Here is a 56,167-nt window from a genome sequence, read left to right as displayed (position 1 = left end):
ATGAATTGGACTGCGGGCGCGCGCACCTTGCCGCCGTCCGCCATTCGGTTTCTTGGCCCCTGGGCTCTTTGGGATAGGGCAGCAGCATGCTGATCTGGTTTGTCATCATCTACTGGGTAATCTCGGTCGGCATCGGCCTGTGGGCCGCGCTGCGCGTGCGCAACACGACCGACTTCGCCGTGGCGGGCCGCAGCCTGCCGTTCTACGTGGTCACCGCGACCGTGTTCGCGACCTGGTTCGGCTCGGAGACCGTGCTCGGCATTCCCGCGGTATTCCTGAAGGAAGGGCTGTCCGGCGTGGTGTCCGACCCGTTCGGCTCGTCGCTGTGCCTGATCCTGGTCGGCCTGTTCTTCGCCCGTCCGCTGTACCGGATGAACCTGCTGACGATCGGCGACTACTATCACAACCGCTACGGGCGGCTGGCCGAGATCCTCACCACGCTGTGCATCGTGGTGTCCTACCTGGGCTGGGTCGCCGCGCAGATCAAGGCGCTCGGGCTGGTCTTCTATACCGTCTCGGACGGCGCGCTGTCGCAGGACGCCGGCATGATGATCGGCGCCGCCAGCGTGCTGATCTACACGCTGTTCGGCGGCATGTGGTCGGTGGCGATCACCGACTTCATCCAGATGATCATCATCGTGATCGGCATGCTGTACATCGGCTACGAGGTCAGCGGCCAGGCCGGCGGCGTGTCGGCGGTGGTGTCGCACGCGGCCGCGGCGGGCAAGTTCGAATTCCTGCCCGAGCTGGACCTGATCCAGATCATCGGCTTTGCCGCCGCGCTGTTTACGATGATGCTCGGCTCGATCCCGCAGCAGGACGTGTTCCAGCGGGTCACCTCGTCGCGCACCGAAAACATCGCCGCGCGCGCCTCGGTGCTGGGCGGCGTGCTGTACTTCTGCTTCGCCTTCATCCCGATGTTCCTGGCCTATTCGGCCACGCTGATCGATCCGGCGATGGTGCAGCGCTTTATCGATACCGACTCGCAGCTGATCCTGCCGACGCTGATCCTCGATCACGCGCCGCTGTTCGCCCAGGTGATGTTCTTCGGCGCGCTGCTGTCGGCGATCAAGAGCTGCGCGTCGGCCACGCTGCTGGCGCCGTCGGTGACGTTCGCCGAGAACATCCTGCGGCCGTATTTCCGCCATCTGGACGACCGGCGCTTCCTGCGCGTGATGCAGGCCGTGGTGCTGGTCTTCACCGTGGCGGTCACGCTGTTCGCGCTGAACTCGCATCTGTCGATCTTCCATATGGTCGAGAATGCGTACAAGGTCACGCTGGTGTCGTCGTTCGTGCCGCTGGCGTTCGGCCTGTTCTGGAAGCGCGCCACCCGCCAGGGCGGACTGGCAGCGATCCTGCTGGGACTGAGCTCGTGGCTGGTCGCCGAGATCGCCTTCGCCGATGCCGCGGTGCCGCCGCAGATGGTCGGCCTGCTGTTCTCGCTGGGCGGCATGGTGTTCGGCTCGCTGCTGCCCCAGTGGATCGGCGACCGCCCGCCGGTCAAGGAAGTGCACATCGCCTGATTTGCCGGCGGAAAGGGCTGCCGCGCGGCCGATTTGCGCCCCGGCCGCCAATCGGCCGGTCTGCGCCCCAGGCCGGCCGCTTTTCCGGCGGCAATGGCGTCCAAACGGTTTATAATTCAAGGCTTTGCATGGCCGGACGGTGGCGGGCGACAGCCTGGTACGCCGCGCCGGCCGCGCGCGTTGATTTCCTTTGATTTTTTGTCGACCCCTTTGTCGATCCCCTGGTTGAGCCAATGGGGATCTCCCGGAGAACCACGATGCCGATCTATGCCTACCGTTGCGACGCCTGCGGCCATGGGCGCGATGTGCTGCAGAAAATGAGCGATGCCCCGCTCACCGACTGCCCATCCTGCAATACGGCGGGGGCCTTCAAGAAGCAGCTGACCGCGGCCGGGTTCCAGCTCAAGGGTTCGGGCTGGTATGTGACCGATTTCCGCGGGGGCAACAGCGGCGGCAGTGCCAGCACGGGCGCCAGCTCGGGCGCGAGCAGCACCGCCGACGCCGGCGCGGCCAAGCCGGCCGAGACGTCCGCGTCCGCCAGCGGGGCGAGCGCGGCCGGCGGCTGCGGCAGCGCCTGCGCCTGCCACTGAACCAGGACGGAACGTGGCAACCAACAAGAAGACTTCCGCACTGAAGACCTGGTTCCTGACCGGCCTGCTGGTGCTGGTGCCGCTGGGCATCACGCTGTGGGTGCTCAGCCTGATCATCGGCACGATGGACCAGAGCCTCGCGCTGCTGCCCGAGGCCTGGCAGTTCGACCGCCAGCTGTTCGGCATGCGCGTGCCCGGCCTGGGCGCGATCCTCACGCTGCTGTTCATCCTGCTGGTCGGCGTGCTGGCGCACAACTTCATCGGCCAGCGCCTGGTGCGCTGGTGGGAAGCGCTGCTGCACCATATCCCGGTGGTGGGGCCGATCTATTCCAGCGTCAAGCAGGTCTCCGACACGCTGCTGTCGTCGTCGGGCAACGCCTTCCGCAAGGCGCTGCTGGTGCAGTACCCGCGCGAGGGTTCGTGGACCATCGCCTTCCTGACCGGCCGGCCCGGCGGCGACGTGCAGAACCACCTGCAGGGCGAATACGTCAGCGTCTACGTGCCCACCACGCCGAATCCGACCTCGGGCTTCTTCCTGATGATGCCCAAGGCCGACACCATCGAGCTCGACATGACCGTCGATGCCGCCCTGAAATACATCGTGTCGATGGGTGTGGTCGCGCCGGCCGAGTTGCCGCGCAAGGCCGCGCCGAACCGCGCCGCCGGCGCCGCTGCCGGCACCGCGGCCAACGTGTCCGCCGCCGACCCATCGCACTCCAATTGACCGCGGGCCGCCCGAGCGCGGCCGCGCCTTACCGGGAATTTCTCCTATGTCCTCCATGCGAACTCACTACTGCGGTCTCGTGACCGAACAACTGACCGGCCAGGAAGTGGCCCTGACCGGCTGGGTGCAACGGCGCCGCGACCACGGCGGCGTGATCTTCATCGACCTGCGCGATCGCGAAGGGCTGGTGCAGGTCGTCTGCGATCCGGACCGCCCGGAGATGTTCAAGGTCGCCGAGGACATCCGCAACGAGTTCTGCATCCGCGTGACCGGCAAGGTGCGCGCGCGCCCGGCCGGCACCGAGAACGCCAACCTGACCTCGGGCAAGATCGAGGTGCTGTGCCACGAGCTGACCGTGCTGAACCCGTCGGTCACGCCCCCGTTCCAGCTCGACGACGACAACCTGTCGGAGACCACGCGCCTGACGCACCGCGTGCTGGACCTGCGCCGCCCGCAGATGCAGTACAACCTGCGCCTGCGCTACAAGGTCGCGATGGAAGTGCGCAAGTACCTGGACGAGCAGGGCTTCATCGACATCGAGACGCCGATGCTCGGCAAGAGCACGCCGGAAGGCGCGCGCGACTACCTGGTGCCGTCGCGCGTCAACCCGGGCCACTTCTTCGCGCTGCCGCAGTCGCCGCAGCTGTTCAAGCAGATGCTGATGGTGTCGGGGTTCGATCGCTACTACCAGATCACCAAGTGCTTCCGCGACGAGGACCTGCGCGCCGACCGCCAGCCCGAATTCACGCAGATCGACTGCGAGACCTCGTTCCTGACCGAGCAGGACATCCGCGACCTGTTCGAGAACATGATCCGCACGGTGTTCAAGAACACGATCGGCGTGGCGCTGGACGACCGCTTCCCGGTGATGGAATTCCGCGAGGCGATGGCCCGCTTCGGCTCGGACAAGCCGGACCTGCGCGTCAAGCTCGAATTCACCGAGCTGACCGAGGTCATGAAGGACGTCGACTTCAAGGTGTTCTCGGGTCCGGCCAACAGCGACAACGGCCGCGTGGTCGCGCTGCGCGTGCCCGGCGGCGGCCAGATCTCGCGCGGCGAGATCGATGCCTATACGCAGTTCGTCGCGATCTACGGCGCCAAGGGCCTGGCCTGGATCAAGGTCAACGAAGTGGCCAAGGGCCGCGATGGCCTGCAGTCGCCGATCGTCAAGAACCTGCATGACGCCGCCATCGCCGAGATCCTGAAGCGCTCGGGCGCGCAGGACGGCGACATCCTGTTCTTCGGCGCGGACAAGGCCAAGGTGGTCAACGACGCGATCGGCGCGCTGCGCCTGAAGATCGGCCACTCGGAATTCGGCAAGGCCAACGGCCTGTTCGAGGACGCGTGGAAGCCGCTGTGGGTCGTCGACTTCCCGATGTTCGAGTACGACGAGGAAGACGCCCGCTGGGTCGCGATGCACCACCCGTTCACCAGCCCCAAGGACGAGCATCTGGAATACCTGGCCACCGATCCGGGCAAGTGCATCGCCAAGGCCTACGACATGGTGCTCAACGGCTGGGAAATCGGCGGCGGCTCGGTGCGGATCTATCGCGAGGACGTGCAGAGCAAGGTGTTCCGCGCGCTGAAGATCAACGAGGAAGAGGCGCGCGCCAAGTTCGGCTATCTGCTGGACGCGCTGCAGTACGGCGCGCCTCCGCATGGCGGCATCGCCTTCGGCCTGGACCGCATCGTCACGATGATGGCCGGCGCCGATTCGATCCGCGACGTGATCGCGTTCCCGAAGACCCAGCGCGCGCAGGATCTGCTGACGCAGGCGCCGAGCTCGGTCGACGAGAAGCAGCTGCGCGAGCTGCATATCCGGCTGCGCACGCCCGAGCCGAAGGCTTCGGCGTGATGCCGCTGGCGAGCTAGCGAGAGACGACGGCCGTGCGCGAGCGCGGCCGTTTTTTGTTTGTGTAGGCTGGGGAGGGCGATCGAGGTTTCCAATTGTTTCCCGTGGGAACGATCGGCCACCTCGCTGGGTCATCCATCGGGCTGCCACCGGCAGCAGCGCCTGACAACGGAGAACAAAGGTGACACTGGATATCGAACTGATCCGCCAATTCCTGCTGCAGCATGCGGAGACGATCCTGACCTGGCTGGTCGCCGGGCTGGTGATGATGCTGCTGGCGCGCTTCGAGCTGCGCCGCGCGGTGCGCAGGTCCGCGCAGGCGATGTCGGAATCGGTGGCGACCACGGTGGCCGCCTGCGTTCCCGATATCGCGCATGCGGCGCAGGTCGGCAGCGCGGCGGCCGAGGGCGGCGCGGTGCAGATGCAGCGCGCCGAGGCGCTGCGGCGCGTGGCGCTGGACACCGTGGCGGCGGTGATGGCGCGCGGGCGCTGGCTCGAGGAGGTCGGCAACCTGCGCCTGCCGGAAGACGCGTTGCTGCCGGGCCGCCGCGGCAGCGGGGCCGATCCGCTGCTGGTGGTGGCGCCGCAGCCCGTGGTGCAGGCCTACCTGGCCGCGCAGCGCACCTTCGAGACGATGGCCGCGCAATTGCAGGCCCGCCGCCGCGACGCGCTGGCGCTGCAGGACGCGGCCCAGGCGCTGGTGGCCGAGGCCGCGCAGATCGAGCAGGAGACCGCCAGCATCGTGCTGCGCTTCGAACAGGTGAACGCCCAGGCCGCGCAGGCCCCGCAGGGCGAAGGCGGCGACTACCAGCGCTTCCTGATCCAGAAGTACCACGCGCTGGGCCAGCGCGAGAAGGAGGTCGCACAGGCCCGCACCGAGATGCAGGCGCGCGCCACCCAGGCCGCCGAGGCGCTGGCGACCGAGGCGCACGCGGCCGCGGCGCGCTACACCGAATCGCTGGCGCCGCTGATGCAGCAGTTGCGCGCCGCCTGGGGCCACGGCGACTCGCCCGACGTGTTCGACAGCTGGGTGCGCGAAGCTTCCGTCCGGGAAGAGCGCGCCTGAGCGCCAGGTTTTGTCGCTCTTGCTTGCCGGGAGAGTCAGTCCGATCCCAACGATTTTCTCCCTCTCCCGCTTGCGGGAGAGGGGCGGGGGAGAGGGCAGGGGGCGGTCGTTATGCCTTCGCGGTATGAAAACCACCCCTCTCCCCAACCCTCTCCCCCTGAGGGGAGAGGGAGGACACCGAGAGCAACCCTCCGTGCCCTCTTCATCACATCACCCCCACGCCTCCAGGGCTTGTCGGACTAACCCCGGTGGCGCCATCAGGCAACTGCGTTAAGCTTGTCAGCCTGTTCCCGTCCGATCCCATGCCCTACAAGATTCCCGAATCCGTGCTGGTCGTGATTCATACGACCGATCTGCAGGTCCTGCTGCTGGAGCGGGCCGACCGTCCCGGCTTCTGGCAATCGGTCACCGGCAGCCTCGATACCCCCGACGAACCCCTGGCATTGACCGCCGCCCGCGAGGTGGCCGAGGAGACCGGCATCGTCGCGAGCGAGCACCGGCTGCAGGACTGGGGCCACCACATCGAATACGAGATCTACCCCGAATGGCGCCATCGCTACGCGCCCGGGGTCACGCGCAACGTCGAGCACTGGTTCGGCCTGTGCGTCGACCGGCCGCTGCCGGTCACGCTGGCGCCGCGCGAGCATCTGCAGTCGGTCTGGCTGCCGTGGGAGCAGGCGGCCGCGCGCTGCTTCTCGTCGAGCAATGCCGAGGCGGTCCGCCAGCTGGCCTGGCGCGCCGCGGCCGGGGCGACCGCCTGTGCGACCGCCTGTGCGACGGACGCCGCCGGCCCCGCCGCCGTCGTGGGCGCCGGCCAGGCCGGAGGGACGCGATGAAGTTGCGCGTGGTCACCTACAACATTCACAAGGGACTGACCGGCTTCGCGCGCCGCCCGCGCATCCAGCACGTCCGCGACGGCCTGCAGACGGTCGACGCCGACATCGTGTTCCTGCAGGAAGTGCAGGACCGCAACGATCGCCTGGTGGCCGCCGCGCTGTTTGATTCCGACTACACGCAGCTGAACTACCTGGCGACCGACGCCTATCCGCATTCGGTCTACGGCCGCAACGCGGTCTACGACCACGGCCATCACGGCAACGCGATCCTGTCGCGCCATCCGATCCTGATGTCGGAGAACCTCGATATCTCGGACCATCGCTTCGAGCAGCGCGGGCTGCTGCATGCGGTGGCCGATGTCCACGGCATCGAGGCGCATCTGATCTGCGTGCATTTCGGCCTGTTCGCGCGCAGCCGGGCGCGCCAGGCCGAGGCGCTGGTCGAACGGGTGCGCAACGTGGTGCCGGCGGACGCGCCGCTGGTGATCGCCGGCGACTTCAACGACTGGAACCACCGGCTCGACGCGCTGATCTGCAATACGCTGGGCGCGCTGGAGGCCTCGCATGCGCGCGGTTCTCGGCTGCATACCTTTCCGAGCCATATGCCGTGGTGGCAGCTCGACCGGATCTATGTGCGCGGTTTCGAGATCGAGCGTGCCCGCGTGCTGACCGGACGCGACTGGGCGCAGCGCTCGGACCATGTGCCGCTGGTCGCCGAGCTTGCGCGGCCGCAGGTGCCCGAGGTCAATCCGCGGCACAGCGACGAGACGGCGGGCGCGGCCGGCTAGTCGCCCGGTTCGCTGGCCCGGCGGCGAAGCCGCGCTACAGCTTTCGCTTCAGCGACAGTCCGGCCTGCTCCCGCACGAAGGCCTCGATGGCGTCGATCCGGTTCAGGTCGAGCACCGGCAGCCGGGTCAGCGCGGCCACCTGCTCGGGGTCGTCCGTGGCGACGCCGACGATGCCGGGCACGTCGGGCCACAGCGGCGGCCGGCCATGGCCGGGACGATAGACCTCTAGCTTGGGCACGTCGCTGTGCTTGTATCCCTCGACCAGAACCAGGTCGGTATCGGCGGGCAGCACCGCCAGCGCGTCGGCCAGTTCGGGCGAGGGCGCGCCTTCGTCGTAGCGGCGCATCAGCGTCAGATGGCGCTCGCCGACGAGCACCACATTGGCGCAGCCGGCCTCGCGCATGCGCCACGAATCCTTGCCCGGGGTGTCCGGGTCGAATCCGTGATGGGTGTGTTTGATGCCGGCCACGCGCAGGCCGGCAGCGACGAAGCGGGGGATCAACTGGTCCAGCAAGGTGGTCTTGCCGCTGCCGGAAGTGCCGGCGATACCGAAAACCTTCACGATCGAATCAGCTCAGTGCGCGGGGGCGAGGGTGGGACGATGTCGTGGACGAGGCTGTCAACGCAGACGCCATCGCAGCCGCCAACGAAGTGGGGAACAAAATCGGGAACAAAGTCGGGAATAAAGCGCGACGATAGCAGAGTCGGGCCGTGCCCGTCCGTCCCGTTCCGCCTGCCCCGCGCCCGGACCCGATGCCTGGTCCGACATCCCGCGCCGCTGCGCGCCGGGTGGCGTTTCCGCCGCCAGGTGACCGATAATGCCGTCATGTCCTTGCCCGAGAGCCCAAGCGAATCCGTCCGCTCTTCCATGACCGCCGTCGCCCATGCGGTGGAAGGCACGACGGAGGCGGCCGCCGCCACGACCCTCGACGCGCGCCACGGCTCCCGCCTGCTGCGCGGCGGGCCCGGCCGGCCGGTCGGCGGCAATCGCGTCGAGCTGCTGCGCGGCGGTGCCGACTACTTTCCCGCGCTGATCGCGGCGATCGACCAGGCGGTGCTGTCGGTCTCGCTGGAGACCTATATCTATGCCGACGACGAGGTCGGCCAGGCGGTCGCCGACGCGCTGCTGCGCGCGGCCGAGCGCGGCGTGCGCGTGCACCTGCTGGTCGACGGCTTCGGCGCCGGCGACATGCCGGCGCCGCTGGTCGAGCGCCTGGAGCAGGGCGGCGTCAGGCTGCGCGTCTATCGGCCGCTGCGCGGCTTCCGGCTGGCGCGCCGGCATCTGCGCCGGCTGCACCGCAAGCTGGCGGTGATCGACCGGCGCATCGCCTTTGTCGGCGGCATCAACATCATCGACGACCACAATCACGGCCCCTTCGACGAGGCGCAGCTCGGTCCGCGCTACGACTTCGCGGTGCGGGTCACCGGTCCGCTGGCGAGCCAGATCGCGCTGAGCGCCGAGCGGCTGTGGTGGCGGCTCGCGCTGCGCGGCGAGATGCAGGGCGGCGGGCTGGCCGGCGGCCTGTCGGGCCTGGCCGGCGAGTTTCCGCTGCCGCAGGGCCCGCTGCCCGCGCCGGCCGACGGCGGCGGCGTGCGCGCCGCGCTGCTGCTGCGCGACAACCTGCGCAACCGCCGCACCATCGAGCGCGCCTATCTGCAGGCGCTGGGCGCGGCGCGGCACGACGTGATCATCGCCAACGCCTATTTCCTGCCCGGGGCCAAGATGCGGCGCGCGCTGCTGGCCTGCCGCCGCCGCGGCGTGCGGGTACGGTTGCTGCTGCAAGGCATGGTCGAATACAGGCTGCAGCACTACGCGACCCACGCGCTGTACGCGACGCTGCTCGAGGCCGGCGTCGAGATCCACGAATACGCCGAGAGCTTCCTGCACGCCAAGGTCGCGGTGGTCGACGACAGTTGGGCGACGGTCGGTTCCAGCAATATGGATCCGTTCAGCCTGCTGCTGGCGCGCGAGGCCAATGTCGCGGTCTACGACGAGGCCTTTGCCGCCGGACTGCGCCGCGAGCTGGAACGGGCGATCGCGCTGCGCAGCGCCCGGGTCGTGCCCGAGGATCATGCCCGCCGCGGACGCCTGCGGCGCTGCCTGGACTGGATGGCGTACATGCTGTTGCGCTTCGGCGTCATGGTGGCCGGGGCCGCTGGCCGCTACTGAGCGTGGCATGCCGGTGCTGCCTTGCGGCAAAATGCGGCGCGCACCGGCACGTCGGCCTCGCCACGATGCGGACCGCCGGATGTTGCACCGCAGTTCGGCCGGCGCGCGGTTTAGAAACGAAGGTCTAATTAAAAACTTGATAGCGGCAGGCGCGGCCAGAATAATCTGAACGACCGTTCTTTTTTGGCTTAGACTGCGTGCATTCGCCGCCCCGGCTCCGCTCTACCCGGCGGGCCGGCGGCGATCGACATCACCGGCCAGGGCCAAGCGCGGCATCGCGAACCGATGCCGCAAAAAGTACGGAGAAAAATCATGCGACACCAGTCAGCCCGTCTCGAATCCGCCGCCAACGCTTCTCCCACCCCGATGCGCAAGGGGGAGATGACGCGCGTGGCGATTCTCGACGCCGCACTGGAATTGTCGTCCCGCGACGGACTCGAAGGTTTGACGATCGGTCTGCTCGCGGAACGCATGCAAATGAGCAAGAGCGGCGTGTTCGCGCATTTCGGTTCGCGCGAAGACCTGCAGGTGGAGGTGGTGCGCGAGTATCACCGCCGGTTCGAGCAGGAGGTCTTCTATCCCTCGCTGAACGAGCCGCGCGGTCTGCCGCGGCTGTGGTCGATGGTGCGGCGCTGGATGGAAAAGCGGATCCAGGAAGTCACCACCGGCTGCATCTACATCAGCGGGGCGGTCGAATACGATGACCGCGCGGAAAGCCCGGTGCGCGACGAGCTGATCAAGAGCGTCACGATCTGGCGGGCCGCGCTGACACGCGCGATCGAACAGGCCAAGGAAGAAGGCCATCTGCGCGCGGACTGCGATCCGCGGCTGATGCTGTTCGAGATGTACAGCCTCGAGCTGGGACTGCATCACGACGCCCGCTTCCTGCGCCTGCCCGACAGCGCCGAGCTTGCCATGGTCGCGCTCAACAAGCTGATTCAGTCCTACCGTACCTGATGCCGCCGCGGGCATAACGTGCTGGAAGCACGAGCGGCGCGGCGGCTTCGCCAACTCCAAGGAGATCTTGATGGGCCAGTACACCGCTCCGCTGCGCGACATGCAATTCGTGCTGCACGAACTGCTCGGCGTCGAGGCCGAGCTCAAGGCGATGCCGCCGCACGCGGACATCGACGCGGACACCATCAACCAGGTCATCGAGGAAGCCGGCAAGTTCTGCTCGGAAGTCATTTTCCCGTTGAACCAGAGCGGCGACCGCGAGGGCTGCACCCACCACGGCGACGGCGTCGTGACCGCGCCGTCCGGCTTCAAGGAAGCCTACCGGCAGTACGTCGAGGCCGGCTGGCCGGCGCTGGCGTGCGATCCCGAATTCGGCGGCCAGGGCCTGCCGATCCTGGTCAACAACGCGCTCTACGAGATGCTGAACTCGGCGAACCAGGCCTGGACCATGTACCCCGGCCTGTCGCACGGGGCCTACGAGGCGCTGCACGCGCACGGCACCCCGGAGCTGCAGCAGCGCTATCTGCCCAAGCTGGTATCGGGCGAGTGGACCGGCACGATGTGCCTGACCGAGCCGCACTGCGGCACCGACCTGGGCATCCTGCGCACCAGGGCCGAACCGCTGGACGATGGCTCGTACAGCCTGACGGGCACCAAGATCTTCATCTCGGCGGGCGAGCACGACCTGTCGGCCAACATCATCCATCTGGTGCTGGCGCGCCTGCCTGACGCGCCGCAGGGCACCAAGGGCATCTCGCTGTTCGTGGTGCCGAAGTTCATTCCCGACGCCGATGGCAATCCGGGCGAGCGCAACGGCATCGTCTGCGGATCGATCGAGCACAAGATGGGCATCCACGGCAATGCCACCTGCGTGATGAACCTGGACGGCGCGCGCGGCTGGCTGGTCGGCGAGCCGAACAAGGGCCTGAACGCGATGTTCGTGATGATGAACGCCGCGCGGCTCGGCGTCGGCATGCAGGGCCTGGGGCTGACCGAGGTCGCCTACCAGAACTCGGTGGCCTACGCGAAGGAGCGGCTGCAGATGCGTTCGCTGACCGGGCCGAAGGCACCGGACAAGCCGGCCGATCCGATCATCGTGCACCCGGACGTGCGCCGCATGCTGCTGACGCAGAAGGCCTTCGCCGAAGGCGGCCGCGCGTTCAGCTACTGGACCGCGCTGCAGATCGACCGCGAGCTGTCGCACCCGGACGAGGCCGTGCGCAAGCAGGCCGGCGACCTGGTCGCGCTGCTGACGCCGGTGATCAAGGCCTTCCTGACCGACAACGCGTTCATCGCCACCAACGAAGGGATGCAGGTGTTCGGCGGCCACGGCTATATCTCCGAATGGGGCATGGAGCAGTACGTGCGCGATGCCCGCATCAACATGATCTACGAGGGCACCAACACGATCCAGGCGCTGGACCTGCTGGGCCGCAAGATCCTCGGCGACATGGGCGCGAAGATGAAGGCCTTCGGCAAGATCGTGCAGGAGTTCGTCGAGGCCGAGGGCACCAACGAGGCGATGCAGGAGTTCGTCAATCCGCTGGCGGACCTGGGCGACAAGGTGCAGAAGCTGACGATGGAGATCGGCATGAAGGCGATGGCCAATCCCGACGAGGTCGGCGCCGCCGCGGTGCCGTACCTGCGCGTGGTCGGCCACCTGGTGTTCGCCTATTTCTGGGCCCGCATGGCGAAGATCGCGCTGGAGAAGCAGGGGACGCAGGACGGCGGCGGCGACAAGTTCTACACCGCCAAGCTGGCCACCGCGCGCTTCTATTTCGCCAAGCTGCTGCCGGAGACCGCCGCGCAGATCCGCATGGCGCGCGCCGGCGCCGCGCCGCTGATGGCGCTGGACGCGGAATTGTTCTGATCGGTCGGAGAAAAGCCAGGTCGTTGCCCGCTCTACGGTTTTCCCCTCTCCCGCTTGCGGGGGAGGGGTAGGGGAGAGGGAAAGCGGCGGTCGATCCAGCGATATCGCGTGCTGGAGCGCCGATGCCCTCTCCCCCAGCCCCTCTCCCGCGAGGCGGGAGAGGGGAGAGGACCCGCCAAGGGAAATGGCAGCGACCGTACCATCCGACCCCCACCTGTTCAACCGCTCACTACCAGGAGCGCGCATGTCCAATTTCATCGTCAAGAAAGTCGCCGTGCTCGGTGCCGGCGTCATGGGCGCGCAGATCGCGGCCCACCTCGTCAATGCCCGCGTGCCGGTGGTGCTGTTCGACCTGCCGGCCAAGGAAGGCCCCAAGAACGGCATCGTGCTGCGGGCCATCGACAACCTGAAGAAGCTGTCCCCGGCGCCGCTCGGCCTGAAGGACGACGCCGGCCTGATCCGCGCCGCCAACTACGAGGACGACCTCGCGCTGCTGAAGGAATGCGACCTGGTGATCGAGGCGATCGCCGAGCGCATGGACTGGAAGCACGACCTGTACAGGAAGGTCGCGCCGCACCTGGGCGCCGACGCGATCTTCGCCACCAATACCTCGGGCCTGTCGATCACCGCGCTGTCCGACGGCTTCGATGCGGAGCTGAAGGCGCGCTTCTGCGGCGTGCACTTCTTCAATCCGCCGCGCTACATGCATCTGGTCGAGCTGATCCCGACCGAGGCCACGCAGCCGGCGATCCTGGATCGCCTGGAAGCCTTCCTGACCACCACGCTCGGCAAGGGCGTGGTGCGCGCCAAGGACACGCCGAACTTCATCGCCAACCGCGTCGGCATCTTCTCGATCCTGGCCGTGTTCGCCGAGGCCGAGAAATACGGCATTCCGTTCGACGTGGTCGACGATCTGACCGGCAGCAAGCTGGGCCGCGCCAAGTCCGCGACCTTCCGCACCGCCGACGTGGTGGGCCTGGACACGATGGCACACGTGATCAAGACCATGCAGGACAACCTGCAGGACGATCCGTTCGCGCCGGTCTACCAGACGCCCGCGGTGCTCAAGTCGCTGGTCGATGCCGGCGCGCTGGGCCAGAAGACCGGCGCCGGTTTCTACAGGAAGGAAGGCAAGCAGATCAAGGTGCTCGACGCGAAGACCGGCCAGTATGTCGACGCCGGCGGCAAGGCCGACGAGATCGTCGCCCGCATGCTGAAGAAGGAACCGGCCGAGCGCATCAAGCTGCTGCGCGAATCGGGCAACCCGCAGGCGCAGTTCCTGTGGGCGATCTTCCGCGACGTGTTCCACTACATCGCCGTCTATCTCGAGCAGATCGCCGGTTCGGCCGCCGACGTCGACCTGGCGATCCGCTGGGGCTTCGGCTGGAACTCGGGCCCGTTCGAGGACTGGCAAGCCGCCGGCTGGCAGCAGGTCGCGCAATGGGTCAAGGAAGACATCGAGGCCGGCAAGGCGCTGTCGAAGGCGCCGCTGCCCGACTGGGTCTTCGCCGGCCCGGTCGCCGACAACCAGGGCGTGCATTCGGCGCAGGGCTCGTGGTCGCCGGCCACGCAGTCGTTCGCCGGCCGCAGCGCGCTGCCGGTCTATCGCCGCCAGGCCTTCCGCGCCGCCCTGAAGGGCAGCGACGCGGTCGATCCGCGCAAGGCCGGCCGCACCGTCGAGCAGAACGACGCGGTCCGGATCTGGGTCTGCGAGGGCCAGGACGACGTGCTGGTGATCTCGTTCAACAGCAAGATGAACACGATCGGACCGGACACGATCGACGGGCTGATCCGCGCGATCGATCTGGCCGAGAGCGCCTACAAGGGCCTGGTGGTGTGGCAGCCGACCTCGCTGCAGCTGGGCGCGCCGGGCGGTCCGTTCTCGGCGGGCGCGAACCTGGAGGCTGCGATGCCGGCCTTCATGATGGGCGGCGCCAAGGGCGTCGAGCCCTTCGTCAGGAAGTTCCAGGACGGCATGATGCGCGTCAAGTACGCCGCGGTGCCGGTGGTGTCGGCGGCGTCGGGCATCGCGCTGGGCGGCGGCTGCGAGCTGATGCTGCATTCGGCCCGGCGCGTGGCCGCGCTGGAGACCTATGTGGGCCTGGTCGAGGTCGGCGTGGGGCTGGTGCCGGCCGGCGGCGGCCTGAAGGAAGCCGCGCTGGCGGCCGCGCGGGCGGCGCAGGCGGCGGGCAGCACCAACTATCTGCAGTTCCTGACGCAGCGCTTCCAGAACGCGGCGATGGCCAAGGTCTCGGGCTCGGCGCTGGAGGCGCGGCAGATGGGCTATCTGCAGCCCACCGATCCGATCGTCTTCAACGTGCACGAGCTGCTGCACGTCGCCTGCAGCGAGGTGCGCGCGCTGCACGAGGCCGGCTACCGTCCGCCCGCGCAGGGCGAACTGGTGCCGGTGGCGGGCCGCTCGGGCATCGCCACGATCAAGGCGTCGCTGGTCAACATGCGCGACGGCGGCTTCATCTCCGCGCACGACTTCCTGATCGCCTCGCGCATCGCCGAGGCGGTCTGCGGCGGCGACGTCGAGGCAGGGGCGCTGGTCAGCGAGGAATGGCTGCTGGCGCTGGAGCGCCGCGCCTTTATCGAACTGCTGGGCAACCCCAAGACGCAGGAACGCATCATGGGCATGCTGCAGACCGGCAAGCCGGTGCGCAACTAATCGGCACGCGAGGAAATCGATCATGAAACAACTGCAAGACGCCTATATCGTTGCCGCGACCCGCACGCCGATCGGCAAGGCGCCCAAGGGCGCGTTCAAGCACTACCGGCCCGACGATCTGCTGGCCACCACGCTGCGCGCCGCGCTGGCGCAGGTACCGAACCTGGACCCGGCGCTGATCGAGGACGCCATCGTCGGCTGTGCGATTCCCGAAGCGCAGCAGGGCCTGAACGTCGCGCGCATCGGCGCGCTGCTGTCGGGCCTGCCGACCTCGGTCGGCGGCATCACCGTGAACCGCTTCTGCGCGTCGGGCCTGAGCGCCGTCGCGATGGCGGCCGACCGCATCCGCGTCGGCGAGGCCGACGTGATGATCGCCGCCGGCGTCGAATCGATGAGCATGGTGCCGATGATGGGCAATACGCCATCGATGTCGCCGTCGATCTTCGCGCGCGACGAGAACGTCGGCATTGCCTACGGCATGGGTTTGACGGCCGAGCAGGTCGCGCGCCAATGGAAGGTCAGCCGCGAGGACCAGGACGCCTTCGCGCTGGCCTCGCACCAGAAGGCGCTGGCCGCGCAGCAGGCAGGCGAGTTCGCCGACGAGATCACGCCGGTCGAGATCGTCGAGAAGCTGCCGAACCTGGCCAGCGGCGAGGTCGAGCTCAAGACCCGCACGCTGTCGCTGGACGAGGGCCCGCGTCCCGATACCTCGCTCGAAGGGCTGGCGAAGCTGCGCCCGGTGTTCGCCAACAAAGGCAGCGTGACCGCCGGCAACAGCTCGCAGACGTCGGACGGCGCCGGCGCGCTGATCCTGGTCTCGGAGAAGATCCTGAAGGCCTGCAACCTGGTGCCGCTGGCGCGCTTCGTGTCGTTCGCGGTGCGCGGCGTGCCGCCGGAGATCATGGGCATCGGTCCGAAGGAAGCGATTCCCGCCGCGCTGAAGGCCGCCGGCATGACGCAGGACCAGCTCGACTGGATCGAGCTGAACGAGGCGTTCGCCGCGCAGGCGCTGGCGGTGATCCGCGACCTGGGGCTCGATCCGGCCAGGCTGAACCGGATGGGCGGCGCGATCGCGCTGGGCCACCCGCTCGGAGCGACCGGCGCGATCCGTTCGGCCACCGTGGTGCATGCGCTGCGCCGGCACAACCTGAAGTACGGCATGGTGACCATGTGCGTCGGCACGGGCATGGGCGCCGCTGGTATCTTCGAACGGGTTTGACGCAAGCAGCCACGGGAACCGCCTCGTTCGCGGGGCGGTTTCCGCCAGCGGCATCATCGACAAGAACACCGACCACCAAGGAGACACCATGAGCATCCTGACCCGCATCGAGCAAGGCGTGCTGACCATCGAGTTCGACCGCCTGGACAAGAAGAACGCGATCACCGCGGCGATGTACCAGCAGATGGCCGACGCACTGCGCGCGGCGGCGAGCGACGACGCCGTGCGGGCGATCGTGATCCGCGGCAAGGACGAGATCTTTACCGCCGGCAACGATCTCGAGGACTTCCTGAAGCGGCCGCCGAGCAGCGAGGAGGATGCCGCCAAGGCGCCGGTGTTCCAGTTCCTGCACGAGATCAGCCATGCGGCTAAGCCGCTGGTGGCGGCGGTCAGCGGGCCGGCGGTCGGCATCGGCACCACGCTGCTGCTGCATTGCGACCTGGTCTATGCGGCCGAGGGCGCGCGCTTCTCGCTGCCGTTCGTGCAGCTGGGGTTGTGCCCGGAGGCCGCGTCGAGCCTGCTGCTGCCGCGCCTGGCCGGCTACCAGCGCGCCGCCGAGAAGCTGCTGCTGGGCGAGCCGTTCGGCGCGCAGGAGGCCCAGCAGATCGGCCTCGTCACGCGCGTGGTCGCGGCTGGCGAGCTGCACGACTTCGCGCTGGCGCAGGCGCGCAAGCTGGCGGCGCTGCCGGCGTCGTCGCTGCGGGAGACCAAGCGGCTGATGAAGGGGGTTGAAACCGCGCAGATGGAAACGCAGATGGCGCAGGAAGGCGCGGTGTTCCGCCGGCTGCTGCAGTCACCGGAAGCGAAGGAGGCCTTCACGGCATTCTTCGAGAAACGCAAGCCGGATTTCTCGAAGTTCAATTGAACGGTTGGGGCGGGGGAAACCACCCCCTCTGCCCGGCCCTCTCCCCCTGAGGGGGAGAGGGCGAACCCGATCGGTAGAGCTTGACGCTGCGGTCGGTTTTCTCCCCTCTCCCGCTCGCGGGAGAGGGGCCGCCGGGGGAGAGGGCAAGGGCGCCCGCTATGCCGCCGCGAGCGACACCCTCAAACCTTCGGCAGCACCCGCGGCTGCCGTTCCTCGTCGGTCGCGACATAGGTCAACGTGGCCTCGGTGACCTTGACGATCTCGTTGCTATGGCGCATCCGCTGCGCATAGACCTCGACCTCGACGGTGATCGAGGTCCGCCCCGTCTTGACGATGTCGGCATAGAAGCTGACCAGGTCGCCGACGAACACCGGATGCTTGAACAGGAAGGAATTGACCGCGACCGTGGCGACGCGGCCCTGCGCGCGCTCGACCGCGGGAATCGAACCGGCGATGTCGACCTGCGCCATGATCCAGCCGCCGAACACGTCGCCGTGCACGTTGGCATCGGCGGGCATCGGCACCACGCGCAGCGCGGGGTTCTTGCCGGGAGGCAGGGACGACAGGGTTTCGGTCAGATTCATGGTGCATCCGGTTAGCGGCGAGGCGGGGCGCAGGGGAGGGCGAAGCGGGGTAAAAACCCCCCGAGCCGAACTCTGCGACAATCGCATATTGGCCCGAATTCTAACGTATGCGACGCTATTCCACGACGGACGAGCCGGCCCCCACGGCCCCGTCTTCGCCGCTGTTCTCCGGCGCGCGCGGCCAGCGCAGCGACTGGCAGACCGTGCGCAATCTGCTTCCCTATCTGTGGCATTACAAGTGGCGCGTGATGCTGGCGCTCACCTGCCTGGTGGCCGCCAAGGCGGCCAACCTCGGCGTGCCGGTGCTGATGAAGCGGCTGATCGATGCGATGAACATCGCGCCAGGCGATCCGCGCGCGCTGCTGGCAGTGCCGGCCGGCCTGATCGTCGCCTACGGCCTGCTGCGGCTGTCGACCACGCTGTTTACCGAACTGCGCGAGATCCTGTTCTCCAAGGTCACGCAGAGCGCGGTGCGCGAGATTGCGCTGCAGGTGTTCCGCCATCTGCACAGCCTGTCGCTGCGCTTTCATCTGGACCGCCAGACCGGCGGCATGAGCCGCGACATCGAACGGGGCACGCGCGGCATCCAGTCGCTGATCTCGTATTCGCTGTACAGCATCCTGCCGACGCTGGTCGAGATGGCGCTGGTGATGGGCTTCTTCCTGCTGCACTACGACATCTGGTTCGCGGCGATCACCGGCGGCGCGCTGCTCGCCTATATCGTCTTCACGGTGGTGGTGACCGAATGGCGCACGCACTTCCGCCGCAAGATGAACGAGCTGGATTCGCGTGCCAACCAGAAGGCGATCGACTCGCTGCTGAACTTCGAGACCGTCAAGTATTTCGGCAACGAGGCCTACGAGGCCGCGCGCTACGACGAAAACCTGCGCACCTACCGGACCGCCGCGATCCGCTCGCAGAACTCGCTGTCGCTGCTGAACTTCGGCCAGCAGGCGATCATCGCGATCGGCCTGATCCTGATTCTGTGGCGCGCCACCGTCGGCGTGGCGCAGGGCGTGCTGACGCTGGGCGACCTGGTGCTGGTCAACACGCTGATGATCCAGCTGTATATCCCGCTCAATTTCCTCGGCGTGATCTACCGCGAGATCAAGCAGGCCACCACCGACATGGACCGGATGTTCGTGCTGCTCGGCACCAACCGCGAAGTCGCGGACGCGCCCGATGCCAGGCCGCTGGCCGTGCGCGGTGCCGAAGTGCGCTTCAGCCATGTCGGCTTCGGCTACGACAGCAACCGGCGCATCCTCGACGATGTCGATTTCACGATCGCCGCGGGCACCACCACCGCGGTGGTCGGCCATAGCGGCTCGGGCAAATCGACGCTGGCGCGGCTGCTGTTCCGCTTCTACGACGTCGGCAGCGGCGCGGTGCTGGTCGACGGCCAGGACATCCGCACGGTGACGCAGGACAGCCTGCGGCGCGCGATCGGCATCGTGCCGCAGGACACGGTGCTGTTCAACGACAGCATCTACTACAACATCGCCTACGGCCGCCCGGGCGCGAGCCGCGAGGAGGTCATCGAGGCCGCGCGCGCCGCGCAGATCGACGCCTTCATCCGCGAACTGCCGCAGGGCTACGACACGCCGGTCGGCGAGCGCGGGCTGAAGCTGTCCGGCGGCGAGAAGCAGCGCGTGGCGATCGCTCGCACGCTGCTGAAGAACCCGCCGATCCTGATCTTCGACGAAGCGACCTCGGCGCTGGACTCGCGCACCGAGCAGGCGATCCAGGCGGAACTGATGCGGCTGGCGCAGAACCGCACCACGCTGCTGATCGCGCACCGGCTGTCCACCGTGGTGCATGCCGACCAGATCCTGGTGATGGACCGCGGCCGCATCGTCGAGCGCGGCACGCATGCGGAACTGATGCGCGCCGACGGCCGCTATGCCGAGATGTGGCGCATCCAGGCGCGCAGCGCCGCGCAGGGCGCCGCGGCCGCGGACGGCGGCGAGCTGGCCGGCATCGAAGGCGCCGCGGCGGTCGCGGCCGATCTCGGCGACGCGACGCAGGACGCCTGAGGCCACCGACGTCGCCTTCGCATTGTCGACAATGGCGGCGCGCAATCGCGCGCGGCCATGTCCGATGCACAAGTTTGGTTGGACAAGACGCCGCGGCCATGCCCCGCTTTGGGGCGGGTTCGATGCGGTTTTGGCTGGCATATCGCTTGCAGACACTGTTCGCGCAAAACAGGCACGAACAGGAGAGCAAACATGCCGCAAGACAAGCCGCACCACGGGTCGCATCACCAGCATACGCAGCAGGACACGCATCGCCACGCGCAGGCGCGACAGACCTGCGCCGGCACGGCGCCATCGACGCTGCGCCGCCGGATGCTGCGGCTCGGCACGATGCTGGGCACCGCGATGGTGCTGTCGACACAATGGGCCGCGCCGGCCCATGCACAGGCCGCGACCAAGGTCCGCTTCCAGCTCGACTGGCGCTTCGAGGGTCCTTCGGCGCTGTTCCTGCTCGGCGAGCAGAAGGGCTACTACAAGGCCGAGAAGCTCGATGTGTCGATCGACGCGGGCAACGGCTCGGGCAATGTGGTCAACCGGGTGGCCTCCGGCACCTATGACATGGGCTTCGCCGACCTGGCCTCGGTGATGGAGTTCTACGGCAACAACCCGGACGCGAAGAACAAGCCGGTGGCCGTGATGATGGTCTACAACAATACGCCGGCCGCGGTGCTGGCGCTGAAGAAGTCGGGCATCAAGGCGCCGAAGGACCTGGCCGGCAAGAAGCTCGGCGCCCCGGTGTTCGACGCGGGCCGCCGCGCCTTCCCGATCTTCGCCAGGGCCAACGGCCTGCAGGCATCGAGCTTCAACTGGCAGGCGATGGACCCGACGCTGCGCGAGACCATGCTGACGCGCGGCGATCTCGATGCGATCACCGGTTTCTCGTTCACCTCGATCCTGAACCTCAATGCGCGCGGCGTGAAGGACGAGGACATCGTGGTGCTGCCGTACCCGCAATACGGCGTCAAGCTGTACGGCAATGCGGTGATCGCGTCGGAGGACTTCCTGAAGAAGAACCCCGAGGCGGTCAAGGCCTTCCTGCGCGCGTTCGCGAAGTCGGCGCGCGACGTGATCGCGAGGCCCGAGGAAGGCATCAAGGCGGTCAAGGCGCGCGACGGCATCATCGACGAGAAGCTGGAGGTCCGGCGCCTGAAGCTGGCGCTCGATAGCGTGGTCAGGTCGCCCGATGCGAAGGCCGACGGCTTCGGCCGCGTCAACAAGCCGCGGCTGTCGCTGATGGCGTCGCAGGTCGCCGATGCGTTCGGCACCAAGGGCCGGATCAATCCGGATGCGCTGTGGACCGACGCCTATCTGCCGTCGGCGGCCGAACTGGACGTGCTGCGATGACGGTGGAAACTGCTCCGATCGCTGTTGCACCGGCCGCGCCGCCCGGCGCGGATGCCGAATCTCCCTTCGTCGACTTCAACCGCGTCTGGCTGGCCTACAACGACGAGCTCGCCCGCAAGGGCGAGTTCGCGGTCGAGGACATCTCGCTGCAGGTGCAGCCGGGCGAGTTCATCGCGATCGTCGGGCCGTCGGGCTGCGGCAAGTCGACCTTCATGAAGCTCGCCACCGGGCTGAAGCCGGCCACGCGCGGCGTGGTCAAGATCGCCGGCGAGAAGGTGACGGGCCCGCTGAAGATGGTCGGCATGGCCTTCCAGGCGCCGACGCTGCTGCCGTGGCGCACCACGCTGCAGAACGTGATGCTGCCGCTGGAGATCGTCGAGCCGTACCGCTCGACGCTGCGGGCCCGCCGCGACGAATACGTCGAGCGCGCCCGCACGCTGCTGCGCACCGTGGGCCTGGCCGGCTACGAGGACAAGTACCCGTGGCAGCTGTCGGGCGGCATGCAGCAGCGCGCGTCGATCTGCCGCGCGCTGATCCACGAGCCGCGCATGCTGCTGCTGGACGAACCGTTCGGCGCGCTCGACGCCTTCACGCGGGAAGAACTGTGGTGCGTGCTGCGCGACCTGTGGCAGGCCCAGCGCTTCAACGTGATCCTGGTCACCCACGATCTGCGCGAGGCGGTGTTCCTGGCCGACACGGTCTACGTGATGAGCCAGCGGCCGGGCCGCATCCTGATGCGCAAGCCGATCGCGCTGCCGCGTCCGCGCGATCTCGAACTGACCTATACCGAACCCTTCGCCGATCTGGTGCACACGCTGCGCGAGAAGATCGGCCATGTCCGCCAGCACTGAGATGACCACGTTGACCGATTCGACGCAGCGGCGCGTGGAGCGCGTCGCGCCCTGGCTGCTGCTGGCCGCCTGCCTGCTGCTGTGGCAGGGCGCCTGCATGATCTTCGAGGTGTCCGATTTCATCCTGCCGAGCCCGGCGGCCATCGTGGTGTCGCTGGTCGACTACTGGGACGTGATCGCGGCCCATGCCTGGCGCACCTTCTGGACCACGATGGTGGGCTTCGGCATCGCGATCGCGGTCGGCGTGGTGCTCGGCCTGCTGATGGGGTCGTCGCGGCTCGCGTATGCGGCCGGCTATCCGTTGATGACCGCGTTCAACGCGCTGCCGAAGGCGGCCTTCGTGCCGATCCTGGTGGTGTGGTTCGGCCTCGGTGCCGGTCCGGCGATCCTGACGGCGTTCCTGATCTCGTTCTTCCCGGTGATGGTCAATATCGCCACCGGGCTGGCGACGCTGGAGCCCGAGCTGGAGGACGTGCTGCGCGTGCTCGGCGCCCGGCGTACCGACGTGCTGTTCAAGGTCGGGCTGCCGCGCGCGATGCCGTATTTCTTCGCGTCGCTGAAGGTCGCGATCACGCTGGCCTTCGTCGGCACCACGGTGTCGGAGATGAACGCGGCCAACGAGGGCATCGGCTATCTGCTGGTATCGGCCGGCTCGGCGATGAAGATGCCACTGGCCTTCGCCGGCCTGGTGGTGATCGCGGTGATGGCGATGGCGATGTACGAGCTGTTCGCCGTGCTGGAGAAGCGGATGACCGGGTGGGCGCATCGGGGGTGAGGCTGCGCACGCGATCGTTCGTTTATGCCCTCTGTTTTCTCCCCTCTCCCACTTGTGGGAGAGGGGCGGGGGAGAGGGCAAGGGCGTTCGGCAGGGCGCGCACTTCCGCATAGCGATCGCCGGTTGCCCTCTCCCCCAACCCCTCTCCCGCAGGGGCGGGAGAGGGGAGCAAAAACATGGCGCCTCGCTCAGACGTACTCCAGCGGCAGCGCCGTCGTGTACTTGATCTGCTCCATCGCGAAGCTCGAGCTGACGTCGGCGAGCTCGGCGCCCTGGATCAGCCGCTTGTAGACGCGGTCGTAGGCGGCGATGTCGGGCACCACGACGCGCAGCAGGTAGTCGGTGTCGCCGGCCATCCGGTAGAACTCGGTGACCTCGGGGATCGATGCCACCAGCCCGTGAAAGGTCTTGAGCCACTTCGCGCTGTGCTGGCTGGTGCGGACCGACACGAAGACGGTGACGCCGACGTTCAGCTTGGCGGCATCGAGCAGCGCCACGCGCTTGCGGATCACGCCGGCCTCCTGCAGCTTCTGCACACGGCGCCAGCATGGCGTCGAGGTCAGGCCGACCCGTTCGGCCAGTTCGGCCACCGGCAGGTCGGCGTTCTGTTGCAGCTCGGCCAGGATCTGGCGGTCGTATCGGTCGAATCGGTCCATTGCGCTTGCTCCGTCGGTGTTGCGGGGGTTCGGTGGATCGCGAACCGGCGGGCGGCGCGCATCAGCGCGCCATCCTGCGCTAGCCGGCCGCCACCAGCAGATTGACGCCGGTGGCGATCTGCGCGGCCTCGACGCCGTACAGATGCAGCGAGATGGCGATGTCGTCCGCCGCGCCGTGGCCCTGTTCCATCGCGCGGCCCGGATGGCCGAGCGAATGGATATGCCCGAGCCCGGCCGGCACGCTGAACACCGCGCCGGATTCGCGCATCACGCCGCCGCTGGGCCGCGCCAGCTGCGCCGCCTCGTCCCAGCGGTAGTGCTGCTCATACAGCGTGCCTTGCAGCACGCGGTAGGCGCACCAGGTCCGGTGCCCGTGCACGGGGCTCGCCTGCCCCGGGCGCCAGACCAGCAGCATCGCCGAGAAGCGCGCCATCGGGTCGGCATAGACCAGATGGCGCGTATAGCCATCCGGACTGCCGGCACGCGCGGCCGCGGGCAACAGCGCCAGCAGCGCGTCGGCGTCGTCGCCGAGGCAGGCCTGGACCTGCGCCGCCACGGTCCGCGCGCTGTCGTCGAACACCCGCGCCAGCGCCGGCGACAGCGCGGACAGCGCGGCCTGCGGGCCGGCGGGCAGGGACGAGGACGGGCGCGGCTTCGGTTCGGCGTGCAGGCTGGGCATGGGGACTCCGCAGGGCAAGGGATAAGCGACAAGGGATCGGATGGGTCCGATCATAGCCAGCGGGGCCGAGCAAGCCGATCTAAAATGTGGTGCCGAAGCGATCCAATGGAGGATGATATTCCGTTTTTGCGGGCCGTCATGGAAGATTTTTGCGCAGGCGGCCGCCGGGAGATAATGCGCCATGGAAATCAAATGGCTTGAAGACTTCGTCAGCCTGGCCGAGACGCACAGTTTCTCGCGCTCGGCCGAGCTGCGGCACGTGACCCAGCCCGCCTTCTCGCGCCGCATCCAGTCGCTCGAGGCCTGGCTGGGCACCGAGCTGATCGACCGCTCCAGCTATCCGACCAACCTGACGCCGGCCGGCAAGGTGTTCTACGAGCAGGCGCTGGCGATGCTGGCCCAGGTCAGCGAGACCCGCGCGCTGATGCGCGGCCAGCGTTCGGCCAACGCGCAGATGCTGGAATTCGCGGTGCCCCACACGCTGTCGCTGACCTTCTTTCCCGAATGGCTGAAGGCGCTGGAGCGGCAGGTCGGCACGCTGGCCTGCCGGCTGCGCGCGCTGAACGTGCACGACGCGGTGCTGATGCTGGTCGAGGGCGGCTGCGACCTGGTGATGGTCTACCACCATCCGCGCCAGGCGATCCAGCTCGATCCCTCGCACTACGACATGCTGGTGCTCGGCGTCGAACGGATGTCGCCGTTCAGCGTGCCGGACGCCAGCGGCAAGCCGCTGTACCGGCTGCCGGGCACCGACCGCAAGCCGGTGTCCTTCCTCAGCTATACGCCGAACGCCTTCCTCGGCCGCATGGTCGAGATGCTGCTGTCGGACACCAGCGAATCGTTCAAGCTGGACAAATGCTACGAGACCGATATGGCCGAGGCGCTCAAGGTGATGGCGCTGGCCGGCCACGGCCTGGCCTTCCTGCCGGAGAGCGCGGTGCGCGAAGAGCTCGCGCAGGGCCGGCTGGTGCGCGCAGAGGGGCCGCGCGCCGCGCCGCTGTCGATCGAGATGGAAATCCGGCTGTACCGGGCGCGGCCCGGCGAGCATGGCAACGACCGGCGCGGCAGCCAGCTGCGCCGCAAGCGCGAGCTGGTCGACCGCATCTGGGCCAGCCTGTCGGCCGGCGCGGCGCCGATCGAGGGCAGGGCTGTCTGAGTCCCGGGGCGCGGCGGCGGCGAATCGCGCCACGCCCCCCCACTTTGGTGGGGTATCGGGGGCGGCGAGGACCCCTTCAAACGTTATGCATTTCCTGCATGACCGAATGACCAAACGGCATTGGATTTCCCCGGGGCGGCGCCCCTAAGCTTGTCGCCATTCCATTTCCGGATTTCCATGATGTCTTCCGAATCGCCGATCATCACCGCCTCCGCGCATTCCGTCCCCTCCTATCTGAACGCCGACAATCTCGGTCCCTGGGGCATCTACCTGCAACAGGTCGACCGCGTGACGCCCTACCTGGGCTCGCTGGCCCGCTGGGTCGAAACGCTGAAGCGCCCCAAGCGCGCGCTGGTGGTCGACGTGCCGATCGAGATGGATGACGGCACCATCGCCCACTTCGAGGGCTACCGCGTCCAGCACAACACCTCGCGCGGCCCGGGCAAGGGCGGCGTGCGCTTCCACCAGGACGTGACGCTGTCCGAGGTGATGGCGCTGTCGGCCTGGATGTCGATCAAGAACGCGGCCGTCAACGTGCCGTACGGCGGCGCCAAGGGCGGCATCCGCGTCGACCCGCGCAAGCTGTCGCGCGCCGAGCTCGAACGCGTGACGCGCCGCTATACCAGCGAAATCAACATCATCATCGGACCGAACAAGGACATCCCGGCGCCGGACGTCAACACCAACGAACAGGTGATGGCGTGGATGATGGACACCTATTCGATGAACGAGGGCAGCACGTCGACCGGCGTGGTCACCGGCAAGCCGATCTCGCTGGGCGGCTCGCTGGGCCGCCGCGAGGCGACCGGCCGCGGCGTGTTCGTGGTCGGCGTCGAGGCCGCGCGCAATCTGGGCCTGGAAATCAAGGGCGCGCGCATCGTCGTGCAGGGCTTCGGCAATGTCGGCAGCGTCGCCGCCAAGCTGTTCCACGAGGCCGGCGCCAAGGTCATCGCGGTGCAGGACCACAAGACCGCGCTGTTCGACCCGGCCGGCCTGAACGTGCCGGCGCTGATCGAGCACGTGTCGCACAACGGCACCATTGAGGGCTTCCGCGCCGAAACCATCAGCGCCGAGCAGTTCTGGCAGACCGAGAGCGAGATCCTGATCCCGGCCGCGCTGGAAGGCCAGATCACCGCCGCCAATGCGCCCCACATCAAGACCCGCATGGTCATCGAAGGCGCCAACGGCCCGACCACGCCGGAAGCGGACGACATCCTGCGCGAGCGCAATATCCTGGTGGCGCCGGACGTGATCGCCAACGCCGGCGGCGTCACGGTGTCGTACTTCGAATGGGTGCAGGACTTCTCCAGCTTCTTCTGGACCGAAGAAGAAATCAACCAGCGGCTGGTACGGATCATGCAAGAGGCGTTCCGCTCGATCTGGCAGGTCGCGCAGGAGAACAAGGTCACGCTGCGGACCGCGGCGTTCATCATTGCCTGTACCCGCATCCTGCAGGCGCGCGAAATGCGTGGCCTGTATCCCTGATCGATACGCGCGATATCGGGGCGATCGGACCCGGATCGGACCCGCGTTGGGGCAGGTGCAATGCTGCGATGCACCAAGGCGGGGTCCGGACCACAGCGAGGCGGCAGCCGGAGATATTCCGGCTGCCGCTTTTTTTATTACAGCCGCGTGGCGCAGCCGATTGCCGGACAGCGGCGGCTAGGGAAATACCCGTTGTATCCGAGCGTCGGCTTGCGCAATACTATTTCGTCGGCGGCACGTTTCTTGTTAGAGTCCCGCCTTTCTCTCATGGTCAAGGAGATGTTATGAAGGTTGCCAAACTGGCTGCGCTGATGATTGCGGCAGGCGTGCTGTGCGGTACCGCACAAGCGGCCGAGCAATTGACCGGCACGCTGAAGAAGATCAAAGACACGGGTGTCATTACGCTGGGCGTGCGGGAATCGTCGATTCCCTTCAGCTATAACCTCGGCGGCGTCCGCACCGTCGGCTATTCCTATGACATCAACGTCAAGATCGTCGAAGCGATCAAGGATCAGCTGAAGCTGCCGAATCTGCAGGTCAAGGAAATTCCGATTACCTCGCAGAACCGCATTTCGCTGCTGCAGAACGGCACCATCGATATCGAGTGCGGCTCGACCACCAATAATCTGGACCGCCAGAAACAGGTCGCCTTCAGCAACACCATCTTCATCATCGGCACCCGCTTCATGACCAAGAAGGACAGCGGGATCAAGGACTGGGCCGATCTGAAGGGCAAGAACGTCGTCACCACCGCCGGCACCACCTCCGAGCGCCTGCTGCGCACGATGAACGACCAGCAGAAGCTGGGCATGAACATCATCAGCACCAAGGACCACGGCCAGTCGTTCCTGACGCTGGAGTCGGGCCGCGCCGCCGCCTTCATGATGGACGACGCGCTGCTGTACGGCGAGCGCGCCAAGGCCCGCAATCCGGCCGACTGGGTCGTCACCGGCAAGCCGCAGTCGCGCGAATCGTACGGCTGCATGCTGCGCAAGGACGATGCGCCGTTCAAGAAGGTCGCCGACAACGTGATCGCCAACCTGATGAAGACCGGCGAGATCAACAACCTCTACGCCAAGTGGTTCACCCAGCCGGTGCCGCCGAAGGGCCTGAACCTGGACTTCCCGATGTCCGATGACATGAAGGCACTGATCAAGAACCCGAACGACAAGGCGCTCGACTGATTCGGCTCCAGTCACGCGTGTGAAACGGAAGGCGTGCGCGAAGGCATGTCCTTCCGTTTCTTTTTGAGGACGCATCATGAATTACAACTGGCATTGGGGTGTATTCCTCGAAGAAGCCGCGATGAACGAGACCTATCTCGACTGGATGATTTCCGGTCTGAAGGTCACCATCGCGCTCGGCCTGACTTCGTGGGTGATCGCCCTGATCATCGGCTCGATTCTCGGCGTACTGCGCACGGTTCCGAATAAATTCCTGTCGGGTATCGCGGCCACCTACGTCGAAATCTTCCGCAATATTCCGCTGCTGGTGCAGCTGTTCATCTGGTATTTCGTGGTTCCCGAATTGCTGCCGTTCGGCGAATCGATCAAGCAGATGAATCCGTTCACCCAGCAATTCCTGGCCGCGATGTTCTGCCTCGGCACGTTTACCGCCGCGCGGATCTGCGAACAGGTGCGCTCGGGCATCAACTCGCTGCCGCCGGGCCAGCGCAACGCCGGCCTGGCGATGGGCTTCACGCTGCCGCAGACCTATCGCTACGTGCTGCTGCCGATGTCGTTCCGCGTCATCGTGCCGCCGCTGACCTCCGAATTCCTGAACATCTTCAAGAACTCGGCGGTGGCGTCGACGATCGGCCTGCTGGAACTGGCGGCGCAGGGGCGCCAGCTGGTCGACTACACGGCGCGGCCGTACGAGTCCTTCATCGCGGTCACGCTGATGTACGCGCTGATCAATATCGTCGTCATGCTGGGAATGCGCTGGGTGGAAAAGCGCACGCGCGTGCCGGGCTTCATCGGCAGCAAGTAAGGGGAACGCGATGGCTTATTCATTCGATTTCACCTCGATCAACGCCGATACGCTGCACGTGCTCGGCGAGGGCATGATGGTGTCGCTGAAGATCACCGCCACCGCGGTGGTGGTCGGCATCGTCTGGGGCACCATCCTGGCGATGATGCGCCTGTCCTCGGTCAAGCCGCTGAACTGGTTCGCGCAGGGCTACGTCACCATCTTCCGCTCGATACCGCTGGTGATGGTGCTGCTCTGGTTCTTCCTGATCATTCCGCAGGTGCTGCAGTCGATCTTCAATCTGTCGCCGGCGACCGATCTGCGGATGACCTCCGCGCTGGTCGCCTTCGCGCTGTTCGAGGCGGCCTATTACTCGGAGATCATCCGCGCCGGCATCCAGAGCGTGTCGCGCGGGCAGATGTACGCGGCGCAGGCGCTCGGCATGACCTATGGGCAGACCATGCGGCTGGTGGTGCTGCCGCAGGCGTTCCGCAACATGGTGCCGCTGCTGCTGACGCAGGGCATCATCCTGTTCCAGGATACCTCGCTGGTCTACGTCAGCGCGCTGGCCGATTTCTTCGGGCAGGCGTATGGCATCGGCGAACGCGATGGCCGCATCGTCGAGATGCTGCTGTTTGCCGGTCTGGTCTATTTCGTGATCTGTTTTTCCGCATCGTTGCTGGTCAAGCGATACCAGAAAAAGGTGGCTGTATGATCGAAATCAATAACGTTTCCAAGTGGTACGGCTCCTTCCAGGTGCTGACCGATTGCACCACCCGCGTGGCCAAGGGCGAAGTGGTGGTGGTGTGCGGCCCGTCCGGTTCGGGCAAGTCCACGCTGATCAAGACCGTCAATGCGCTCGAGCCCTTCCAGAAGGGCGAGATCCTGGTCGACGGCACCTCGGTCGGCGGACCGAAGACCGACCTGCCGAAGCTGCGTTCGCGCGTCGGCATGGTGTTTCAGAACTTCGAACTGTTCCCGCACCTGTCGATCACCGAGAACCTGACCATCGCGCAGATCAAGGTGCTGGGCCGCTCGCGCGACGAGGCGATGGCCAAGGGCATGAAGTATCTGGAGCGCGTGGGCCTGAAGAACCAGGCCAACAAGTATCCGGGACAGCTGTCGGGCGGCCAGCAGCAGCGCGTGGCGATCGCGCGCGCGCTGTCGATGGATCCGATCTGCATGCTGTTCGACGAGCCGACCTCGGCGCTGGACCCGGAGATGGTCAACGAGGTGCTCGACGTGATGGTGCAGCTGGCCCATGAGGGCATGACGATGATGTGCGTGACCCACGAAATGGGCTTTGCCCGCAAGGTGGCGAACCGCGTGATCTTCATGGACCAGGGCCATATCGTTGAGGACACGCCGAAGGAGGAGTTCTTCGGCAATATCGAGGCGCGTTCGGAACGGGCCCGCCAGTTCCTGTCGAAGATCCTGCAGCACTGAGGTCTTCGCTGTCCCGGCAGTTCTCCCTCTCCCCCTCAGGGGGAGAGGGCCGGGGAGAGGGAGGTGGTTTTCAACAACCGCAGCAGCCATTGCGCCGCTGTTTTCCCTCTCCCCCAACCCCTCTCCCGCAAGCGGGAGAGGGGAGTCAAGGCTCCCTTCAGGTTTCCTCTCGCGTTTCCCGTCAAGTACAGGCCGAATTGGCCGCGTTGCGCGCCTGCACCTCGGGCGGAATCGGCACCGTCAGCGTCATCGTCGGCTGCCCGGCCTCGAACATCATCAGTTCGCCCGGCGCGAACGGCGTCCATACCTCGTCGTCGGTCAGCGGCGCGGTGGCGATCACCGCCACGCGATCTTCCGGCGTGGTCACCTGGGCGAAATCGATCGACAGGTCCGCATCGATCAGATGCGCGGTCGAGAACGGCCACTGCCGCACCAGGTAGTACAGCCGCGTCGAGCAGTGCGCGAACAGCGCCTGCCCATTGCTCAGCAGATAGTTGAAGACGCCGTACAGCGTGATTTCGCGCGTGATGTCGGCCAGCGCGTGGCACAGCTCGTTCAGCGGCGGCTGCGAGCCGGGGAAACGCTTGCGCAGCCCCTGCATCAGCGCGCAGAAGGCGAGCTCGCTGTCGGTGTCGCCGACCGGCTGATAGACGCCGGACAGGAACGGCGAGAAGCCCTTCAGGTCGCCGTTGTGGGCGAAGATCCAGTGGCGGCCCCACAGCTCGCGCATGAACGGATGGCAGTTCTCGAGCCGCACCGTGCCCTGGGTCGCCTTGCGGATATGAGAGATGACGTTCTTCGACTTGATCGGATAGTTCTTGATCAGGTCCGCCACCGGCGAGGTGCCGGCCGACTGGTTGTCGATGAACAGCCGGCAGGCCTTGTCCTCGAAGAACGCGACACCGAAGCCGTCGGCATGATGATCGGTGACGCCGCCGCGCGCGGCGAAGCCGGTGAAGGAGAACGTCACGTCGGTCGGCGTGGCGCAGTTCATGCCGAGCAGCTGGCACATGGCGTGGGACCGGGGCGGCGTGAGGGCCGGCCGATTGCAATAGAATTGCGACATTATCCCGCCGGGCCGGGCGTTCTGCCAAGCACGTCCACGGCTGCCGGCGCGGTCCGCCGGGACGGCCGAATCGCCCGTCGATCCGCTTCAATCCGCCTCCAACGAGCCCTTCCGCCATGAGCCAATACAAGATTGCCGTGATCCCTGGAGACGGGATCGGCACCGAAGTGATGCCCGAAGGCATCCGCGTGATGGACGCCGCCGCGCGCCGCTTCGGCATCGACCTGCAGTGGGACCACTTCGATTTTTCCAGCTGCGACTATTACGCCCGCCACGGCAAGATGCTGCCGGACGACTGGTTCGATACGCTCTCGCGCTATGACGCGATCTACTTCGGCGCGGTCGGCTGGCCGGCGACGGTGCCCGACCATGTGTCGCTGTGGGGCTCGCTGCTGCAGTTCCGGCGCGCGTTCGACCAGTACGTGAACCTGCGCCCGGTCCGGCTGATGCCGGGCATCCGCAGCCCGCTGGCCGACCGCAAGCCCGGCGACATCGATTTCTACGTGGTGCGCGAGAACACCGAGGGCGAATACTCGAGCATCGGCGGCCGGATGTTCCCGGGTACCGAGCGCGAGGTCGTGATCCAGGAAACGGTGATGAGCCGGATCGGTGTCGACCGCATCCTGAAGTTCGCGTTCGAGCTGGCCAGCAAGCGTCCGAAGAAGCATCTGACCTCGGCCACCAAGTCCAACGGCATCTCGATCACGATGCCGTACTGGGACGAGCGGGTCGAGGCGATGGCGGCAAACTATCCCGGCCTGAAGGTCGACAAGTACCACATCGACATCCTGACCGCGAACTTCGTGCTGCATCCGGACTGGTTCGACGTGGTGGTGGCCAGCAATCTGTTCGGCGACATCCTGTCGGACCTCGGGCCGGCGTGCACCGGCACCATCGGCGTCGCGCCGTCGGCCAATATCAATCCCGAGCGGACCTTTCCGAGCCTGTTCGAGCCGGTCCACGGCTCCGCGCCCGATATCGCCGGCCGCGGCATCGCCAATCCGATCGGGCAGATCTGGTGCGGGGCGATGATGCTCGAACACCTGGGCCATGCCGATGCCGGCGCGGCCGTGCTGGGCGCGATCGAATCGGTGCTGGCCGCCGGGCCCGCGCACGCGCCGTTGACGCGCGATATCGGCGGCAACGCCGGCACCGCGGACCTCGGCCGCGCGATCGCGGAAGCGCTGTGAGCGAGGCCGCCAAGCCGGGCATGGACCCGCGCGCGCTGCTGCGCGAGAGCTTCGATGCCGCGGTCGCGGCCGCCGATCCGCTGCGCATCGTGGCCGCGCACCTGCCGCCGCCGGACCACCGGGGCCGCACGCTGGTCGTCGGCGCCGGCAAGGCCGCGGCGTCGATGGCGCTGGCGGTCGAACGCGCCTATGCCGGCGCCGGCGTGGCGCTGGAAGGGCTGGTGGTCACGCGCTACGCGCACGGTCTGCCGACCGGGCACGTGCGGGTCATCGAGGCCGGCCATCCGGTGCCGGACGAGGCCGGCGAGCGCGCCGCCGCGGAGATCCTGTCGCGCGTGCAGGAGCTGGGCGCGGAGGATCGGCTGATCGTGCTGGTCTCCGGCGGCGGCTCGAGCCTGCTGTCGCTGCCGGCCGACGGCGTGTCGATGGCCGACCTGCGCGCGACCACGCAGGAGCTGCTGCGCTGCGGGGCGCCGATCACCGAGATGAACGTCGTGCGCAAGCATCTGTCGCGTATCCAGGGCGGCCGCCTGGCCCAGGCCAGCCGCGCGCCGGTGACCACGCTGATCGTCTCCGACGTCGCCGGCGACGATCCCAGCGCCATCGCTTCCGGCCCGACCGTTGCCGATCCCAGTACCTATGACGATGCGCTGGCGATCCTGCGCCGCTACGAGGCACGCGTGCCACCGGCTGTGCAGGCCTATCTCGAAGCCGGCGCGCGCGGCGAACATGCCGAGACGCCGAAGCCCGGCGATCCGCTGTTCGCGCGCGTCGACAACCGCATGATCGCCACCGCCCACGGCAGCCTGGCCGCCGCCGCCGGCGTGTTCCGCGCGCAGGGCGTGACGCCGGTGATCCTGGGCGACACCGTCACCGGCGAGGCACGCGAGGTGGCGCGCGTCTACGCGGCGCTGGTCCGGGAGATCCGCGCGTACAATGCGCCGTTTGCCGCGCCGGTGGCGCTGATTTCCGGCGGCGAATGCACGGTGACGCTGCCCAAGGACGGCGCCGGACGCGCCCGCGGCGGCCGCTGTTCCGAATTCCTGCTGTCGCTGGCGATCGAACTGGAAGGCGTGGCCGGCGTCCATGCGATCGCCGCCGATACCGATGGCATCGACGGCTCCGAGGACAATGCCGGCGCGCTGGCCGGTCCCGACACGCTGGCCCGTGCGGAGGCGGCCGGCATGCCGGCGCGCCGCCAGCTGGAGGCGCACGACGCCTGGGGCCTGTTCGATGCGATCGGCGACCTGGTCGTGACCGGCCCGACCCGTACCAATGTCAACGACTACCGCGCCATCCTGATCCTGTAATCGCCGATCGCCGTTCGTCCGCCGCCGCCCGCTCAATCCCCACGCTTTCGATTTGCCGAAGTCATGACCCAGACCCTGACCATCACCCGCCCCGACGACTGGCACCTGCATCTGCGCGACGGCGCGGCCCTGGCGGCGGTGCTGCCCGATACCGCGCGGCAGTTCGCGCGCGCCATCGTGATGCCGAACCTGAAGCCGCCGGTCACCACAGTGGCGCAGGCCGAGGCCTACCGCGCGCGCATCCTGGCCGCGCTGCCGGCCGGCCTGTCATTCGAACCGTTGATGACGCTCTACCTGACCGACAACACGCAAGCCGACGAGATCGTCGCCGCCAAGGCGAGCGGCTTCGTCCATGCGGTCAAGCTGTATCCGGCCGGCGCCACCACCAACAGCGATGCCGGCGTGACCGATATCCGCCGCTGCAGCGCGGCGCTGGAAGCGATGCAGCGCATCGGGCTGCCGCTGCTGGTGCACGGCGAGGTCACCGACAGCGAGATCGACCTGTTCGATCGCGAGGCAGTCTTCATCGAGCGCGTGATGACGCCGCTGCGGCGCGATTTCCCGGCGCTGAAGGTCGTGTTCGAACACATCACGACCAAGGACGCGGCCGACTACGTGCGCGAGGCCGACGGTCCGATCGGCGCGACCATCACCGCGCATCACCTGCTGTACAACCGCAATGCCATCTTCATCGGCGGCATCCGCCCACATTACTACTGCCTGCCCGTGCTCAAGCGCGAGACGCATCGCCAGGCGCTGGTCGCCGCGGCGGTATCGGGCAATCCGCGCTTCTTCCTGGGCACCGACAGCGCGCCGCACGCGCGCGGCCTGAAGGAACATGCCTGCGGCTGCGCCGGCTGCTATACCGCGCTGCATGCGATGGAGCTGTACGCCGAGGCCTTCGATGCGGCCGGCGCGCTCGACAAGCTGGAAGGCTTCGCCAGCTTCCATGGGGCCGACTTCTACGGCCTGCCGCGCAATACCGGTACGCTGACGCTGCGGCGCGAGCCGTGGCAGCTGCCCGAAGCGCTGCCGTACGGCGAGACCGAGCTGGTGCCGCTGCGCGGCGGCGAAACGCTGCAATGGAAGGCCTCGCTGGCCGCCTGAGCGGTGGGTGCGCGCGGCACTGAGCCGGCAGCCGAGCGTCCACGATCCACGGGGGACGTGGCGCTCCAGCTGGCCGGGATCGACTGGTCCCGGCCCTGGTTTGCGCCTTTCGCCGAGGCGGGCGCCGCGATCGCGGCCCACGTTTGCCAGGGCCGGCCGGTCCATGCGGCGCTCGACGCCGTCGCCACCGCGCGAGGGCTGGCCAATGCCGCCGGACTGCCTCTGCGCTTCGTCCCCCAGCAGGCGCTGCCGCCCGGCACCGCCTACGAGGCGCATATCCACGCGCATGGCGAGGTGCCGACGCGCGACAACCTGCACGATGTCTTCAACGGCCTGATCTGGCTGCATTTCCCGCGGGCAAAGGCGATGCTGAACCGGCTGCAGGCCGAGGCCATTGCCGCGGACGGCGTGCAGCCGACGCGCGGGCCGTTGCGCGACGCGGCCACGCTGTTCGACGAGAACGCGGTGCTGTTCGTCAGCGCGGAGCCGCTGCTGGAAGCGGCGCTGCGCGGATTCCGCTGGCGCGAGCTGTTCGTCGATGGCCGGGATGCGTGGCACGGCCGCTGCACCGTGGTGCCGTTCGGCCATGCCTTGCTGGAAAAGCTGGTCGCACCCTACAAGTCCATCACCGCGCACGCCTGGCCGATCGCCATGGCGCCCGCGGATCCGCGTCCAGGCGCGCTGGACGCGCCGCTGGCCCAGACGCTGGCGCGGGCCGAGCTGCGCGGCCGAAGCAGCTTCGCGCCGCTGCCGGTGCTCGGCATTCCGCACTGGTGGCCGGCCAATGCCGACGCCGGGTTCTACGACGACACCACGGTGTTTCGTCCTGGCCGCCGCGCGGGCGTCGGCGCATCGAGGAACGGCGGGACCCATGCAAAGGTGCTAGACTGCGGCCCGCGAAGCAGGACAGACAACCGCTGCTCGCCTGGCAACGGGCGAGGGGAGGAAAGTCCGGACTCCACAGGGCAGGGTGGTGGCTAACAGCCATCCACGGCAACGTGCGGAACAGGGCCACAGAGACGAGTCTTCGCGCCGGGTTCGCCCGGTGCGAAGGGTGAAACGCGGTAACCTCCACCCGGAGCAATCCCAAATAGGCAGACGATGAAGCGGCCCGCCGAGTCTGCGGGTAGGGAGCTGGAGCCGGCCGGTAACGGTCGGCCTAGAGGAATGGTTGTCACGCGCGCGCGGACCGCAAGGCCCGAGCGTCGCGCACAGAATCCGGCTTATCGGCCTGCTTCGCTTCGAATTCGCTTCCCGGTGCGCCGCACCGGAACGCTTCCACGGCGCCAAGGCGCCGGCATCAAGTTCCCGCTATTACACTTCGACCAGTTCGACGCTATGGCTGATCTCGGCCGTCTTGGCGAGCATGATCGACGCCGAGCAGTACTTGTCGTGCGACAACTGCACCGCGCGTTCGACGGTGGCCGGGTTCAGGTTGCGGCCGGTCACGGTGAACTTGAAGTGGATGCGGGTGAACACCTTTGGATCCTCGGCGGCCCGGTCGGCCTGCAGCGTGACCGAACAGCCGCGTACATCGTGGCGCCCGCGCTTCAGGATCAGCACCACGTCATAGGCGGTGCAGCCGCCGGTGCCGAGCAGCACCATCTCCATCGGCCGCGGCGCCAGATTGTGGCCGCCGCCCTCGGGGGCCCCGTCCATCGCGACGAGGTGACCGCTGCCGGTCTGCGCGACGAAGCTCATGCCGTCGTTGCCCATCCAGGTGACCTTGCATTCCATTTCGTTCGTTCCTGCTCTCAATGTTTCGTTTCGGGACTGCGACGCGTGTGCATCGTACCCCTTGCATTTTCCTCAAATTTTCCTTGCACCGTGTGGTGTCTTTGCCGCCTGAACGGCCGGAAAACCGAGGGAAACCTCTAAGATGTCAGTTTCGTGACATCCCTATGTGTGACTAAGTCGTTGAATTTTAAGTATTTCTGCGGAGCGGCGTCATCGTGACAATTTTTTGCATTACGAAATGCCGTTTCGCACTGCAAATTTTCTTGCGTCGCACAAGCTGTCATGTATAATTCGAACCATTGAACGACGGCGCGCCGATGGCCCGCCAGAGTGCGAAAGCGAAGGGTGGTCGAAGCGACCGAGACGGTCTCCCGACGCCGGTCCGCACCGCCGGCCCCGTCCCGTTGTTCTCCCAGTGTCTCCTCCACCCTCCTCCTTTGGTGGATTCAAACCCAAGCCTCAGCGGCTTGGGTTTTTTTTTCGTCCCTGCGCGGTTTTTGCCCCCGCAATGTGGCCTGCCAGGCGCGGCACGGCTCCATCCCTTGACGGCAAACGCAATGTTTGCTTGTGCCGAGCGGCGAACCGCAAGTATAATCGAGGGCTTTTCCGTCATGCCCGCGGAAGAAGAACTCAGGGAGAGCCTGCACACACAAGCAGGAAGGTCAGGTCCAAAGGGCCGGCCGACGACGCAAGTCATGTTACGGGCAGGTTCTACAAGTCTCAGGAAAGATCATGAAAACCTTTTCCGCCAAGCCTCATGAGGTAAAGCGCGACTGGTTCGTGATTGACGCGACGGACAAAGTCCTCGGCCGTGTCGCCAGCGAAGTGGCACGCCGTCTGCGCGGCAAGCACAAGCCGGAATTTACTCCGCACGTCGACACGGGCGATTACATCATCGTCGTCAACGCGGCCAAACTGCGTGTCACCGGCACGAAGGAAACCGACAAGAAGTACTACCGTCACTCGGGCTACCCGGGCGGTATCTACGAAACCACGTTTGGCAAGATGCAACAGCGCTTCCCGGGCCGTGCCCTGGAAAAGGCTGTCAAGGGCATGCTGCCGAAGGGTCCGCTGGGCTACGCGATGATCAAGAAGCTGAAGGTGTACGCCGAAGCCGAGCATCCGCACGAAGCGCAGCAGCCCAAGGCGCTGGAAATCTAAGGGGGCCATCCATGATCGGAAATTGGAACTACGGTACTGGCCGCCGCAAGAGCGCTGTGGCTCGTGTCTTCATCAAGTCGGGCAAGGGCGACATCGTCGTCAACGGCAAGCCCATCAACGAGTACTTCGCTCGCGAAACCTCGCTGATGATCGTGCGCCAGCCGCTCGAACTGACCGCCCACGCGCAGACCTTCGACATCAAGGTCAACGTGACCGGCGGCGGCGAAACCGGCCAGGCCGGTGCGGTGCGCCACGGCATCACCCGCGCGCTGATCGACTATGACGCCACGCTGAAGTCCGCGCTGTCGAAGGCCGGCTTCGTCACCCGCGATGCGCGTGAAGTCGAGCGTAAGAAGGTCGGTCTGCACAAGGCACGTCGTCGCAAGCAGTTCTCGAAGCGTTGATGCGCCGGGCGATCCGGGATCCTGTCCCGGATTGCGCAGCCAGCAAGAACCGCACGCCTGTCGTGCGGTTTTTGTTTTGTGGGCATCGTCGACCCGAGCGTCGCCGCCGACAGCGTTGTTGTGGCATCACGGTCGGACGGGCAGTTGGCCGCACAATGCATCGTCATGGATACAATGGCGCTTTCCCAAGTTCCCCAGTGAGGCCGCGATGCTGTTTTCGAAGAAGAAAGGGTTGACGATCGACACCCTGATCGGTCGCCAGACCGTCGTCGAAGGCGACCTGCACTTCTCGGGCGGCCTGCGGCTCGACGGCCGCGTGCGCGGCAATGTGCTGGCCGTGGCCGAGCAGCCGAGCATGCTGGTGGTCAGCGAGTCCGGCGTGGTCGAGGGGGAGGTCAAGGTCGGCCATCTGGTGCTGAACGGCACGGTGACCGGTCCCGTGCATGCCGCCGAGCTGCTCGAGTTGCAGCCACAGGCACGCGTGCAGGGCGAAGTGCATTACGCGGCTCTGGAAATGCACCAGGGCGCAATTGTCGAGGGCCGTCTGGTTCCGCTCGGGAACACCGAGCCCAAGGCGTTGCCCAACCTGAAACTGGCCGCAGGCAGCGAAGAAAGCGCCTGAGGCCGCGCGCTTGCAAATACGCGTGCACCATGCCCCTTGAATCGATGGGGGATCGGCACGATCTTTCCAGTGCGCTTAGAATACCGGCGTATCTAAATAGGAGAACCCCATGAACGCAGTCGCAGAGGCACCCATTACCGAGGACGTGCCGGCCCCGTTCGTCTTTACCGACAGCGCCGCCGACAAGGTTAAGCAGTTGATCGAGGAAGAGGGCAATGCCGATCTGAAACTGCGCGTCTTCGTGCAGGGCGGCGGTTGTTCCGGCTTCCAGTACGGCTTCACGTTCGACGAGGAAGTGAACGAGGACGACACCACGATGGTGAAGAACGGCGTCACGCTGCTGATCGATTCGATGAGCTACCAGTACCTGGTCGGCGCCGAAATCGACTACAAGGAAGACATCAACGGCGCCCAGTTCGTGATCAAGAACCCGAACGCCACGACCACCTGCGGTTGCGGCTCGTCGTTCTCGGTCTGACGCCAGTCCGCCTCAGCGAAAAGCGCACCTCGGTGCGCTTTTTTGTTGTCTCTTTCCGACCGGGTCCGCGCCTTACTGCGCCGCGCGCCAGACCACCGGAAACCAGTCTTCCCGCATTCGTTCGCCGGTGGCAAGCCCGATACCAGGGAAGGGCGGCGAAGTGCGGCCGGGACGCTCTACATAGCGGACGTCGTCACCGAGAAAACGCGCCGAGAACGCGCGCCGGCGTCCGCTTCCGGTATTGCCCGCTGCGCCATGCACGGTGCGGAAGTCGAACACCACCGCGTCGCCCGGCTCCAGTTCCGGCGTCAGGATTCGGTGCGAGCCGTCTTCGACGTCGGGCATCTCCATGAAGGCATCGTCGCCGGCATAGAAGTTGTCGTTGCTGGCCCAGCGCTTGGGCCGCACCAGCTTGGGCCAGCGATGCGAGCCGAGCACCACGCGCAGCGTGTTCGCCGTGGTGACCGGGTCCAGCGGAATCCAGTAGCTGGCAGTCTGCCAGCCGTCGACGCAGTAATAGGGCAGGTCCTGATGCCAGGGCGTCGGCTTGGCGGTGCCCGGTTCCTTGACCAGGATGTGCTCGTGAAAGACCTGCGCCGCTTGCGAGCGCATCAGTTGTCCGGCAATCGCGGCCGCCGGCGATTCGCGCATGAAGGCGGCAAAGGCGGGGATGCGCTGCCAGTTGCAGTAGTCCTCGAAGAACCGGCCGCTCTCGCCGGCGCGCACATTTTCGATGGCAAACGGCCCCGGTTCGGCCAGGTTCTGCTCGAAGCCTTCGCGCAAGCGCTCGACCCAGCCGCTGAAGGCACCGCGTAGCACCAGCGCGCCGTCGCGCTGGTAGGTCTCGATCTGTGTGGTGGTGATTTCCATCTGCTCCCCCGATTGATACTGGTCCGCCACGACAGTATCGAAGCGCCGCCAAAATAGGGAAAGCACATATTCTCTATGTTCCAATATAGCCATCTGCTATAGATGGGCCGCGACTGCGCCGAGCCGCCACCGATGATCGCCTTCTCCTTCCGCCAACTCGAATATTTCGTTGCCGTCGCCGAGCAGGGCAGCATCAGCGGTGCGGCGCGCGTGCGCCATGTTTCTCAGCCGTCGGTGTCGCTGGCGATTGGCCAGCTCGAGCAGATCCTTGGCACGCCCTTGTTTCGCCGGCAGGTCAGCCGCGGACTGGAGCTGACGCCGGCCGGCCAACGGCTGTTGGCGCGCGCCCGCGACATCCTGGCGCTGGCGGCCGGTATCGGCGCCGAAGAGAGCCAAGCGGCGACGCTGAGCGGCCAGCTGTCGCTGGTCTGCTTCCAGGACCTCGGCCCCTACCATGTGCCCGCGCTGCTGGCCGGGTTTCGGGCCCGCCATCCCGGCGTCGCGGTGACGCTGTTCGAAGCCGACCTGGCCACGGTTGCCCGCACGCTGCACGCCGGCAAGGCGGAGCTGGCGCTGACCTACGACCTCGGCTTCGACCACCGCGTGCTGCGCTGGCGTCTTGCCGAACTGGCGCCCTACGCGCTGCTGCCGGCCGACCATCGGCTGGCCGCGCAGCCGGACGTCAGCCTGGCCGAACTGGCCGGCGAGCGGCTGATCCTCGAGGACATCGCGCAGACACGCGAGTACTTCCTGTCGCTGTTCTGGGCGCACGGCCTGTATCCGCAGCTGCATCAGTACACGCAGACCTTCGAGATGCAGCGCGGGCTGGTCGCGCACGGCTATGGCGTGGCGCTGTCGTGCACCCGTCCTGCCGGCGACCGCAGCTATGACGGCACGCCGATCGCCTGCCGGCCATTGCGCGAGACCGTGACGCCGCAGCGCGTGGTGCTGGCGCGGGCCGAGTCGATCCGGCCCTCGCCGGTGGCGGAGGCCTTCATTCAGTGGGTAGAACAGGAGCGGGGCGCCGCGCCGTTGCGCGACGAGGCGCAAGGCAGCGCGGACCGCTAGGGGAGGCCGGCGCGGCGCCGGGGCAGATCAGCGCGGACAGTTCAGCGTGGACAGTTCCGCGTGGAGAGTTCAGCGCGGATAAATCGCGCCGAGTACGCGCGGGCCGGCGGCGCCGGTCACGGTCGGCATGTTCCCAGGCTGCCGCCGCAAGCATTGGCGCGCCAGCCAGGCAAACGCGAGCGCCTCGACCTGCGAAACCGGCACGCCGAAATCGTCGGTGGTCTGAACCGTCACGCGCGGCAGCGCGGCCGCCAGGCGCGCCATCACGAAGCCGTTGCAGGCACCGCCGCCGCAGACGATCAGGCGCCGCGCGTCGGGCGCATAGCGGCGGATATCCCGGGCAATCGCTTCGGCGGTGAGCGCCGCCAGCGTAGCCTGCACGTGCTGGGGGTCGCGTTCGGCGTCCTGTAGCCGTGCGTCCAGCCAGGCCGGATGGAACAGGTCGCGGCCGGTGCTCTTGGGTGGGGATTGCTTGAAATAGGGGTCGTCGAGCAGCCGCGCCAGCAGCGCCTCGTCGATGCGGCCGCCGGCCGCCCAGTCGCCGTTGGCGTCGAACGGCAGGCCGCGATGGCGGGCGATCCAGTGGTCCAGCAGCGCATTGCCGGGGCCGCAGTCGAAGCCGATCACCGGCCCGCCGTTGCCGGGCAGCACGCTGATATTGGAGATGCCGCCGATATTGCAGACCACGCGGGTTTCGCCGGCCAGGCCGAACAGCGCCTGATGCACGGCCGGCACCAGCGGCGCGCCCTGGCCGCCGGCGGCGATATCGCGGCTGCGGAAATCGGCGACCACGTCGATGCCGGTCAACTCGGCGAGCAGCGCCGGATGCTGGCTCTGGCGCGTATAGCCGATGCCGTCGTAGCGGCCCGGACGATGACGGATGGTCTGGCCGTGCGCACCGATCGCCGCGACGGCGTCGGCCGGCACCGCGGCGTCCCGCAACAGCGTGGCCACGCAGTCGGCGTAGACGCGCGCCAGCGCGTTGGCGGCCAGCGCCTCGCGATGGATCTCGTCGTCGCCGGGCTGCTGCAGCGCGCCGAAGGCGGCGCGTAGATCGTCGGGGAAGGGTTGGTGGCTGGCCGCAAGGACCCGCGGCTGCGCCGCGGCGAAGTCCACCAGCACGCCGTCGGCCCCATCCATGCTGGTGCCGGACATCAGGCCGATCAGGAGCTCGGGGCGCGTGGTGGACATCGCGGCGTGGGGCGTTGCGCTCGGTGCCGCGTCAGTTGCCGTTGGAGGCGACGTTGTAGGTGCGCAGCGCGTTGATCCGGCTCAGCATGTCGCTGGTGTAGCTCAGGAACTGCTGGCGCGCGCGCCCGGTCAGCGCCGGCGATTCCATCAGCGTGATCGTCAGCGGATTCTGCGGCACGTCGTTGTGGCGGAACTCGTAGTGCAGGTGCGGTCCGGTGGCCCAGCCGGTCGAGCCGACATAGCCGATCAGCTGCCCCTGCATCACGCGCTGGCCTTGCTGGATGCCGGCAAAGCGCGACAGGTGCGCGTAGTAGGTCGAGTAGCCGTTGTGGTGCTTGATGACGATGATGTTGCCGTAGCCGTTCTGCTGGCCGACGAAGTCGACTTCGCCGTCGCCGGTGGCGAACACCTTGGTGCCGGTCGGCGCCGCGAAGTCCACACCCTTGTGCTGCAGCCACTGGTGATGCAGCGGATGGTCCCGGCCGCCGAAGCCCGACGACATCCGCGAGAACTCGACCGGGGAGCGCAGGAACGGCCGCTTCATGCTGCGTCCGTCGAAGGTGTAGTAGGCGCCGTTCTTGCCGTCCGGCGCGTACCACAGCGCCTGGTGCAGCTGGTTGCGGTTGATCAGTTCGATCGCGACCACGCGGCCGTTGCGCACGAAGGCGCCGTCGCGATAGCCCGATTCGTAGACGATGCGGAAGCGGTCGCCCTTGACGATGTCGTGGTGGAAGTCGATCACGCCCGAAAAGATCGAGATCATCTGATCGACGACCTCGTCCGGCACGTTGGCCGCGTCCATTGCCTTGAAGAAGCCGCCCGTGCCGATCGTGCCCGAGCCCATCTCGTAGTGCAGCTCGTTCTTGACGACCTCGATGCGGGCCTTGTAGTCCGGATCGGCCAGGTCGCCGGCGCGCTCGATCACCAGCTGGCGCGAGATCGACACGTCGCCGCCCAGGTTGGCCTGCAGCGACACCAGCAGATTGCTCTGGTCGACTTCCGCCTGCACGATCTGGCCCGGTTCGAGCTTGAACAGGCCGCGCGCGGTCGGGTTCTTGTGAATGAAGGCCTGGGCGTCGGGGTCGTCCACGCCAAGCCGCTTCAGTAGCGTGGCGATGGTGTCGCCGCGCTGCATGCGCTCCTGGCGGACGAAGGTGGCGCTGGTATCGGTCAGGCGCTCGAGCTGGTCGCGCAGGTCGGGCAAGCGCATGCCCTGGACCACGCGCGGCGCATCGGGATCGTCGTAGGCGGTGCGGGGCGCCACGCCCATGGCGGCGGCCATGCCGAGCGTAAAGACGGTCGCGACCGACGCCGTCAATTGCTTGCGGCGGCGCGCATGCAGCGCATGGGTCGGATCGACGAGCACCACGAGCTCACGCGCGAAAACTTCGCGGAGTCTGGACCACATCACGTAAAATTCTGCCTTGGTTCGGGCTCCGCTGCCGCGACGATCTGTGCGTGTCTGCCTTCCTCCCCCGAGGTGCGGCGCGGGCTGTCTTTCGTTTGCCGCCTACAATGGCGGTTGGCCTGCGGGAGGGCTCCCGGCTGGCCGAATCGGCGGATTATACCAAAAACTTCCCCGGTGTCCGCCCGAATGTTCAAGTATTTCAACGACTTAAGTCATGACCGACGTATCCTCCGGCGCCGCGACCTCCTACCCTTTGACACCGTCCGTGATGCACGCGCTGGAAGTGTCCAGGCGCGGCTGCGACGAACTGCTGATCGAATCCGAATGGCTGCAGAAGCTGGCGCGCAGCGAAGCGACCGGCGTGCCGTTGCGGATCAAGCTGGGCCTGGACCCGACCGCGCCGGACATCCACATCGGGCACACGGTGGTGCTCAACAAGATGCGCCAGCTGCAGGACCTCGGCCATCACGTGATCTTCCTGATCGGCGACTTCACTTCGACCATCGGCGACCCGTCCGGCCGCAACAGCACCCGGCCGCCTCTGACGCGCGAACAGATCGAAGCCAACGCGCAGACCTATTACCGCCAGGCCAGCCTGGTGCTGGACCCGTCCAGGACCGAGATCCGCTACAACAGCGAGTGGTGCGACCCATTGGGCGCGCGCGGCATGATCCAGCTCGCCGCCAAGTACACCGTCGCCCGGATGATGGAGCGTGACGACTTCACCAAACGCTACCGGTCTGGGATTCCGATTTCGGTCCATGAGTTCCTCTACCCACTGATGCAGGGCTACGACTCAGTTGCATTGAAGTCCGATCTGGAGCTCGGCGGTACCGACCAGAAGTTCAATCTGCTGGTCGGCCGCGAGTTGCAGAAGGAGTACGGCCAGGAGCCGCAGTGCATCCTGACCATGCCGCTGCTGGTCGGCCTGGACGGCGTCGAGAAGATGTCCAAGTCCAAGGGCAACTACGTCGGCGTCACCGAGCCGCCCAGCGAGATGTTCGGCAAGCTGATGAGTATCTCGGACGACCTGATGTGGCGCTACTACGAATTGCTGTCGTTCCGCCCCATGTCCGAGATCGACCTGATGAAGCAGGAAGTGGCGCTCGGCCGCAATCCGCGCGACTGCAAGGTGATGCTGGCGCAGGAGATCGTCACGCGCTTCCACAGCGCAGCCGACGCCGACAAGGCGCTGGAGGACTTCAATCACCGTGCCCGCGGCGGCGTGCCCGACGATATCCCCGAGGTCAGCCTGTCCGGCGCGCCCATGGGCATCGCGCAGCTGCTCAAGCAGGCCAACCTGGCGCCGTCGACGTCGGAGGCCAACCGCAATGTCGAGCAGGGCGGGGTGCGCATCGACGGCACCCAGATCAGCGACAAGGCGCTGAAGGTCGAGGCCGGCACCTATGTGGTCCAGGTCGGCAAGCGCCGTTTCGCGCGCGTGACGCTGTCCTGAGGCCGGGCCGATGATCGCGTTGATCCAGCGCGTGGCGCGCGCCAGCGTCACGGTCGATGGCCGTGTCACCGGCGAGATCGGTGCCGGCCTGCTGGCGCTGGTCTGCGCCGAACGGGGCGACACCGAGGGCGAGGCCGAGCGGCTGCTGGCCAAGCTGCTCGGCTACCGTGTCTTTTCGGACGCGGCCGGCAAGATGAACCTGCCGGTGCGCGACATCGACGGCCAGGGCACGCCCGGCGGCCTGCTGGTGGTGTCGCAGTTCACGCTGGCCGCCGATACCAACAGCGGCACGCGGCCCAGCTTCACGCCGGCGGCTTCGCCGGAAGATGGCCGCCGCCTGTACGAGCATTTCGTCGCCCGCGCGCGCGCCGCCCACCCCGTGGTGCAGACCGGGGAGTTCGGCGCGATGATGCAGGTCAGCCTGGTCAACGACGGCCCGGTCACATTCTGGCTGCGCGTGCCGCCGCCGTCCGCCCCGTCATCCACGCCGCCGCGCGCGGCCAACCTCTGAGCGCAAGGAGACAAGCATGAGACTCTGGAGCAACGCCTTTGCCGACATGGCGCCGATTCCCGGCGAGTTCGCCTTTGCCGTGCCGGACGCCGCCAACCACATCACGCTGTCCAGCAACCGCAATCCCGATCTGCATTGGGACGGCGCGCCGTCCGGCACGCGCTCGTTCGTGCTGATCTGCCACGATCGCGACGTGCCCAGCCGCGGCGACGACGTCAACCAGCAGGGCCGCGAGGTGCCGGCCAGCCTGCCGCGCGTGGACTTCTTCCATTGGGTGCTGGTCGACATTCCGCCGGGACTGACGACGATCTCGGCCGGCTCGCACAGCGACGGCGTGATCGCGCGCGGCAAGCCCGGTCCGGAGGCGACCGGCGGTACCGCGGCCGCGGGCGGCCTGCGCCACGGCGTCAACGACTACACCAACTGGTTCGCCGGCGACAAGGACATGGCGGGCGACTACTACGGCTACGATGGCCCGTGCCCGCCGTGGAACGATGCGATCGTGCACCACTACGTGTTCACGATCTATGCGCTCGATCTGGACCGCCTGCCGCTCGAAGGACGTTTCACCGGCGCGCAGGTGCGCGAGGCGATCGCGGGCCACGTGCTCGACCAGGCCAGCCTGACCGGCACCTATACCCTGAATCCGAAACTGGCGGCGCAGCAGTCGGCCGGCTGACGCCGCCGCGGCCGCCACATCAAAAGCAAGCGCAAGAACAGCGCGCTCCCGGCGCGCGCGAAGGAAACGGCATGACGTTCACGCCCGGGCCGCAGTCGCTGCTGGCCATCACCCACCTGATCGTGATCCGACACGGCGAAACGGCCTGGAACCGCGAACGGCGGCTGCAGGGGCAGCTCGATATCCCGCTGAACGATACCGGCCAGGCGCAGGCACGCGCGCTGGCCGGCTCGCTGGCGGGCGAACCGATCGACGCGATCTACTCGAGCGACCTGTCGCGCGCGATGCAGACCGCGGCGCCGCTGTCGGAGGCCGTGGGCGTGCCGGTACAGCCGGAGCCGCGACTGCGCGAGCGCTGCTACGGCACGCTCGAGGGCATGACCTATGCGGAGGTCGCGCAGCACCGGCCGGAGGACTTCGCCCGCTGGCAGGCCCGCGTGCCGGACTACGCCCCGCCGCAGGGCGAGTCGCTGCGCGACTTCCACGAGCGCGCCGTCGAGGTCGTGCTGGCGCTGGTGCGCCGGCATCCGGGCGAGCGCATCGCGCTGGTGGCGCACGGCGGCGTGCTCGACTGCCTGTATCGCGAGGCCACGGGCATGACGCTGGAAGCGCCGCGCGAGCATGAGCTGCTCAATGCCAGCGTCAATCGTCTGCGCAGCGACAGCCACCGGCTGACCGTCGCGCAATGGGCGGACGTCAGCCACCTGGCGACGCTGACGCTGGACGAAGTCGACCGCCGCGTGCCCTGATCCTTTTCTTCTTGGCTGTCGTCCCCGCGACGGCGGGGACCCAGCGGCTGTGCGAGCGACGGCAACCGCGCAACCGCGCAACCACGCAACCGCGCTATACCCGCAACCGGAACGGCGTGAAATTGGTGTCGCGGTCGTACCAGTCCTCGTCCTCGGCACGCTTGAGGAAGCCGACCACGCGATAGGTGACCGGCGTCATCACGACCTCCCAGCCGGTCTTCAGCACGTACTGCGCGACCGCGACCTGCACCACCTTCTCCAGCGGCCAGATGCCGTAGAACGCGATCACGTAGAACAGCGACGAGTCGACCAGCTCGCCGGCCAGCGTCGAGCCGATCGTGCGGGTCCACAGCCAGCGGCCGCGCGTCCACAGCTTCATCTTCGCGAGCACGTAGCTGTTGGTGAAGCTGCCGCAGCAGAAGGCGATCAGCGAACCGAGCGCGATGCGCCAGGTATTGCCGAACACGTCCTCGAGGCTCTTCTGATAGTCGGCCATGAACGGCGCCACCGGCATCGACAGCACCACCAGGCTCATGAAGGTGGCGAAGGCCAGCGCCGCGAAGCCCGCCCACACCACGCGGCGGTCGCGGCCGTAGCCGTAGACCTCGGTCAGCACGTCGCCGAAGATGTACGAGACCGGGAAGAACAGCACGCCGGCGCCGAAGGTCACCGGTCCGATCCAGGGCAGCGTGACCTGCGCCGCCTTGGCCGCGCCGATCAGGTTCGAGCAAAGCAGCACGGTGACGAAGGCCACCATCACCAGATCGTAGTAGCGGTAGACGCGGCCGGTATGCGGCGCGGCGCGGGTTGTGGTCATGGTGTTCCCTGGTTTTTTGCTGGCGATTATGCCAGCAGCGGTCCGGGCGGGCGCGGCATGCAGGCGTGGAGGAGCAGGTGTATCGTTGCGCCATCCCTCGGCCGCTACGTCAAGCCACACGACACCACACCACACCACACGGAGCCAACCGCCATGACCTGGTCCTCCAATCAATACCTGCAATTCGAAGACGAGAGAACGCGTCCGGCGCGCGAGCTGCTTGCCGCGGTGCCGACGCAGACCGTCCGCAGCGCCATCGACCTGGGCTGCGGTCCCGGCAATTCGACCGAGGCGCTGGCCGCGCGTTATCCCGACGCGCAGGTCGTCGGCCTCGACAGCTCGCAGGACATGATCGACGCCGCCCGCAAGCGGCTGCCGCAGTTCCGCTTCGAGCTGGGCGATATCAGCGCCTGGGACGATCCGGGGCCGTACGATCTGGTGCTCGCCAACGCCGCGCTGCAATGGGTGCCCGACCACGAGGCGCTGTTCCCGTCGCTGGCGCAACGCCTGGCGCCGAACGGCAGCCTGGCCGTGCAGATGCCCGACAACCTCGACCAGCCGACCCACCGGCTGATGCGAGAAGTCGCGGCGGACGGACCCTGGGCGCAGGCGCTGTCTCAGGCGGCCGCCGCGCGCACCACGTTGCCGCCGGCGCGCTGGTACTACGATCTGCTGCGGCCGCACTGCGCGCGCGTCGACATCTGGCGCACGACCTATCACCACACGCTGGCAGGCGCGCCGGCGGTGGTCGAATGGCTGAAGGGAACGGGGCTGCGGCCTTTCCTCGAGCCGCTCGATGCCGAGCAGCGCGAGGCCTTCCTCGCGCGCTACACGGACGCAATCGCGCAGGCCTATCCGGCGCAGGCCGATGGGGTGGTGCTGCTGCCGTTTCCGCGGCTGTTCATCGTGGCGACGCGATGATGCCGCGGCGTCAGTCCTTCGCCTAGGAATCGGCGGAATCGTTGGTCGAGCGCTTGTTGGTCGAGTCGGCCGATGCGGCGCCGGCCAGCGCAGCCGCGCAGTAGGCGGCAATCGCATCGAGCACGCTGTCGGCCTCGCCGACCGCCGCCGCGCAGCGGATCGTGACGCCCGGCAGCCGCGCGCGGCAATCGTCCAGCAGCGCCGGCAGGTCGCGGCGAAGATGGCCGCCCTGGCCGAAAAACACCGGCACCACGAGGATGTCGCCGACGTTCTGCGCGGCCAGCTGCGTCAGCGTGCCCGGCAGGTCGGGCGTCATCAGTTCGAGAAAGGCCAGCCGCACCGCGCAATCGGGCAGCATCACGGTCAGCCGCGCGTGCAGCCGGTCGAACGGCTCGCGCCAGCGCGCATCGCGCGCGCCGTGGGCGAACAGCACCAGCGCCTGACGGGCCGGCTTGTCGCTGGGCTGGTCGGCGCGCGAGGCCATCGCTCAGTGCCGGTCGACCCAGCGCAGCGCCGTCAGCGCGACCAGCAGGTACAGCGTGCCCGGCAGCAGCGCCGACACGATCGGCGGCCAGGTATGCAGCAGGCCCACGTGCGAGAACAGCGTGTTGGACAGGTGGAACGACAGCCCCAGCATGATGCCGCCGAACACCTTGATGCCGACCGCGCCGGCGCGCGCGTGCAGATAGGCGAATGGCAGCGCCAGCGCCATCATCACGAACAGCGTCAGCGGATAGACCACCTTCTTCCAGAACGCGATCTCGTAGCGCTGGGTGTCCTGCTTGTTGTCGCGCAGGTGGCGGATATAGCGGAACAGGTCCAGCGTCGACATGCGCTCCGGCGTGACCAGCAGCACCGACAGGATCTGCGGGGTCAGCTCCGAGTGCATCGTCATGTCGGGAAAGCTCTTGCGCTCGGCGCGGAACGCCGGCGCCAGGCCGTCGCGCTGCGCGCCGGCCGGCGGCGGCGCTTCGGCAAAGCGCGTCTCGGTAACCTTCGACAGCTGCCACGACTGGTCGCCGTGGTAGCGTCCTTCCTCGGCGACGCGGATCACGCTGAGGCGGTAGTCGGCGTCGAATTCGTAGATCGTCACGCCGTTGATGGTCTGGTCGGGCTTCAGGCCCGCCACGTTGACGAAGCGGGTCAGCTCGCCCCCGGTGGCCGGATCCTTGCCGCGGTCCTTGACCCAGACGCCCGAGCGGAAGCCCGACGAAACCGTCGCGCCCAGCGAATCGAGCTTGACCTTCTGCGCGTACTGCTCGGTCTTCGGGCCGATGAACTCGCCGAACAGGAACGTCGCGATCGCCAGTGGAATCGCCAGCTTGAACAGCGAGAACAGCGCCTGCCGCGTGTTGAGGCCCGCCACGCGGAAGATCGTGTATTCGGACTGGCTGGCCAGCTGCGAGAACACATAGATCGCGCTGATCAGCGCCGCGATCGGCAGCACCTCGTAGATCCGCGTCGGCGCCTGCAGCACGACGTGGAAGAAGGCGACCAGCGAGGTGTAGCCCGCGGTCACGTTCTCCAGCTCGTTGAGCATGTCGAAGAACACGAACAGCGCCAGCACCGCGAACAGGATGAACGCGAAGACGCCGTAGATCAGCCGGCCGAAGTAGCGCTCGTAGACGTGCAGCACCCTCATGCCAGGTCTCCCTGCGGGGTGCGGCGGCGCAGCCCGAACACCGCGCGCCAGCCGCCAAGGCTGTAGCGCTGGCGATAGCGGAACAGCATCACCGCGCCGAGGAAGGCCAGCAGGTGGAACGGCCACCAGGCGAGCCCGAACGGCAGCGAGCCGGAACGGACCCAGGCCTGCGACAGGTTGATCAGGTTGCTGTAGGTCAGGTAGATCAGCACGGCGAACACCAGCGGCGTATAGCGGCCCAGACGCGGGTTCACATAGGCCAGCGGGATCGCGATCAGCACGAAGTTGAAGGCGAGGATCGGCAGCGACAGCCGCCAGATCAGCTCGCCCAGGTTCTCGTTGGTCGGGTTGCGCAGCAGTTCGATCGTGTCGCGGCTCTTGACCGGCAGGTTGGCGTCGCTCTCGGGCGGCTTGCTGTCGACCTTGACCGCATAGCGGTCGAACTCGACGATGCGGTAGTCCAGCTTGCCCGGGGTGCCGGCATAGCGGCGGCCGTCCTCCATCACCACCAGCCGGTCGCCGTTCGGCATGGTCTCGAACTGGCCCTGATGGGCCAGCGCGACGCCGACCTTGCCGGCCTCGGCGTTGGCGACGAAGACGTTGCGCGCATGGCGCATATCGCCGTCGATGCTCTCGATGAACAGCACGTAGTTGCCGTTGGCCGGTTCGATGAAGCGGCCCGCCGCGATCATCGACAGCACGCCGCGCTGCTGGAAGCGGTCCCGGAACAGCGCGCTCTGCTGGTTGGCCCAGGGCCAGGCGAAGGCGCCGAGGAACAGCGCCAGCAGCACGAAGGGCGCGGCGAACTGCAGCACGGGTTTGATGAAGTCGCGCAGCGACAGGCCGGCCGAGAACCAGACCACCATCTCGGAGTCCTTGTACCAGCGCGTCAGCACGATCAGCGTGGAGATGAACAACGTCGCGCACAGCAGGATCGCCAGGTAGCCGAGCGCGGCCAGGCCGATCAGCATCAGCACGTCGTTGGGGCTGGCGCGGCCGGTGGCGGCCATGCCGAGAATACGGATCACGAGCGAGGTCAGCATGAAGGTCAGCATGACCAGGAACACCGCGCCGGCGGTGTAGGCGAGCTCGCGTCGCAAGGCTTGTTGAAAAATCATGCGATGTCGGTCCCGGGCTGCCGGCCAGCGCGGCGGCGGCGCACGCCGGCGGCTGACGAAGGGTACGGCGTCAGCGCTGCAGGCCAGCGGCGGCCAGTCGCTGCGGAAGTGACTGCCAAAAGTTCGCGAAGCAAAATCGCGGATAATGGAGGCTTTCGTTCTAAACGAGCCCCTGGAAGGAAGCGCGATGGAATTTAGCACAAAAGCCCTTGATTTGAGCAAAGCGGGCCAGAATGGTTTCCTGGCGACCAAGACCGATTGCCTGGTGGTCGGCGTGTTCGAGGGCCAGAGCCTGGACGGCGTCGCCAAGGCGCTGGACGCCGCGACCAAGGGCCTGGTGGCTAGATTGATCAAGCTCGGCGACTTCGAGGGCAAGCGCAATTCGCAACTGGTGCTGCACGAGGTCGCCGGCATCGGCGCCGCCCGCGTGCTGCTGGTCGGCCTGGGCAAGGAGGCGGAGTTCGGCGACAAGGCCTTCGCCGATGCGGTACGGACCGCATTGCGTGCGTTGAGCGGCACGCGTGCCGCCAACGTGCTGTGGTGCCTCGCCCAGCCGGCTCCGCGCGCGGCAGGGCCCGGCGCCGAGGGCGCGACCCGCGATATCGGCTGGCGCGTGATCACCACCGTCACGCTGATCCGCGAGGCCGGCTACCGGCTGCTGGAGCGCCATCCCGAGCTCAAGCGCAACGGCGCCAAGAACAACGACAAGGCCCTCGGCCTGCGCAAGGTCGTGCTGGCCGTCGATGCGGCCGAAGCCAAGGCCGCCAACCAGGCCGTGGTGCGCGGCGTGGCGATCGCCAACGGCATGGAGCTGACCAAGGACCTGGGCAACCTGCCTTCCAATATCTGCACGCCGACCTATCTGGCCGACACCGCGCGTTCGATCGCACGCCGCTTCAAGCTGAAGGTCGAGGTGCTGGGCCGCAAGCAGATCGAGGCGTTGAAGATGGGCGCCTTCCTCGCGGTCACCAAGGGCACTGCCGAGCCGCCGCAATTCATCGTGCTGCGCTACGACGGCGGCGGCGCGCGCCAGGCGCCGGTGGTGCTGGTGGGCAAGGGCATCACCTTCGATACCGGCGGCATCTCGCTGAAGCCGGGCGAGGGCATGGACGAGATGAAGTACGACATGTGCGGCGCCGCCTCGGTGCTCGGCACGCTGCAGGCCGTGGCCGAGATGGGCCTGAAGCTGAACGTCATCGCCGTGGTGCCGACCTGCGAGAACATGCCGAGCGGCACCGCCACCAAGCCGGGCGATGTGGTGACCAGCATGTCCGGCCAGACCATCGAGATCCTGAACACCGATGCCGAGGGCCGGCTGATCCTGTGCGACGCGCTGACCTATGTCGAGCGCTTCAAGCCGGCTGCGGTGATCGACGTGGCCACGCTGACCGGCGCCTGCATCATCGCGCTCGGTCACGTCAACAGCGGCCTGTACGCGCGCAGCGACGCGCTGGCCGACCAGCTGGTGCAGGCCGGCCGCAAGGCGATGGACGGCGCCTGGCGGATGCCGCTGGACGACGACTACCAGGAGCAGCTCAAGTCCAACTTCGCCGACATGGCGAACATCGGCGGGCGTCCGGCCGGCAGCGTGACCGCGGCCTGCTTCCTGGCGCGCTTTGCCGACAAGTACGACTGGGCCCACCTCGATATCGCGGGCACCGCATGGAAGAGCGGCGCGGCCAAGGGCGCCACCGGCCGCCCGGTGCCGCTGCTGACGCAATTCCTGATGGACCGCGCCGGCTGATCCCCGACCCATGACGCGCATCGACTTCCACAGCAACGTGCCGGACAAGCTCGGCTATGTCTGCCGGCTGATCCGCAAGGCCTACGGGGCCGGGCAGAAGATCGTCGTGCATGCCGAGCCGGCGGTGCTGGCGCGGCTCGATGCGCAGCTGTGGACCTTCTCGGCGCTGGACTTCCTGCCGCACTGCGGGCTCGACAGCCCGCACGCGGCGGAAACGCCGATCGTGCTGGCGGCCGCGCTCGACGCGGTGCCGCACCACGAACTGCTGATCAACCTGGATACAAGGATCCCGCTGCAGTTCGCCAGCTTCGAACGGATGATCGAAGTGGTCGGCGGCGACGCCGACGATCGCGCGGCAGGCCGCGAGCGCTATCGCCAATATCGCGAGCGAGGCTATCCGCTGGCGCACCACGACATCGGCCAACGCCAGCAGGGCGGCGACGCCGGCGCGTAGCGTCGCCGCGGGCGCCGCGTCCGCGGCCAACTCGCGTCGCTCCAACGACCTCCTCCGATCGCCCTGATCAATCGCTTCCTATAGTCGACACCGCCAGTTAACTTCGCGGCATTTCAGGCAAGCACCGTAGCCAATAGGCTGGCAACTTACGACATCGGCTCTCGCCGTGTCCCGTTGTTCCTCCTTCAGCCTCTCAGGTGCTCTTGCCAAATGCTCGACTACTCCGCTCGCCAGCCGCGGCCGCGTGCGCCGCGCCACTCAGGCCGACATTCCGCCGACCGTCCCGTCGACCGCCATGCCGGGCATGCCGGCCGCTATCCACTGTACGGTCCCCTGCGCCATCCCACCGGCCATTCCCGCATTCCGTCCACGTATGACGGCCTCGATCGCAATCTGCCGTGGCGCTTGCCCGGGCCCACTTGCCTCGACGTATGCGAGCCAGGCGACGAGCCGAATGGCGACACGCTGCGTCCGCCGGCCCATCATCACGACGCCTCTTACAAGCTGCTGTTCGCTTTCCGCGAGGTCGTCCGCGACCTGATCCGCGACTTCATCTCGGATCCGTGGCTGCAGACAGCCGACTTCGACTCCATGGAAATGGTGCCGACCCACCACGTGTCGGACGGCCTGCGGGTGGGCATCAACGATGTGGTCTGGCGGCTGCGCGTGCCCGGACAGCAGCAGCCGGTCCATTTGCTGATCGAATTCCAGAGCAGTCACGATCCGCACATGGCCGCACGCATGCTGGCCTATGTCGGCATGTTCTATCGCGATGTCAGCCGGCGATGCCGCGGCAAGCAATGGCACCAATATCCGCTGGTGTTTCCGATCGTGTTCTACAACGGTACCGCGCGATGGCGGACGCCGACGGACATCGCGGAGATGATTCCGCCGGTACCAGGGCGCGTCGGCGCGCACCAGCCGAGGCTGCAGTACTGCCTGATCGACCGTACGACCTATACCGATTCGGAACTGGCGACGCAGCGCAATCTCGTCGCCGTGCTGATGCGGCTCGAACAGGCAAGGACGGTCGAAGCCGTGTTCGCGCCGTTGCGGCTGGCCAGGGAACTGGCGCAAGGCAATGCCGCGCTCGACACGGCGCTGAGCGCATGGGTCGCGGCGCGAGCCGCCAACTTCAGCGCCGCCGCGCTGGATCTCAACGAAGTTCGCAACCTGATGGAGCTGGATATGGAATTGTCGGCAGGCTATGGAAAGTGGGCGCGCCGCTTGGAGCGCGATATCAAGCGGAAGGTCACAGCTGAGGTCAATGCGGAACTCCGGGCCGAAATAGCAGCGGAGGTCAAGGCGGAAATTGAAGCGGAGGTAGCGGCTCGGGCCGAGGCCACGCTATTGATCACGCTGCTCGACCAACGCTTCGGCCCCTTGCCAGAGGACATCGTCGCCAAGGTTCTTGCGTCGTCGGTGGAACAGATTCAGGATTGGGCACGCCGCGTGCTATATGCGACGAGCCTTGGTGAGGTGTTTCTCTGCTAGCGTGCGGCCGCCCGCGCGAGATGCATCGGGGGCGTGCCTCCCGGACGAGGCGGCCCCGGGCTGTAACGCCTCACTGGCGTATCAGCGTCGATTTGCCGAACAGGCTCTCGAGGAAATCGACCATCAGCCGGGCGGTCTGGTTGCGGACGTCGCAGGCCGGATTGAGCTCGAGCACGTCCAGCGATCCGAGCCGGCCGGTGTCCGCGATCATCTCCATGCAGAGCTGCGTTTCGCGATAGGTCGGACCACCCATCACCGTCGTGCCGACGCCCGGCGCGATGCTGCAGTCGAGGAAGTCCACGTCGAAGCTGACGTGCAGGTGGGTGTTGTCGTCGATGCCGGCGAGCGCGTTCTGCATCGTATGCCGCATGCCGTTTTCGTCGATATAGCGCATGTCGAAGACGGCCAGGTTCAGCTCCCGCAGCCGCCGTTTCTCCTCGGCGTCGACGCTGCGGATGCCAACTTGCCGGATATGCTCGGGCTTGACGGCCGGCACCGTGCCGCTGAGCGAAATCAATGGCGCGGGACCATCGCCGCACAGGCATGCGACGGGCATACCGTGGATGTTGCCGGTGGGACTGGTCGAACCGGTATTGGCGTCGGCGTGCGCGTCCAGCCAAAGCACCAGCAGCTTCTTGCCGGTGTCGCGGCAATGGCGTGCGGCGGCGCTGATCGAGCCGATCGCCAGGCAATGGTCGCCGCCGAGCAGCAGCGGGAAGCGCCCGTCCTGCAGGCAGCCGTAGCAGGCATCGAACACGCCGCGATTCCACGCGACCACTTCGTCGAGATGCCGCATGCCATCGATCGGTTGATGCCAGGGATTGGCCGGGCCGGACAGGTTGCCGCCATCGACGACGTCAAG

The 56,167-nt window shown here is 67.2% G+C and carries 53 protein-coding genes, 1 other RNA gene and 1 pseudogene (1 of these 55 cut by a window edge); 41 read left to right on the top strand and 14 right to left on the bottom strand.

Annotation, left to right across the window (positions count from 1 at the left end; translation table 11 throughout):
* Positions 1-86 precede the first annotated feature (86 nt).
* From M1D55_RS22520 to M1D55_RS22490, 7 genes are all read left to right on the top strand, one after another.
* Entirely contained in the window at positions 87-1,523 is a 1,437-nt protein-coding gene (locus M1D55_RS22520; protein ID WP_023264259.1) for a sodium:solute symporter family protein, read from the top strand.
* A gap of 257 nt (positions 1,524-1,780) precedes the next feature.
* Entirely contained in the window at positions 1,781-2,113 is a 333-nt protein-coding gene (locus tag M1D55_RS22515; protein ID WP_456281874.1) for an FmdB family zinc ribbon protein, read from the top strand.
* 13 nt (positions 2,114-2,126) lie between these two features.
* Entirely contained in the window at positions 2,127-2,837 is a 711-nt protein-coding gene (locus M1D55_RS22510; protein ID WP_064572610.1) for a DUF502 domain-containing protein, read from the top strand.
* Between the two features lie 46 nt (positions 2,838-2,883).
* On the top strand, positions 2,884-4,692 hold the full coding sequence (gene aspS, locus M1D55_RS22505; protein WP_023264446.1) for an aspartate--tRNA ligase: 1,809 nt from the start codon (positions 2,884-2,886) through the stop codon (positions 4,690-4,692).
* Between the two features lie 178 nt (positions 4,693-4,870).
* Positions 4,871-5,755, top strand: a complete 885-nt coding sequence (locus M1D55_RS22500) for a hypothetical protein (RefSeq protein WP_064572612.1) — start codon at positions 4,871-4,873, stop codon at positions 5,753-5,755.
* Between the two features lie 302 nt (positions 5,756-6,057).
* The gene (nudB, locus tag M1D55_RS22495; RefSeq protein WP_456281873.1) at positions 6,058-6,591 is read left to right on the top strand and encodes a dihydroneopterin triphosphate diphosphatase; all 534 of its coding nucleotides are present in this window, start codon (positions 6,058-6,060) and stop codon (positions 6,589-6,591) included.
* Entirely contained in the window at positions 6,588-7,379 is a 792-nt protein-coding gene (locus M1D55_RS22490; protein WP_006579302.1) for an endonuclease/exonuclease/phosphatase family protein, read from the top strand. Before nudB ends, M1D55_RS22490 begins: the two co-directional genes overlap by 4 nt.
* A 34-nt stretch (positions 7,380-7,413) precedes the next feature.
* Here the strand turns inward: M1D55_RS22490 and mobB are convergent, their stop codons facing one another.
* Positions 7,414-7,941 (bottom strand): molybdopterin-guanine dinucleotide biosynthesis protein B, encoded by a 528-nt coding sequence (gene mobB, locus M1D55_RS22485; RefSeq protein ID WP_456281872.1) that lies wholly within the window; start codon positions 7,939-7,941, stop codon positions 7,414-7,416.
* Between the two features lie 306 nt (positions 7,942-8,247).
* On the opposite strand from mobB, the gene clsB reads away from it, so the two are divergent.
* The 6 genes from clsB (at position 8,248) to M1D55_RS22455 (ending at position 17,131) form a co-directional block, all read left to right on the top strand.
* Positions 8,248-9,549: a cardiolipin synthase ClsB gene (gene clsB, locus M1D55_RS22480; protein WP_456281871.1), complete on the top strand. Its 1,302-nt coding sequence runs from the start codon at positions 8,248-8,250 to the stop codon at positions 9,547-9,549.
* Between the two features lie 366 nt (positions 9,550-9,915).
* A complete protein-coding gene (locus tag M1D55_RS22475) occupies positions 9,916-10,506 on the top strand; it encodes a TetR/AcrR family transcriptional regulator (RefSeq protein WP_006578334.1) in 591 nt (196 codons plus the stop codon).
* 70 nt (positions 10,507-10,576) lie between these two features.
* Positions 10,577-12,376 carry an acyl-CoA dehydrogenase C-terminal domain-containing protein gene (locus M1D55_RS22470; protein WP_456281870.1) on the top strand — a complete coding sequence of 600 codons (1,800 nt, stop codon included), beginning with the start codon at positions 10,577-10,579 and terminating at the stop codon, positions 12,374-12,376.
* Positions 12,377-12,620: 244 nt separating this feature from the next.
* Positions 12,621-15,047: a 3-hydroxyacyl-CoA dehydrogenase/enoyl-CoA hydratase family protein gene (locus M1D55_RS22465; RefSeq protein WP_456281869.1), complete on the top strand. Its 2,427-nt coding sequence runs from the start codon at positions 12,621-12,623 to the stop codon at positions 15,045-15,047.
* 19 nt (positions 15,048-15,066) lie between these two features.
* Positions 15,067-16,266 (top strand): acetyl-CoA C-acyltransferase, encoded by a 1,200-nt coding sequence (locus tag M1D55_RS22460; RefSeq protein ID WP_053821089.1) that lies wholly within the window; start codon positions 15,067-15,069, stop codon positions 16,264-16,266.
* A gap of 88 nt (positions 16,267-16,354) precedes the next feature.
* Positions 16,355-17,131 carry an enoyl-CoA hydratase gene (locus tag M1D55_RS22455; RefSeq protein ID WP_023263686.1) on the top strand — a complete coding sequence of 259 codons (777 nt, stop codon included), beginning with the start codon at positions 16,355-16,357 and terminating at the stop codon, positions 17,129-17,131.
* 179 nt (positions 17,132-17,310) lie between these two features.
* On the opposite strand, the gene M1D55_RS22450 is transcribed toward M1D55_RS22455, so the two are convergent.
* The gene (locus M1D55_RS22450; RefSeq protein WP_064572623.1) at positions 17,311-17,715 is read right to left on the bottom strand and encodes an acyl-CoA thioesterase; all 405 of its coding nucleotides are present in this window, start codon (positions 17,713-17,715) and stop codon (positions 17,311-17,313) included.
* A 107-nt stretch (positions 17,716-17,822) separates the two neighbouring features.
* Here M1D55_RS22450 and M1D55_RS22445 point away from each other — a divergent pair, with 107 nt between their 5' ends.
* The 4 genes from M1D55_RS22445 (at position 17,823) to M1D55_RS22430 (ending at position 22,718) form a co-directional block, all read left to right on the top strand.
* Complete coding sequence (locus M1D55_RS22445) at positions 17,823-19,748, top strand: ABCB family ABC transporter ATP-binding protein/permease (protein WP_456281868.1); 1,926 nt, start codon at positions 17,823-17,825, stop codon at positions 19,746-19,748.
* Positions 19,749-20,093: 345 nt separating this feature from the next.
* Complete coding sequence (locus tag M1D55_RS22440) at positions 20,094-21,092, top strand: ABC transporter substrate-binding protein (RefSeq protein ID WP_370646757.1); 999 nt, start codon at positions 20,094-20,096, stop codon at positions 21,090-21,092.
* The gene (locus M1D55_RS22435) at positions 21,089-21,943 is read left to right on the top strand and encodes an ABC transporter ATP-binding protein (RefSeq protein ID WP_456281867.1); all 855 of its coding nucleotides are present in this window, start codon (positions 21,089-21,091) and stop codon (positions 21,941-21,943) included. Before M1D55_RS22440 ends, M1D55_RS22435 begins: the two co-directional genes overlap by 4 nt.
* 1 nt (position 21,944) lies before the next feature.
* The gene (locus M1D55_RS22430; protein WP_053821093.1) at positions 21,945-22,718 is read left to right on the top strand and encodes an ABC transporter permease; all 774 of its coding nucleotides are present in this window, start codon (positions 21,945-21,947) and stop codon (positions 22,716-22,718) included.
* Positions 22,719-22,906: 188 nt separating this feature from the next.
* Here the strand turns inward: M1D55_RS22430 and M1D55_RS22425 are convergent, their stop codons facing one another.
* Positions 22,907-23,374, bottom strand: a complete 468-nt coding sequence (locus M1D55_RS22425) for an Lrp/AsnC family transcriptional regulator (RefSeq protein ID WP_006578978.1) — start codon at positions 23,372-23,374, stop codon at positions 22,907-22,909.
* A gap of 79 nt (positions 23,375-23,453) precedes the next feature.
* The gene (locus M1D55_RS22420) at positions 23,454-24,053 is read right to left on the bottom strand and encodes a cysteine dioxygenase (protein ID WP_456281866.1); all 600 of its coding nucleotides are present in this window, start codon (positions 24,051-24,053) and stop codon (positions 23,454-23,456) included.
* A gap of 181 nt (positions 24,054-24,234) precedes the next feature.
* Here M1D55_RS22420 and M1D55_RS22415 point away from each other — a divergent pair, with 181 nt between their 5' ends.
* From M1D55_RS22415 to M1D55_RS22390, 6 genes are all read left to right on the top strand, one after another.
* Positions 24,235-25,209, top strand: coding sequence for a LysR substrate-binding domain-containing protein (locus M1D55_RS22415; RefSeq protein WP_064572630.1), 975 nt, complete (start codon positions 24,235-24,237; stop codon positions 25,207-25,209).
* 180 nt (positions 25,210-25,389) lie between these two features.
* Positions 25,390-26,694, top strand: a complete 1,305-nt coding sequence (locus M1D55_RS22410) for a Glu/Leu/Phe/Val family dehydrogenase (RefSeq protein ID WP_006578981.1) — start codon at positions 25,390-25,392, stop codon at positions 26,692-26,694.
* 284 nt (positions 26,695-26,978) lie between these two features.
* Positions 26,979-27,878 (top strand): glutamate/aspartate ABC transporter substrate-binding protein, encoded by a 900-nt coding sequence (locus tag M1D55_RS22405; protein WP_006578982.1) that lies wholly within the window; start codon positions 26,979-26,981, stop codon positions 27,876-27,878.
* Positions 27,879-27,954: 76 nt separating this feature from the next.
* Positions 27,955-28,683: an amino acid ABC transporter permease gene (locus M1D55_RS22400; protein WP_006578983.1), complete on the top strand. Its 729-nt coding sequence runs from the start codon at positions 27,955-27,957 to the stop codon at positions 28,681-28,683.
* A gap of 10 nt (positions 28,684-28,693) precedes the next feature.
* Positions 28,694-29,377, top strand: a complete 684-nt coding sequence (gene gltK / locus M1D55_RS22395; RefSeq protein ID WP_006578984.1) for a glutamate/aspartate ABC transporter permease GltK — start codon at positions 28,694-28,696, stop codon at positions 29,375-29,377.
* Positions 29,374-30,108 carry an amino acid ABC transporter ATP-binding protein gene (locus tag M1D55_RS22390; RefSeq protein WP_006578985.1) on the top strand — a complete coding sequence of 245 codons (735 nt, stop codon included), beginning with the start codon at positions 29,374-29,376 and terminating at the stop codon, positions 30,106-30,108. The genes gltK and M1D55_RS22390 overlap by 4 nt, the downstream gene beginning before the upstream one ends.
* A 181-nt stretch (positions 30,109-30,289) precedes the next feature.
* On the opposite strand, the gene M1D55_RS22385 is transcribed toward M1D55_RS22390, so the two are convergent.
* On the bottom strand, positions 30,290-31,120 hold the full coding sequence (locus M1D55_RS22385; protein ID WP_053821099.1) for a class II glutamine amidotransferase: 831 nt from the start codon (positions 31,118-31,120) through the stop codon (positions 30,290-30,292).
* A gap of 170 nt (positions 31,121-31,290) precedes the next feature.
* Between M1D55_RS22385 and M1D55_RS22380 the strand changes: the two genes are divergently transcribed.
* The 5 genes and pseudogenes from M1D55_RS22380 (at position 31,291) to rnpB (ending at position 36,023) form a co-directional block, all read left to right on the top strand.
* Positions 31,291-32,364, top strand: coding sequence for a tartrate dehydrogenase (locus M1D55_RS22380; RefSeq protein WP_006578987.1), 1,074 nt, complete (start codon positions 31,291-31,293; stop codon positions 32,362-32,364).
* A gap of 20 nt (positions 32,365-32,384) precedes the next feature.
* Positions 32,385-33,674 carry a glycerate kinase type-2 family protein gene (locus M1D55_RS22375; RefSeq protein WP_456282755.1) on the top strand — a complete coding sequence of 430 codons (1,290 nt, stop codon included), beginning with the start codon at positions 32,385-32,387 and terminating at the stop codon, positions 33,672-33,674.
* Positions 33,675-33,737: 63 nt separating this feature from the next.
* Positions 33,738-34,781 (top strand): dihydroorotase, encoded by a 1,044-nt coding sequence (pyrC, locus tag M1D55_RS22370; RefSeq protein ID WP_456281865.1) that lies wholly within the window; start codon positions 33,738-33,740, stop codon positions 34,779-34,781.
* Positions 34,782-34,838: 57 nt separating this feature from the next.
* Positions 34,839-35,624: pseudogene (locus M1D55_RS22365) on the top strand (DUF3025 domain-containing protein); the annotation flags it as partial.
* A 55-nt stretch (positions 35,625-35,679) separates the two neighbouring features.
* Positions 35,680-36,023: RNase P RNA component class A (gene rnpB / locus M1D55_RS22360), an RNA gene on the top strand.
* Positions 36,024-36,095: 72 nt separating this feature from the next.
* On the opposite strand, the gene M1D55_RS22355 is transcribed toward rnpB, so the two are convergent.
* Positions 36,096-36,518 (bottom strand): OsmC family protein, encoded by a 423-nt coding sequence (locus M1D55_RS22355; protein WP_006576931.1) that lies wholly within the window; start codon positions 36,516-36,518, stop codon positions 36,096-36,098.
* 732 nt (positions 36,519-37,250) lie between these two features.
* Here M1D55_RS22355 and rplM point away from each other — a divergent pair.
* From rplM to erpA, 4 genes are all read left to right on the top strand, one after another.
* On the top strand, positions 37,251-37,679 hold the full coding sequence (gene rplM, locus M1D55_RS22350) for a 50S ribosomal protein L13 (RefSeq protein WP_006576930.1): 429 nt from the start codon (positions 37,251-37,253) through the stop codon (positions 37,677-37,679).
* Between the two features lie 11 nt (positions 37,680-37,690).
* A complete protein-coding gene (rpsI, locus tag M1D55_RS22345) occupies positions 37,691-38,083 on the top strand; it encodes a 30S ribosomal protein S9 (RefSeq protein ID WP_006576929.1) in 393 nt (130 codons plus the stop codon).
* 208 nt (positions 38,084-38,291) lie between these two features.
* Positions 38,292-38,705 (top strand): bactofilin family protein, encoded by a 414-nt coding sequence (locus M1D55_RS22340; protein WP_006576928.1) that lies wholly within the window; start codon positions 38,292-38,294, stop codon positions 38,703-38,705.
* A gap of 109 nt (positions 38,706-38,814) precedes the next feature.
* On the top strand, positions 38,815-39,183 hold the full coding sequence (erpA, locus tag M1D55_RS22335; RefSeq protein ID WP_006576927.1) for an iron-sulfur cluster insertion protein ErpA: 369 nt from the start codon (positions 38,815-38,817) through the stop codon (positions 39,181-39,183).
* A gap of 72 nt (positions 39,184-39,255) precedes the next feature.
* Here erpA and M1D55_RS22330 read toward each other — a convergent pair whose 3' ends face one another.
* Positions 39,256-40,053: a phytanoyl-CoA dioxygenase family protein gene (locus M1D55_RS22330; protein WP_456282754.1), complete on the bottom strand. Its 798-nt coding sequence runs from the start codon at positions 40,051-40,053 to the stop codon at positions 39,256-39,258.
* A 132-nt stretch (positions 40,054-40,185) separates the two neighbouring features.
* Here M1D55_RS22330 and M1D55_RS22325 point away from each other — a divergent pair, with 132 nt between their 5' ends.
* A complete protein-coding gene (locus M1D55_RS22325; RefSeq protein WP_043440033.1) occupies positions 40,186-41,121 on the top strand; it encodes a LysR substrate-binding domain-containing protein in 936 nt (311 codons plus the stop codon).
* A gap of 69 nt (positions 41,122-41,190) precedes the next feature.
* On the opposite strand, the gene M1D55_RS22320 is transcribed toward M1D55_RS22325, so the two are convergent.
* Both M1D55_RS22320 and M1D55_RS22315 read right to left on the bottom strand, forming a co-directional pair.
* On the bottom strand, positions 41,191-42,312 hold the full coding sequence (locus M1D55_RS22320) for an anhydro-N-acetylmuramic acid kinase (RefSeq protein ID WP_456281864.1): 1,122 nt from the start codon (positions 42,310-42,312) through the stop codon (positions 41,191-41,193).
* A gap of 31 nt (positions 42,313-42,343) precedes the next feature.
* Positions 42,344-43,720: a M23 family metallopeptidase gene (locus tag M1D55_RS22315; RefSeq protein ID WP_064572639.1), complete on the bottom strand. Its 1,377-nt coding sequence runs from the start codon at positions 43,718-43,720 to the stop codon at positions 42,344-42,346.
* 214 nt (positions 43,721-43,934) lie between these two features.
* Here M1D55_RS22315 and tyrS point away from each other — a divergent pair, with 214 nt between their 5' ends.
* The 4 genes from tyrS to M1D55_RS22295 all read left to right on the top strand — a co-directional run bounded on the left by tyrS (position 43,935) and on the right by M1D55_RS22295 (position 47,115).
* Positions 43,935-45,176: a tyrosine--tRNA ligase gene (gene tyrS, locus M1D55_RS22310; RefSeq protein WP_006576922.1), complete on the top strand. Its 1,242-nt coding sequence runs from the start codon at positions 43,935-43,937 to the stop codon at positions 45,174-45,176.
* 10 nt (positions 45,177-45,186) lie between these two features.
* On the top strand, positions 45,187-45,687 hold the full coding sequence (dtd, locus tag M1D55_RS22305) for a D-aminoacyl-tRNA deacylase (protein WP_006576921.1): 501 nt from the start codon (positions 45,187-45,189) through the stop codon (positions 45,685-45,687).
* Positions 45,688-45,703: 16 nt separating this feature from the next.
* A complete protein-coding gene (locus M1D55_RS22300) occupies positions 45,704-46,366 on the top strand; it encodes a YbhB/YbcL family Raf kinase inhibitor-like protein (protein ID WP_006576920.1) in 663 nt (220 codons plus the stop codon).
* A gap of 71 nt (positions 46,367-46,437) precedes the next feature.
* Positions 46,438-47,115 carry a histidine phosphatase family protein gene (locus tag M1D55_RS22295; RefSeq protein ID WP_064572646.1) on the top strand — a complete coding sequence of 226 codons (678 nt, stop codon included), beginning with the start codon at positions 46,438-46,440 and terminating at the stop codon, positions 47,113-47,115.
* A 94-nt stretch (positions 47,116-47,209) separates the two neighbouring features.
* On the opposite strand, the gene M1D55_RS22290 is transcribed toward M1D55_RS22295, so the two are convergent.
* Complete coding sequence (locus M1D55_RS22290; RefSeq protein ID WP_006576918.1) at positions 47,210-47,932, bottom strand: queuosine precursor transporter; 723 nt, start codon at positions 47,930-47,932, stop codon at positions 47,210-47,212.
* 153 nt (positions 47,933-48,085) lie between these two features.
* On the opposite strand from M1D55_RS22290, the gene tam reads away from it, so the two are divergent.
* A complete protein-coding gene (gene tam, locus M1D55_RS22285) occupies positions 48,086-48,853 on the top strand; it encodes a trans-aconitate 2-methyltransferase (RefSeq protein WP_006576917.1) in 768 nt (255 codons plus the stop codon).
* Between the two features lie 22 nt (positions 48,854-48,875).
* Here tam and M1D55_RS22280 read toward each other — a convergent pair whose 3' ends face one another.
* The 3 genes from M1D55_RS22280 to lptF are packed head-to-tail and all read right to left on the bottom strand — an operon-like array spanning position 48,876 to position 51,613.
* Positions 48,876-49,337: a sirohydrochlorin chelatase gene (locus tag M1D55_RS22280; protein ID WP_456281863.1), complete on the bottom strand. Its 462-nt coding sequence runs from the start codon at positions 49,335-49,337 to the stop codon at positions 48,876-48,878.
* 3 nt (positions 49,338-49,340) lie between these two features.
* Positions 49,341-50,495 (bottom strand): LPS export ABC transporter permease LptG, encoded by a 1,155-nt coding sequence (lptG, locus tag M1D55_RS22275; protein WP_006576915.1) that lies wholly within the window; start codon positions 50,493-50,495, stop codon positions 49,341-49,343.
* Complete coding sequence (lptF, locus tag M1D55_RS22270) at positions 50,492-51,613, bottom strand: LPS export ABC transporter permease LptF (protein WP_064572654.1); 1,122 nt, start codon at positions 51,611-51,613, stop codon at positions 50,492-50,494. The genes lptG and lptF overlap by 4 nt, the downstream gene beginning before the upstream one ends.
* Before the next feature lie 187 nt (positions 51,614-51,800).
* Between lptF and M1D55_RS22265 the strand changes: the two genes are divergently transcribed.
* The 3 genes from M1D55_RS22265 (at position 51,801) to M1D55_RS22255 (ending at position 55,305) form a co-directional block, all read left to right on the top strand.
* Entirely contained in the window at positions 51,801-53,357 is a 1,557-nt protein-coding gene (locus M1D55_RS22265; protein ID WP_064572655.1) for a leucyl aminopeptidase, read from the top strand.
* A gap of 10 nt (positions 53,358-53,367) precedes the next feature.
* On the top strand, positions 53,368-53,811 hold the full coding sequence (locus tag M1D55_RS22260) for a DNA polymerase III subunit chi (protein WP_456281862.1): 444 nt from the start codon (positions 53,368-53,370) through the stop codon (positions 53,809-53,811).
* 210 nt (positions 53,812-54,021) lie between these two features.
* Entirely contained in the window at positions 54,022-55,305 is a 1,284-nt protein-coding gene (locus M1D55_RS22255) for an Rpn family recombination-promoting nuclease/putative transposase (protein ID WP_456281861.1), read from the top strand.
* A gap of 70 nt (positions 55,306-55,375) precedes the next feature.
* Here M1D55_RS22255 and rocF read toward each other — a convergent pair whose 3' ends face one another.
* On the bottom strand, positions 55,376-56,167 hold the 3' portion of the coding sequence (gene rocF / locus M1D55_RS22250; RefSeq protein WP_064572657.1) for an arginase. It continues 120 nt past the right edge of the window; only the last 792 of its 912 coding nucleotides appear in the window; its start codon lies off the right edge, out of view; the stop codon is at positions 55,376-55,378.

This window comes from Cupriavidus sp. JZ107 (genome assembly GCF_053903255.1).
Note: the sequence above shows the minus strand (reverse complement) of the source record. Positions and strands in the feature narration are given on the sequence as shown.

Bases quoted from the DNA above. Each gene is read 5' to 3' on its own strand.
- M1D55_RS22520 (WP_023264259.1), top strand. From the start codon at position 87: ATGCTGATCTGGTTTGTCATCATCTACTGGGTAATCTCGGTCGGCATC.
- M1D55_RS22515 (WP_456281874.1), top strand. From the start codon at position 1,781: ATGCCGATCTATGCCTACCGTTGCGACGCCTGCGGCCATGGGCGCGAT.
- aspS (WP_023264446.1), top strand. From the start codon at position 2,884: ATGTCCTCCATGCGAACTCACTACTGCGGTCTCGTGACCGAACAACTG.
- nudB (WP_456281873.1), top strand. From the start codon at position 6,058: ATGCCCTACAAGATTCCCGAATCCGTGCTGGTCGTGATTCATACGACC.
- M1D55_RS22490 (WP_006579302.1), top strand. From the start codon at position 6,588: ATGAAGTTGCGCGTGGTCACCTACAACATTCACAAGGGACTGACCGGC.
- clsB (WP_456281871.1), top strand. From the start codon at position 8,248: ATGACCGCCGTCGCCCATGCGGTGGAAGGCACGACGGAGGCGGCCGCC.
- M1D55_RS22475 (WP_006578334.1), top strand. From the start codon at position 9,916: ATGCGCAAGGGGGAGATGACGCGCGTGGCGATTCTCGACGCCGCACTG.
- M1D55_RS22470 (WP_456281870.1), top strand. From the start codon at position 10,577: ATGGGCCAGTACACCGCTCCGCTGCGCGACATGCAATTCGTGCTGCAC.
- M1D55_RS22465 (WP_456281869.1), top strand. From the start codon at position 12,621: ATGTCCAATTTCATCGTCAAGAAAGTCGCCGTGCTCGGTGCCGGCGTC.
- M1D55_RS22455 (WP_023263686.1), top strand. From the start codon at position 16,355: ATGAGCATCCTGACCCGCATCGAGCAAGGCGTGCTGACCATCGAGTTC.
- M1D55_RS22450 (WP_064572623.1), bottom strand. From the start codon at position 17,715: ATGAATCTGACCGAAACCCTGTCGTCCCTGCCTCCCGGCAAGAACCCC.
- M1D55_RS22445 (WP_456281868.1), top strand. From the start codon at position 17,823: ATGCGACGCTATTCCACGACGGACGAGCCGGCCCCCACGGCCCCGTCT.
- M1D55_RS22440 (WP_370646757.1), top strand. From the start codon at position 20,094: ATGGTGCTGTCGACACAATGGGCCGCGCCGGCCCATGCACAGGCCGCG.
- M1D55_RS22435 (WP_456281867.1), top strand. From the start codon at position 21,089: ATGACGGTGGAAACTGCTCCGATCGCTGTTGCACCGGCCGCGCCGCCC.
- M1D55_RS22430 (WP_053821093.1), top strand. From the start codon at position 21,945: ATGACCACGTTGACCGATTCGACGCAGCGGCGCGTGGAGCGCGTCGCG.
- M1D55_RS22425 (WP_006578978.1), bottom strand. From the start codon at position 23,374: ATGGACCGATTCGACCGATACGACCGCCAGATCCTGGCCGAGCTGCAA.
- M1D55_RS22420 (WP_456281866.1), bottom strand. From the start codon at position 24,053: ATGCCCAGCCTGCACGCCGAACCGAAGCCGCGCCCGTCCTCGTCCCTG.
- M1D55_RS22415 (WP_064572630.1), top strand. From the start codon at position 24,235: ATGGAAATCAAATGGCTTGAAGACTTCGTCAGCCTGGCCGAGACGCAC.
- M1D55_RS22410 (WP_006578981.1), top strand. From the start codon at position 25,390: ATGTCTTCCGAATCGCCGATCATCACCGCCTCCGCGCATTCCGTCCCC.
- M1D55_RS22405 (WP_006578982.1), top strand. From the start codon at position 26,979: ATGAAGGTTGCCAAACTGGCTGCGCTGATGATTGCGGCAGGCGTGCTG.
- M1D55_RS22400 (WP_006578983.1), top strand. From the start codon at position 27,955: ATGAATTACAACTGGCATTGGGGTGTATTCCTCGAAGAAGCCGCGATG.
- gltK (WP_006578984.1), top strand. From the start codon at position 28,694: ATGGCTTATTCATTCGATTTCACCTCGATCAACGCCGATACGCTGCAC.
- M1D55_RS22390 (WP_006578985.1), top strand. From the start codon at position 29,374: ATGATCGAAATCAATAACGTTTCCAAGTGGTACGGCTCCTTCCAGGTG.
- M1D55_RS22385 (WP_053821099.1), bottom strand. From the start codon at position 31,120: ATGTGCCAGCTGCTCGGCATGAACTGCGCCACGCCGACCGACGTGACG.
- M1D55_RS22380 (WP_006578987.1), top strand. From the start codon at position 31,291: ATGAGCCAATACAAGATTGCCGTGATCCCTGGAGACGGGATCGGCACC.
- M1D55_RS22375 (WP_456282755.1), top strand. From the start codon at position 32,385: ATGGACCCGCGCGCGCTGCTGCGCGAGAGCTTCGATGCCGCGGTCGCG.
- pyrC (WP_456281865.1), top strand. From the start codon at position 33,738: ATGACCCAGACCCTGACCATCACCCGCCCCGACGACTGGCACCTGCAT.
- M1D55_RS22355 (WP_006576931.1), bottom strand. From the start codon at position 36,518: ATGGAATGCAAGGTCACCTGGATGGGCAACGACGGCATGAGCTTCGTC.
- rplM (WP_006576930.1), top strand. From the start codon at position 37,251: ATGAAAACCTTTTCCGCCAAGCCTCATGAGGTAAAGCGCGACTGGTTC.
- rpsI (WP_006576929.1), top strand. From the start codon at position 37,691: ATGATCGGAAATTGGAACTACGGTACTGGCCGCCGCAAGAGCGCTGTG.
- M1D55_RS22340 (WP_006576928.1), top strand. From the start codon at position 38,292: ATGCTGTTTTCGAAGAAGAAAGGGTTGACGATCGACACCCTGATCGGT.
- erpA (WP_006576927.1), top strand. From the start codon at position 38,815: ATGAACGCAGTCGCAGAGGCACCCATTACCGAGGACGTGCCGGCCCCG.
- M1D55_RS22330 (WP_456282754.1), bottom strand. From the start codon at position 40,053: ATGGAAATCACCACCACACAGATCGAGACCTACCAGCGCGACGGCGCG.
- M1D55_RS22325 (WP_043440033.1), top strand. From the start codon at position 40,186: ATGATCGCCTTCTCCTTCCGCCAACTCGAATATTTCGTTGCCGTCGCC.
- M1D55_RS22320 (WP_456281864.1), bottom strand. From the start codon at position 42,312: ATGTCCACCACGCGCCCCGAGCTCCTGATCGGCCTGATGTCCGGCACC.
- M1D55_RS22315 (WP_064572639.1), bottom strand. From the start codon at position 43,720: ATGTGGTCCAGACTCCGCGAAGTTTTCGCGCGTGAGCTCGTGGTGCTC.
- tyrS (WP_006576922.1), top strand. From the start codon at position 43,935: ATGACCGACGTATCCTCCGGCGCCGCGACCTCCTACCCTTTGACACCG.
- dtd (WP_006576921.1), top strand. From the start codon at position 45,187: ATGATCGCGTTGATCCAGCGCGTGGCGCGCGCCAGCGTCACGGTCGAT.
- M1D55_RS22300 (WP_006576920.1), top strand. From the start codon at position 45,704: ATGAGACTCTGGAGCAACGCCTTTGCCGACATGGCGCCGATTCCCGGC.
- M1D55_RS22295 (WP_064572646.1), top strand. From the start codon at position 46,438: ATGACGTTCACGCCCGGGCCGCAGTCGCTGCTGGCCATCACCCACCTG.
- M1D55_RS22290 (WP_006576918.1), bottom strand. From the start codon at position 47,932: ATGACCACAACCCGCGCCGCGCCGCATACCGGCCGCGTCTACCGCTAC.
- tam (WP_006576917.1), top strand. From the start codon at position 48,086: ATGACCTGGTCCTCCAATCAATACCTGCAATTCGAAGACGAGAGAACG.
- M1D55_RS22280 (WP_456281863.1), bottom strand. From the start codon at position 49,337: ATGGCCTCGCGCGCCGACCAGCCCAGCGACAAGCCGGCCCGTCAGGCG.
- lptG (WP_006576915.1), bottom strand. From the start codon at position 50,495: ATGAGGGTGCTGCACGTCTACGAGCGCTACTTCGGCCGGCTGATCTAC.
- lptF (WP_064572654.1), bottom strand. From the start codon at position 51,613: ATGATTTTTCAACAAGCCTTGCGACGCGAGCTCGCCTACACCGCCGGC.
- M1D55_RS22265 (WP_064572655.1), top strand. From the start codon at position 51,801: ATGGAATTTAGCACAAAAGCCCTTGATTTGAGCAAAGCGGGCCAGAAT.
- M1D55_RS22260 (WP_456281862.1), top strand. From the start codon at position 53,368: ATGACGCGCATCGACTTCCACAGCAACGTGCCGGACAAGCTCGGCTAT.
- M1D55_RS22255 (WP_456281861.1), top strand. From the start codon at position 54,022: ATGCTCGACTACTCCGCTCGCCAGCCGCGGCCGCGTGCGCCGCGCCAC.